The sequence below is a fragment of the Salinivirga sp. genome, from assembly GCF_035268865.1.
In the GTDB taxonomy this organism is placed as follows: Bacteria; Bacteroidota; Bacteroidia; order Bacteroidales; family Salinivirgaceae; genus Salinivirga.
Genome location: NZ_DATFKB010000171.1, coordinates 1 through 42,453, shown reverse-complemented (window position 1 = coordinate 42,453; position 42,453 = coordinate 1). Strand labels below are relative to the sequence as shown.

42 protein-coding genes and 1 other RNA gene are annotated in these 42,453 nt (G+C 39.2%); 12 read left to right on the top strand and 31 right to left on the bottom strand.

Going from position 1 to position 42,453, the window contains the following annotated elements:
• Positions 1-121 precede the first annotated feature (121 nt).
• The 3 genes from VJ937_RS10345 to VJ937_RS10335 are packed head-to-tail and all read left to right on the top strand — an operon-like array spanning position 122 to position 4,353.
• A complete protein-coding gene (locus VJ937_RS10345) occupies positions 122-586 on the top strand; it encodes a DUF6702 family protein (protein ID WP_324066820.1) in 465 nt (154 codons plus the stop codon).
• On the top strand, positions 576-3,152 hold the full coding sequence (locus tag VJ937_RS10340; protein WP_324066819.1) for a gliding motility-associated C-terminal domain-containing protein: 2,577 nt from the start codon (positions 576-578) through the stop codon (positions 3,150-3,152). The genes VJ937_RS10345 and VJ937_RS10340 overlap by 11 nt, the downstream gene beginning before the upstream one ends.
• Positions 3,153-3,162: 10 nt before the next feature.
• The gene (locus VJ937_RS10335) at positions 3,163-4,353 is read left to right on the top strand and encodes a tetratricopeptide repeat protein (protein ID WP_324066818.1); all 1,191 of its coding nucleotides are present in this window, start codon (positions 3,163-3,165) and stop codon (positions 4,351-4,353) included.
• A 129-nt stretch (positions 4,354-4,482) separates the two neighbouring features.
• Here VJ937_RS10335 and rnpB read toward each other — a convergent pair.
• The 4 genes from rnpB to VJ937_RS10315 form a co-directional block, all read right to left on the bottom strand.
• An RNA gene (gene rnpB / locus VJ937_RS10330) (RNase P RNA component class A) lies at positions 4,483-4,843 on the bottom strand.
• Between the two features lie 18 nt (positions 4,844-4,861).
• Positions 4,862-5,266 (bottom strand): bacteriohemerythrin, encoded by a 405-nt coding sequence (locus VJ937_RS10325; protein WP_324066817.1) that lies wholly within the window; start codon positions 5,264-5,266, stop codon positions 4,862-4,864.
• Between the two features lie 12 nt (positions 5,267-5,278).
• Positions 5,279-6,337, bottom strand: a complete 1,059-nt coding sequence (locus VJ937_RS10320; protein ID WP_324066816.1) for a Smr/MutS family protein — start codon at positions 6,335-6,337, stop codon at positions 5,279-5,281.
• A 52-nt stretch (positions 6,338-6,389) separates the two neighbouring features.
• Positions 6,390-7,271 (bottom strand): KilA-N domain-containing protein, encoded by an 882-nt coding sequence (locus tag VJ937_RS10315; protein WP_324066815.1) that lies wholly within the window; start codon positions 7,269-7,271, stop codon positions 6,390-6,392.
• 269 nt (positions 7,272-7,540) lie between these two features.
• Between VJ937_RS10315 and VJ937_RS10310 the strand changes: the two genes are divergently transcribed.
• Both VJ937_RS10310 and VJ937_RS10305 read left to right on the top strand, forming a co-directional pair.
• On the top strand, positions 7,541-8,737 hold the full coding sequence (locus VJ937_RS10310) for an S-adenosylmethionine:tRNA ribosyltransferase-isomerase (RefSeq protein WP_324066814.1): 1,197 nt from the start codon (positions 7,541-7,543) through the stop codon (positions 8,735-8,737).
• Positions 8,738-8,893: 156 nt separating this feature from the next.
• The gene (locus VJ937_RS10305; protein ID WP_324066813.1) at positions 8,894-11,257 is read left to right on the top strand and encodes a cache domain-containing protein; all 2,364 of its coding nucleotides are present in this window, start codon (positions 8,894-8,896) and stop codon (positions 11,255-11,257) included.
• 15 nt (positions 11,258-11,272) lie between these two features.
• Here VJ937_RS10305 and VJ937_RS10300 read toward each other — a convergent pair whose 3' ends face one another.
• Positions 11,273-11,986, bottom strand: coding sequence for a DUF5020 family protein (locus VJ937_RS10300; RefSeq protein ID WP_324066812.1), 714 nt, complete (start codon positions 11,984-11,986; stop codon positions 11,273-11,275).
• 225 nt (positions 11,987-12,211) lie between these two features.
• On the opposite strand from VJ937_RS10300, the gene VJ937_RS10295 reads away from it, so the two are divergent.
• Positions 12,212-12,715, top strand: coding sequence for a hypothetical protein (locus VJ937_RS10295; protein WP_324066811.1), 504 nt, complete (start codon positions 12,212-12,214; stop codon positions 12,713-12,715).
• A gap of 59 nt (positions 12,716-12,774) precedes the next feature.
• Here the strand turns inward: VJ937_RS10295 and VJ937_RS10290 are convergent, their stop codons facing one another.
• The 14 genes from VJ937_RS10290 to nusB form a co-directional block, all read right to left on the bottom strand.
• Positions 12,775-13,206: an OsmC family protein gene (locus tag VJ937_RS10290; RefSeq protein ID WP_324066810.1), complete on the bottom strand. Its 432-nt coding sequence runs from the start codon at positions 13,204-13,206 to the stop codon at positions 12,775-12,777.
• A 167-nt stretch (positions 13,207-13,373) separates the two neighbouring features.
• Entirely contained in the window at positions 13,374-14,099 is a 726-nt protein-coding gene (locus VJ937_RS10285) for a DUF4405 domain-containing protein (protein WP_324066809.1), read from the bottom strand.
• Positions 14,068-14,973 (bottom strand): ATP-binding protein, encoded by a 906-nt coding sequence (locus VJ937_RS10280; protein ID WP_324066808.1) that lies wholly within the window; start codon positions 14,971-14,973, stop codon positions 14,068-14,070. The genes VJ937_RS10285 and VJ937_RS10280 overlap by 32 nt, the downstream gene beginning before the upstream one ends.
• 1 nt (position 14,974) lies before the next feature.
• On the bottom strand, positions 14,975-15,844 hold the full coding sequence (locus tag VJ937_RS10275; RefSeq protein WP_324066807.1) for an ATP-binding protein: 870 nt from the start codon (positions 15,842-15,844) through the stop codon (positions 14,975-14,977).
• A gap of 40 nt (positions 15,845-15,884) precedes the next feature.
• Positions 15,885-16,745, bottom strand: coding sequence for a damage-control phosphatase ARMT1 family protein (locus VJ937_RS10270; protein WP_324066806.1), 861 nt, complete (start codon positions 16,743-16,745; stop codon positions 15,885-15,887).
• Between the two features lie 145 nt (positions 16,746-16,890).
• Entirely contained in the window at positions 16,891-17,112 is a 222-nt protein-coding gene (locus tag VJ937_RS10265; RefSeq protein ID WP_324066805.1) for a DUF5320 domain-containing protein, read from the bottom strand.
• A gap of 15 nt (positions 17,113-17,127) precedes the next feature.
• Positions 17,128-17,442 (bottom strand): NifB/NifX family molybdenum-iron cluster-binding protein, encoded by a 315-nt coding sequence (locus VJ937_RS10260; protein WP_057954726.1) that lies wholly within the window; start codon positions 17,440-17,442, stop codon positions 17,128-17,130.
• A gap of 105 nt (positions 17,443-17,547) precedes the next feature.
• A complete protein-coding gene (locus VJ937_RS10255) occupies positions 17,548-17,997 on the bottom strand; it encodes a DUF5606 domain-containing protein (RefSeq protein ID WP_324066803.1) in 450 nt (149 codons plus the stop codon).
• Between the two features lie 89 nt (positions 17,998-18,086).
• Positions 18,087-18,806, bottom strand: coding sequence for a TerB family tellurite resistance protein (locus VJ937_RS10250; RefSeq protein WP_324066802.1), 720 nt, complete (start codon positions 18,804-18,806; stop codon positions 18,087-18,089).
• Positions 18,799-19,389, bottom strand: coding sequence for a dephospho-CoA kinase (coaE, locus tag VJ937_RS10245; RefSeq protein ID WP_324066801.1), 591 nt, complete (start codon positions 19,387-19,389; stop codon positions 18,799-18,801). The genes VJ937_RS10250 and coaE overlap by 8 nt, the downstream gene beginning before the upstream one ends.
• 9 nt (positions 19,390-19,398) lie before the next feature.
• On the bottom strand, positions 19,399-20,415 hold the full coding sequence (locus VJ937_RS10240) for a hypothetical protein (RefSeq protein ID WP_324066800.1): 1,017 nt from the start codon (positions 20,413-20,415) through the stop codon (positions 19,399-19,401).
• Between the two features lie 159 nt (positions 20,416-20,574).
• A complete protein-coding gene (gene yajC, locus VJ937_RS10235) occupies positions 20,575-20,889 on the bottom strand; it encodes a preprotein translocase subunit YajC (RefSeq protein ID WP_057954731.1) in 315 nt (104 codons plus the stop codon).
• 10 nt (positions 20,890-20,899) lie between these two features.
• Positions 20,900-21,367, bottom strand: coding sequence for a DUF1573 domain-containing protein (locus VJ937_RS10230; RefSeq protein ID WP_324066799.1), 468 nt, complete (start codon positions 21,365-21,367; stop codon positions 20,900-20,902).
• A 12-nt stretch (positions 21,368-21,379) separates the two neighbouring features.
• Complete coding sequence (gene nusB / locus VJ937_RS10225; RefSeq protein ID WP_324066798.1) at positions 21,380-22,339, bottom strand: transcription antitermination factor NusB; 960 nt, start codon at positions 22,337-22,339, stop codon at positions 21,380-21,382.
• 272 nt (positions 22,340-22,611) lie between these two features.
• Here nusB and VJ937_RS10220 point away from each other — a divergent pair, with 272 nt between their 5' ends.
• Positions 22,612-22,998 carry a DUF3276 family protein gene (locus VJ937_RS10220; RefSeq protein ID WP_057954734.1) on the top strand — a complete coding sequence of 129 codons (387 nt, stop codon included), beginning with the start codon at positions 22,612-22,614 and terminating at the stop codon, positions 22,996-22,998.
• A 199-nt stretch (positions 22,999-23,197) separates the two neighbouring features.
• On the opposite strand, the gene VJ937_RS10215 is transcribed toward VJ937_RS10220, so the two are convergent.
• The 7 genes from VJ937_RS10215 to VJ937_RS10185 form a co-directional block, all read right to left on the bottom strand.
• Positions 23,198-24,505: a M28 family metallopeptidase gene (locus tag VJ937_RS10215; protein WP_324066797.1), complete on the bottom strand. Its 1,308-nt coding sequence runs from the start codon at positions 24,503-24,505 to the stop codon at positions 23,198-23,200.
• A gap of 158 nt (positions 24,506-24,663) precedes the next feature.
• Positions 24,664-25,746 carry a [citrate (pro-3S)-lyase] ligase gene (gene citC, locus VJ937_RS10210; protein ID WP_324066796.1) on the bottom strand — a complete coding sequence of 361 codons (1,083 nt, stop codon included), beginning with the start codon at positions 25,744-25,746 and terminating at the stop codon, positions 24,664-24,666.
• Positions 25,736-27,124, bottom strand: a complete 1,389-nt coding sequence (locus VJ937_RS10205; protein WP_324066795.1) for a triphosphoribosyl-dephospho-CoA synthase — start codon at positions 27,122-27,124, stop codon at positions 25,736-25,738. The genes citC and VJ937_RS10205 overlap by 11 nt, the downstream gene beginning before the upstream one ends.
• A 12-nt stretch (positions 27,125-27,136) precedes the next feature.
• Positions 27,137-28,693: a citrate lyase subunit alpha gene (citF, locus tag VJ937_RS10200; protein ID WP_324066794.1), complete on the bottom strand. Its 1,557-nt coding sequence runs from the start codon at positions 28,691-28,693 to the stop codon at positions 27,137-27,139.
• A 6-nt stretch (positions 28,694-28,699) separates the two neighbouring features.
• On the bottom strand, positions 28,700-29,560 hold the full coding sequence (locus VJ937_RS10195) for an HpcH/HpaI aldolase/citrate lyase family protein (protein ID WP_324066793.1): 861 nt from the start codon (positions 29,558-29,560) through the stop codon (positions 28,700-28,702).
• A gap of 49 nt (positions 29,561-29,609) precedes the next feature.
• Positions 29,610-29,900 (bottom strand): citrate lyase acyl carrier protein, encoded by a 291-nt coding sequence (gene citD, locus VJ937_RS10190; RefSeq protein ID WP_057954739.1) that lies wholly within the window; start codon positions 29,898-29,900, stop codon positions 29,610-29,612.
• A gap of 22 nt (positions 29,901-29,922) precedes the next feature.
• Positions 29,923-31,020, bottom strand: coding sequence for a glutaminyl-peptide cyclotransferase (locus VJ937_RS10185; RefSeq protein WP_324066792.1), 1,098 nt, complete (start codon positions 31,018-31,020; stop codon positions 29,923-29,925).
• Positions 31,021-31,167: 147 nt separating this feature from the next.
• On the opposite strand from VJ937_RS10185, the gene pbpC reads away from it, so the two are divergent.
• Genes pbpC through VJ937_RS10165 form a run of 4 tightly spaced genes read left to right on the top strand, consistent with a single transcriptional unit; the run spans position 31,168 to position 35,741 of the window.
• Complete coding sequence (gene pbpC / locus VJ937_RS10180) at positions 31,168-33,555, top strand: penicillin-binding protein 1C (protein ID WP_324066791.1); 2,388 nt, start codon at positions 31,168-31,170, stop codon at positions 33,553-33,555.
• 20 nt (positions 33,556-33,575) lie between these two features.
• Positions 33,576-34,145, top strand: a complete 570-nt coding sequence (locus tag VJ937_RS10175) for an RNA polymerase sigma factor (RefSeq protein WP_324066790.1) — start codon at positions 33,576-33,578, stop codon at positions 34,143-34,145.
• Positions 34,146-34,168: 23 nt separating this feature from the next.
• The gene (locus tag VJ937_RS10170; protein ID WP_324066789.1) at positions 34,169-34,729 is read left to right on the top strand and encodes a hypothetical protein; all 561 of its coding nucleotides are present in this window, start codon (positions 34,169-34,171) and stop codon (positions 34,727-34,729) included.
• Positions 34,710-35,741, top strand: a complete 1,032-nt coding sequence (locus tag VJ937_RS10165) for a hypothetical protein (protein ID WP_324066788.1) — start codon at positions 34,710-34,712, stop codon at positions 35,739-35,741. The genes VJ937_RS10170 and VJ937_RS10165 overlap by 20 nt, the downstream gene beginning before the upstream one ends.
• Before the next feature lie 63 nt (positions 35,742-35,804).
• Here VJ937_RS10165 and VJ937_RS10160 read toward each other — a convergent pair whose 3' ends face one another.
• On the bottom strand, positions 35,805-36,500 hold the full coding sequence (locus VJ937_RS10160; protein ID WP_324066787.1) for a cytidylate kinase-like family protein: 696 nt from the start codon (positions 36,498-36,500) through the stop codon (positions 35,805-35,807).
• Between the two features lie 94 nt (positions 36,501-36,594).
• Positions 36,595-37,818: a hypothetical protein gene (locus VJ937_RS10155; protein ID WP_324066786.1), complete on the bottom strand. Its 1,224-nt coding sequence runs from the start codon at positions 37,816-37,818 to the stop codon at positions 36,595-36,597.
• 145 nt (positions 37,819-37,963) lie between these two features.
• On the opposite strand from VJ937_RS10155, the gene VJ937_RS10150 reads away from it, so the two are divergent.
• Positions 37,964-39,643: a sodium:alanine symporter family protein gene (locus VJ937_RS10150; RefSeq protein ID WP_324066785.1), complete on the top strand. Its 1,680-nt coding sequence runs from the start codon at positions 37,964-37,966 to the stop codon at positions 39,641-39,643.
• Between the two features lie 32 nt (positions 39,644-39,675).
• On the opposite strand, the gene VJ937_RS10145 is transcribed toward VJ937_RS10150, so the two are convergent.
• The 3 genes from VJ937_RS10145 to VJ937_RS10135 are packed head-to-tail and all read right to left on the bottom strand — an operon-like array spanning position 39,676 to position 42,347.
• Positions 39,676-40,392: a hypothetical protein gene (locus tag VJ937_RS10145; RefSeq protein ID WP_324066784.1), complete on the bottom strand. Its 717-nt coding sequence runs from the start codon at positions 40,390-40,392 to the stop codon at positions 39,676-39,678.
• Positions 40,393-40,400: 8 nt separating this feature from the next.
• A complete protein-coding gene (locus VJ937_RS10140; RefSeq protein WP_324066783.1) occupies positions 40,401-41,372 on the bottom strand; it encodes a T9SS type A sorting domain-containing protein in 972 nt (323 codons plus the stop codon).
• Between the two features lie 12 nt (positions 41,373-41,384).
• The gene (locus VJ937_RS10135; RefSeq protein ID WP_324066782.1) at positions 41,385-42,347 is read right to left on the bottom strand and encodes a T9SS type A sorting domain-containing protein; all 963 of its coding nucleotides are present in this window, start codon (positions 42,345-42,347) and stop codon (positions 41,385-41,387) included.
• Positions 42,348-42,453: the final 106 nt, after the last annotated feature.

The following is a 42,453-nucleotide window of genomic DNA, read 5'->3' as shown; positions in this document are numbered from 1 at the left end:
GAAAATAATATGATCGTAACCCTTAAGATTGGCAATGTGTTCCAATCCAAGTATAAAATAAGTATCAAACATTTTGTAATTAAAGCTTTTGTTTTCGGGTTGCAAGATAGTAAATTTACGCATGCTTAACATCCTGAGTTTTGTCATATCGTTAATGTTTTTTCATCCCCTGCATTTGGGTGTGATTCATTTTAATGCCACTGAAGCAGGACAGGTTACAATTAATGTAAAAGTATTTACCGATGATTTGGAAAATGCGCTTATACACAATTCCAATAGTGACTTTAAAATGAATTATGACAATGTTGATGCAGTAAAAGATGCCAGCCAATACATCGATAGTCGGTTTGATGTGACCCAGTCGGGTAGTGAAGTGTCACTGGAGTTATTGGAGGTTGGACCCCGAAGGGATGTAACCATTTTTAAATACACTGCAACAATTGATTCTGATGTGGCGTTTGACGTCTGTTGCAGCATATTCTATGAACTCTTTAATGATCAAACCAATTTGTTGATTGTGAATTTAATCGACCAGGAGGATGGCTACCGGTTATCGTCTCGTAAAACTTGTGCCCATGTGGAATAAACGTTTCATATTAACTATTTTTAGTTTCTGGTTTTTATTAACCGGTGCATGGGCCACACACAACAGGGCAGGGGAGATTACTTATGTGCAAATCGACGAATTTACTTATGAAATTACCATCACCACTTTTACCAATACACAACCCACAACATCTGGCTGGCCACCCGTGGACCGTCCTGTGCTTGAAATAGCCTTTGGCGATAATACCACAGCCATGGTAGACCGGGTCGAGATGATTGATTTACCCGATTATTACCGCAAAAATACCTACATCACCACCCATACTTTTCCTGGACCGGGCACCTATGAACTGGTTGTTGAAGACCCCAATCGTAACGAAGGTGTATCTAATATTCCCAATAGTGTTACCGTGGTGTTTTCCATTAAAACCATCATGCAGATCAACCCGGCACTTGGCCCCAATAGTACACCTCAGTTGTTGAGTCCGCCTGTCGACAAAGCGGCCCTGAACCGTTTGTTTATACACAACCCGGCTGCGTGGGATCCTGATGGCGACAGCCTGGCATACAAGCTTACTCCATGTACCGGCGAAAACGGCCAGCCCATCGAGGGTTTTACCTTTCCTGATGATATCGCCATGAATGAAACTACAGGAGATTTGGTTTGGGATAAACCTACAGAACTGGGGGTATTTAATGTGGCCATTCTCATTGAAGAGTGGCGTGAGGGCGTTAAAATAGGGCAAATAACCCGCGACTTACAAATTGAGGTGTACGAAACAGATAATATGCCGCCTGAGCTTTTGTCTGAGCAGCAGATATGCGTCGAAGCAGGCGATTCGGTAACCATCGATATAAAAGGGTACGATCCCGATGGAGACGATCTGGTACTTACCCCGTTGGGTGGTGCATTTGAAGTTGATAATCCGGCAACATATACAACTACAGGAACAGTAGCAGATACGATCTATGGCCAAATTAAATGGGGTACAGATTGCAGCCATATTCGTCGTCAGCCTTATTTACTCGTGATAAAGGCCGAAGATCAGGATGAAGATATTCCGCTGGCCGACCTGCATCATATTCAGGTATGGGTAAATGGACCGGCGACACAATTTACATCTGTTACCCCTACGAACAATAGTATTGAGCTAAACTGGTTCTCCCCTTCGTGTGACGTTACTGGTTACGATCTATATCGAAAAACACAAAGTTATCAATGGCTGTTTGATCCATGCGTAACAGGTATACCCCAGGGTAGTGGGTATGAAAAAATTGCCAGTTTAGATTCAGCCATCACTGCATTTACCGATAATGAAGGGGGAGAAGGCCTTTTACAGGGTTTTCAGTATTGCTACCGAATAGTTCCTCGCTACAACGATGCCCCGGGCTATGCCTCTGCCGAAGGCTGCGAAACCCTGGTGAGGGGAGTGCCTGTTATTACCAATGTGAGCATAGAAAATACCGACACCCTAAATGGTAAAATATACCTTGCCTGGAGTAAACCCACTGAAATTGACACGTTGGAGCATCCGGGACCTTATAATTACAAGATTTTCCGGTCACCAGCCCTGTGGGGAAGCAGTTTCGAGCCTACACCAATAGCCACATTAAGCGGCTTAAATGATACGCTTTTGCTTGATAGTGGGATGAATACGGCTGCAAATGCATACAGCTACAAAGTCGAACTGCATAATACGAATGGTCTTGTTGCTCAACCAATGGTGGCCAGCTCTTTGCATTTGAAAACCTACGGTGCTGATAATCGCGTAGCGCTTACAGTAGAGAAAAATGTACCGTGGATTAACCATACCTATGCATTTTATCAGGTCGATGGTCAGAATGAGATTTTGCTTGCCGAAGTTGATACGCTTACTTTCTTACATGAAAACCTACCCAATGATGAGCCCTTTTATTACCGGGTAAAATCCACGGGTAATTATACCGAAAGTGGTTTTGTGTATCCGATTGTCAATTTTTCACAAATAGCCAGAGGTATACCGGTTGATACAGTGCCGCCAGAAGCACCCTTAATAAACGTGGAGGCCAATTGTGATGCTTTTTATAATGAAATAACCTGGCAAAGCACCGATGCAGAAGTTGTAGATGTGGAACTTTATTATGCATCGCGCACAGATAAACCTTTGTCAATGCTCCGGAAATTTCCTTATCCCGACACAACGATGTATCGCCATACACCCGAATTATCGGTAAGTGGCTGTTATTCAGCAAAGGCTATTGATTCCGCAGGAAATAGAAGTGCGTTTTCAGCGAAAGTGTGCATCGATTCATGCGACTATTATGATTTACCCAATGTAATTACCACCAATAACGATGGCTTGAATGATGTGTTCAGGCCCAAAGCATCAGACGATATTATTTTAAAAACTATTGCTGAAGCAGAAATTCAGATTTTTAACCGTTGGGGCAACCTGGTTTTTGAAACTACTGACCCACGCATTTTGTGGTACGGGCGCGATAAACATACAGGTAAACCTGTACCCAGCGGGGTGTATTATTATATTTGTAATTTGAAAGAAAAACGCATTTCCGGGTTGGAAGAGCGCTATAAAGTTGGCTTTGTGCATGTGTATCATACCAAATAGAAAATAATAAATGAGAATAACCGCATTATTGATCACTATTTTTGTTAACCAGCTGGTATTTGCACAGGCAGATACGGTTTTGTTGAGAGCCCAGGGGTTATACAACCAGGGAAATTATGAGGCTGCCCGGGGATTGTTCGCGCAAACAGAAAATGATGATGATTGGGTGATGAAACGAAAATTAGAATTGGCCTGGCTTACCGGACGATTTGATGAAATGTACCAGTTGGCTGAACAGTTGGATGGATATCTTCACACTGGTACAAAATTGCACTATTTGATGCGCTACCATGCTGTTAAAGGTGACAATGATAAGGCCTTTGAAATGTTAACCAAATTACTTGAAAGTCGGCATAAGCCGCCACGGGCAGCCATAAGAACCGATACGGCTTTCGACAGGTTAAAGAAAATGCCCGAATGGGACAGCATCTGGAAAGGCGACCATTATAAAAGTTATGACATTAAGCTGGCCATGGCCAAAAGAGAACTGGAGGTGCAAAATTATGACCTGGCGATTACCCTGCTCGATGAATTGATCGAAGACCGTTCGTACCGCGAAATGCCCTGGTTTTATCGCAGCAAACTGCTCTTTGAGCAGGGTTTTACAAAGTCGGCACTTGAGGATATCGATCGCGCCATCGATGAGGAGGACGATGAGGCTGCATTCTATGCACTACAGGCCAAAATATTACATAAACTTGGGCGGGAAAGAAAAGCATTGAAAAGCATCAGTCGCGCCATTGATATTGATCCCTATCAACCAGATTTTTACCTGCCAGGCATTGAGGTTTGTAAAACACTCGAAAAGTACCAGGAGGGATATAAATATGCAGAAAAATATTTAACAGCTTATCCTGGTAAACCAGAAGCGCTCCACAAATACGCATTAATGGTTTACCGTACAGGAAGCTGCATGAAAGCGCTGCCATATATAAACAAAGCTATTGCAAAGCAAAAATATAACCCGGAACTCTATTTTTTACGGGCACAAATTTATCAGAGCTGTAAAGTTTATGCACAGGCAGAAAAAGACTATGCCATGTGCCTGGACTTTTGGCCCCAAAAAGCTGCTTTGTACTATGGTCGTGCCATTTGCCGCCATCACACAGGCAACAAAAAAGGAAGCTGCCGCGATTTACAAAAAGCCCTTGACCTGGGTGCACTGGAAGCAGACAAAAAACTCAGTGAGTGGTGCAGGTGATATTTATTGACTCCTTTTGTGTTACATAGCTTCCGGCATTAACGAATTCTAATATCAGCGTATCCATGTATTATAGTTATAGCCCCGGCAAAAAACATAAAAGCCCGCCGGGAAGCGGGCTTTACATGGCTAAACAGCAAGCCTGTAAGCCGGGTTCTGTGCTCCTGCAGCGCAGGAGTTTCTATCATTTATCTGGGATTGCCATCGCTGGCAACCTCTAGCAACCTACCCTCCAACATCGGGCGGGCAACCCTCAAGTGTTGGTTTACATGGTTTTACAGCCTGCGGAGTGCACAGCAGCTGCAGTCGCCTACAGCCCTGGTGAGCTCTTACCTCACCTTCTCACCCTTACCCCGACGAATCGGGGCGGTTATTTTCTTCTGCACTTTCATCCCCTTGCGAATATCTTCCGGTTAGGAAGCACAGTGCCCTTTGCTGCCCGGACTTTCCTCACTTTGCATAAGCAAAGCGCGATAGAACGGCTTGCTGATTTTTTTTAAAATATTTTTTACATGCCTTTGGCCTTAAAAAAAGCAGTGTATTGTTTATCTGCACTCATAATATGGTTGGTAAGCCAATTATTTAAAAAACGGTACGTATCAGTGGTTATTTGTCGTTTGTCGGCCTTGTAATCTTTTATCAAATCTTCGAGCTGATCAATTAATTTCTTATGCTGGTTTTTATGCTCTGCTATTTTCGGATAACCATGAAGCTCCATTTTTTCTTCTTCAGCTCTAAAATGATACTGAGTGTAGGACTTTAAATCATCAAGGATGCTGCCCACAACCTGCTTTCCCTGACCGTCGAGCATACTTTGGTGCAGTTTTCTTAATAAAGCCAATAGTTGCTGATGATGTTCGTCAAATTCGTCAATATGAACGCTATACCTTGGTTCCCATTCAAAAAGTGCCATGTTTTTATGTTTTTAGTTCTTTAATACTACCAGTGTCGCCCCAAAGCCATATTCTTTAAATGATGCATCATGAAAGACATACTTTGAATATTGCTGGGTGAGGGTTTTGCGCAACTCATTTTTCAGTGTGCCATTGCCAATGCCATGTATAAAAACAATACGTTTTATACCGTCCTTTATGGCCTGTTCCATCTCAGACTTGAATTTATCCATCTGAATGGCTAAAATCTCGCTATTGTCGAGCCCGGTTGTGTTATCAATAAGCTCATTGATGTGCAAATCAATCTCTCGCTTCTCCTCGGGTTCAATTTTTTTGACTGTATTTCTTGGTCGTGCATCAGCTTTCTTCTTCGATTGCATCATTTTTTCAAGCTCTTTGAGCTTTTTTTTCTCCTCAGTGCCCATTTCGGGGGCTTCATTTTCCGGCTTTTCAGCTGCAACAAGGTCAAAAATCAACGATTTCTCATGAAAGAAATCATTCTCTTTAAAAGTTTGCTCCTTGTAAAGCTTTATCGGACTGATTACAATTTTTTTCTCCAAGGGCGGTACAGGCTTGTATATACCTTCATTGTAAAAAATCACCTGAAAAATATAATCGCCGGATTTTCCGATCTCCTGCCTGAGCAGCGTAAAAAGTGAAACTTTTGTGTTCGGTTCAACAATGCCTGCGTCTATACCTCTTGATTGCGCCTTGGTTACTTCAACCAGGTTGTAAAACAGGATGTAGTTGCTGTCGTTAATCAGGTACGTTTCCAGATCGGCGTCCGTGGCATCGCGTCCGGGTTGAGGTACCATGGCAAAAAATGCTTTGGCCTCTTCGTTACCTGCTATGGTTGAAACTTCCGGGTAAAAATCTGGTGTGCCTGATGCTTGTGCAGGTGCTTCTGTTTCCTGATTGGCAGCTTCCGGTTCCTGGTATTCGCTAATTAAAATTAGTTCATCCTGCTCAGCAGGGTTTTCAAACCCGGTTTCATCCAATACAAAAACAGTTCCATCGGCTGTTGTTTTTGTCACTACTCCTTCTCCCACGGCATTCAAAAACCGCACTTTATCTCCTTTTTTATACTTCATTTTTCTTCCTTTTTATGCTACTTCACTTTATTGTATGTTGGCGTTTTTTTGCTTATTCCTTTCGTTTCTTCCTTTCCTGGATATAGATTTCATCGTTCATTTTTTTAATTGATTTCATAAAATCTTTTTCGTTAAGAACCGATAATTGATATTCTGCAATTTTTTTCAATTTTTTAAACCGTTCAGTTTTTTCAATTTTTTCCTTTATCATCTCAGCGTTTAATGTTTCCAAATTTGATAGTATTGCTAATTCATTTATACTCGCTATATCACGTATATTCATATTTTTCTTAGCAATTTCAGGGTTTGCTTCCCGCCAATCTTTCCCGGTACAATTAAACAATGCTACATTTAATAGGTCAGCTTCTTCTGCATAGCCAATCCACTCAGTGCCTTTTTCATAGTTCTTTTCAGGAATAAAATAATTTTTTATTGCATCAGTGTGAATATGGTAGTTAGTTTTAGTCAAAATTCTTTTGACATTCCACTCAAGATTATATTGGTTAGTTTCAATCTCTTTTAATCTTTGATATTCAGTTATCAAATAAAGTTTGAAAGTAGGACTTATCCATGAGGCAAATTCAAATGCTATATCTTTGTGTGCATAAGTTCCACCATATCTGCCGGATTTTGATGTTATTCCTATGGCATTGGTTGATTCTATCCATTTTTTGGGGGTTAATGTAAAACTATTTGAACCTGCTTCATTTCTAAACGCATCGAATTCGATGCTATTAAAATTTGGATTATTTAAATTTTCCCAAAGTCCTAGAAAATCAATTGTATTACGCGTTCTCATCCAGTTCTGGATAATATAATTTGTCCTTTCTGAGTCGCGATATTTTGCCATATCAGTTAATGAAATATATTCTTCTTTATTATGTTTATAGAGCACAATCTCAATTTCATTAACATTTAATTTTGTGTTACTCATATCGATGATTTTAGTAACTAACAAATATAATCATTTTTAAAGGTAATTAGTAAATGTGGCTTATCACCCAGCAATAAACACCAACATAATTAGTATCCGCAAACTTAAAAATGAAACCTTGTTATAGGATATTGATCTTTTATTGTTGCCACTAATTATAAACAAAAAAGAATAGGTTTGTTCATAAAGGTTAAAATTATGCTTGTTTGCTTATCTTTGTGGCCCAAAATTTTCACAAAAGTAAGTATTTTGTTTTGAATAGTGAGCAAATGAAAGATATTGACATAAATAAATACAACTATGAGCTTCCGGCAGAGCGCATTGCCAAATATCCGCTAAAAAAACGCGATGCCTCGAAATTACTTGTCTACAATAAAGGCGCCATTGAGGATCACATTTTTAGTGAACTTCCAGAACTTCTTCCACGGCATACCAGGATGTTTTTTAATAATACCAAAGTTCTATATGCCCGTTTACCGTTTGAGAAAATTACGGGGGCACAAATCGAAATTTTTTGCCTGGAGCCCCACGATCCTGCAGATTATTCCATGAACCTTACTACCCGCAAGCGTTGCCAGTGGAAATGCCTTGTTGGAAATCTGAAAAAGTGGAAATCAGGTGTTTTAAAACTAAAAGGGTACGATAAAATTGGGCTCGAAGCTTCCATGATAGAGAAAACACCTGAATACGTGGTAGTGGAATTTACATGGAAAACCGACTTTAGTTTTGCAGAAATACTCGAAGAGGCAGGCAATGTGCCTATTCCGCCATATTTAAATCGTGCTGCAGAAGAAGAAGACAAATCCACATACCAAACTACTTATAGTAAAATCGATGGATCAGTAGCGGCACCAACTGCAGGCTTGCACTTTACGCCTGAGGTTTTTCAACAATTAAAAGCACAGCACATACCCCTGCATGAAGTAACCTTACATGTAAGCGCAGGTACATTCAGACCAGTTGATCATGATAATGTCAGGCGTCATCAGATGCACGAGGAGTACATCCATGTGGACAGGGCAACAATAGCATCTTTAGTTGATAATAAGCACAACGTGCTTGCCGTTGGTACCACTACGGTGCGCACTTTGGAGAGTCTTTACTGGATCGGGGTACAAATTCTGAATAACAAACCAAATCAGGAACATTTCTTTAATGTCGAGCAGTGGGAGCCATATAAAGAGGTTGGCAGCAGTACAACACAAGAGGCATTAAAGGCCATATTGGAATATATGGACCGTTTCAGGCTTGATTACATTACAGGTAATACCAGAATTATTATTGTCCCCGGTTATGAGCATCGTGTGGTAGATTTATTGTTAACCAATTTTCATCAGCCAAAGAGTACGCTTTTATTACTGCTGGCCTCATTTATAGGTGATGAATGGCAAAAAATGTATCAGCATGCACTTAATAATAATTACCGGTTTTTGAGTTATGGCGACAGTTGCCTGATTAAGCTGTAGGTCAAATAATTAACAGGTTGACGTGCGAATTACCTTTATGTTTTAGTTTTATGTGTTGTTATTTTTTGAAAACAGGTGATTTTGCCTTGTTTATATAAATAAAGAGTTGTATTTTCACCCTAAACCAATTGAAATAGTTAAGACTTATTACTGTTTATGATTCGTAAAAAGACAAAGAGCAAGTCGTTAACTGCTATCTCTTTTAGAAATAATTTGATAGTTAGTATCTCAATTGGTTTCACTGTAGCGGCCATATTTATATTTTTTGAAGTCAGAGAGTTCAATAAAGATGCAGAAAAGGCCCGTGAAGAGGGTTTGGAAAGCAAAAAAGAATTGGTAAAGGCAGAGGTAGAAAAGGTAATAGATTACATTCATTTCACAAGGCTTTTTATGGAGAAACGAATGCGCAATAACCTCAAAGAGCGCACCTACGAAGCCTGGAGTATAATCAATAATATTTATAATAAGAACCATGAAACCCATACCAAACGGGAAATTCTCCATTTGGTAAAACAAGCTTTGAGGCCTGTCCGGTTTAATAATGGACGGGGATATTATTTTTTAGTGAGTTTGAACGGTGTTGAAGAATTATACCCTGTAAGGCCTGAATTTGAGGGTGAAAACCTTATAGATTTGCAGGATGCCAGAGGCAATTATGTAATAAAGGATGAAATAAAAATAGCAAAAGAACAGGGGGAAGGCTTTGTGAAAGGTTATTGGCGTAAACCTTATGCCGATAGTACAAAAATGTTTGCTAAAACCTCATTTATCAAAGTTTTTAAACCATTGGGTATTTATGTCGGCTGTGGTGACTATCTGATAGATGTTCGTAAAGATATTCAGGATGATATAAAAATGCGGATAAAGCGCACAAGATTTGGCGAATACGGGTATGTATTTGTTAATACCTATACCGGTGTGGCTGTGGTAATCGATTCTAAAAAATATAGCGAAGGCGATACCATTTGGGAACTAACCGATCCCTATGGTGTAAAAGTAATTCAGGAGGAATGGAAGGCAGTGAATAAACCCGGAGGTGGTTTTATCCGCTACCATTGGCTTAAGCCGGGTACAGATAAAATTGCGCCAAAGATTTCGTTCATAAAAGGAGTAGATGAGTGGCAATGGATGATTGGTGCAGGTGTATATATTGATGTAATTGAAGAAAATATTGCCAGAGAACGCGAGCTGCTTTACAAAAGAATGATAAGAAAAGGAGGATTAGGTTTGTTATTGATTCTTATTGTCTTGGTTCTGATCTTTTATATGGCTCAACGCAATGCCAGAATAATTCATTCAAACCTTGAAACATTTATTTCTAAGTTGAGAATTGCAGTGAAAAGCGGTAAAAAGATGAATGCTGATGACTATTCACTTGTTGACCTTCAGAATATACTGCCTCCAATCAATGAAATTATAGAGCATAAAAAAGAAGCTGAAGCACAGCTGAAAGAGAGCGAAATACGATTCCGTACCATTTTCGAGAATCTACCGGTGATGTTGTTGGTGTTTGATAATGATTTGAATATTAAATTTTGCAATAAGGAATTTAACAGGGAATTTAATATTAAAAGCCATAAAAAAATTGAAAAAAGAGCGCTATTGCGATACTTACCTAATAATAAAACCAATAAAGATTTTATTTCTGCACTGCCTAAATGCGATGGTAATTTTCGTGAAATTAATATTAAAACATCACAAGGTGACAAATGGCATAACTGGGCCTGTTTTAATACACCTGGTGGTGAAACTATTTTAGCCGGATTCGACATTACGCCAATTTATCAGAACCAAAAACACCTTGCAGAATCAAATGCAACTAAAGATAAAATCCTTTCGGTTGTATCACATGATTTGCATGGTCCGTTTAACACCATAATTGGGTTTTCAAATATTTTGTTGTCCAACGAAGAGAAGCTTAATGCTGATAAGCGCCGCAGGTATTTACAACACATTCACAATTCATCAAAGTCAATGCATACCATGCTAACCAATCTGTTAAGCTGGGCCCGGGCGCAATCGGGTAAAATAAAGCTTTACTTTACGGTGGTTGAGTTGTATTTGTTAACCAGTGAGATAGTTAAAATACTTTCACCGCTGGCAGCACAGAAAAATATTAAACTTATCAATGAAATTGAGGCCGGGTTGACGCTCCATAGCGATACCTCTTTATTACGCATAATCATACAAAACCTGGTAGCCAATGGTATAAAATTTACCGAACCGGGTGGTAAGGTAGAAGTCAGTGCTCGTTGGTCAGACGATAATACAATTAAACTAATTGTAATCGATTCTGGTATAGGTATGCCTTCAGCCATGGTTGAAAAAATAAACAGTGGACAAAGAGTGGAGTCTTCACCTGGCACAAACAAAGAGTCGGGTACGGGGCTTGGTTTATTAATTTGCCAGGAATTTATTACTTATTTAGATGGCACACTAAAAGTAAAGAGCCACCCCAACGAGGGCAGCTCTTTTGTAGTGAGTTTGCCTGCTCATAAGCAGTTGAGACAAAAACTTTAAGCGTATTATTTCTATTTAAAATGTATATTTGGCGCCCAGCGTAGGAAATACTTCAAGTTTTTTTGATCCGGGAATGAAATTATGCGAAATTTCTATCTCTCCGCCAGCAGACAACCACGGTGCAATGTTGTACCAAATTTGTGGTTCTGTAATGATAACCAGTTTTTTACCATCCGGTTGTGCCGGGGCGTTGTAATCATCCTGTGTCCAGATGTCGAAAAAACCGGTAAGCGATATCTTGTTGTCTGCAAGATTTTTAAACCAGGTAAATGTCCACTGAAAATCAGGGCCTTCTTCAGGTTTGTGTCCAAACCGGAATCCTGCATAAGTGCTAAAACCGATACCTGCAAAAGAAAACGCAGCTGAAGGGCCTACAATGCCAATATGTTCTAGCGGGCTACCAAAATTACTATTGTCAATGTTGTGTATTAGTCCGCCATTGTACTCTGCATGGAGCGCAACCGGAAAATCCCAAAATTTAAGATCGCGCATAAATTCCACATATGCCAAAGCCGGTTCGCTATGCGGACCACTGAAATCTATATCTATGAACCAGAATGTGGAGCCTACGCTGTCTGGTTTAAACATTTCGAATGTAGCGGTCATGTAATTGCGTCCTTTGATATTTTCAGAATTTGCATCTGTAAAATCGTAGTGCAATTGAAGGTTTTGGCCACTTAAAACCGCTAAGCTAAACAATGAAACCGATAGGAGCAGAATTTTTTTCATTTTCGTGTTTTTATATGTTACAGGAGATCGGGGCAAAAATAGCAAAATTGATCTTTGCTGGTAATAAAAAAACCATTTGATATACCATTAAAATTTAGTTAGAGTTTATTGCAGAAATTTATTACTTAGTATCATATAAGGAATTATTTATTGTTTTTTTGCATCCTTGTTTGAAAAAAAGGCACAAACTTGTATATTCGTCGACGAATTAATACTTGTTATGCTATGAGAAAAGTTGTATTTATACTAATTGTTTTACTTGCCTCGGGGCTTATTAATGAATCATACGGACAGAAAAAAGATGACAAGCTCAAACTTGAATCTGGTTTTTTTGGCAATAAATATTATAAAGGTGTGTGGAGTATAAGCAGAGGTGAGGCATTTAATATGCTTAGTGAAAATGGAGAGGCTTATAATTTGGCTATTGAAGGAGAAAAACTGCAAAAAACCAGTACAATAATTTCTGCCGTGGGAGCCGCATTAATTGGCTACACAGTTGGATCAGCGCTGGGTGGAGCAGAAGATCCGAAGTGGTATATTGCAGGAATTGGCGGAGGAATAGTATTAATTAGTATCCCTATTTACTCGACCGGTAATAAAAAAATACATGAAGCCATTGAGGTATACAACGAGGAAGAGTTATCTGCGAGCCTGAATCACAAACCTTTTATCGATAAAATTTCTATAGCTGCAGGCTCTGATGGAGTGGGGTTGAGGCTAACTTTTTAAACAATATAAAAAGGGAGGCGCCCACGAAGGATGCCTCCCTTTTTCTTACTATGAGAAAACTAGTTTACTATTGTTTTTAAAGTACTTTGAGTAACAATGTTGTCTGCAATTGGGCAGCGACGCTCAATTTCTTCTACAAATGCTTCTTTTTCTTCCTGCGTCATATCTGCATCTACTTTAACATTTGTTACGATTTCAGTAAATCCGGCGCGTCCATCTTCAGTCTTACCGAGTAAAAAATCTTTATCGATTGAACCTTCAACATCTACATCAATGCTGCGTACATCAAGACGTTTCTGGTTTGCAATGATGCGTCCAATTGCACAAATACATGCAGGTAATGATGCCAGGAAAATTTCCATTGGGTTGGCTCCCTCGTCGTTGCCACCCATGGCTTTAGGTTGATCGATAATAAAATTGTGTGAGCATCCTATTTCGGTGCGAAAACCGTCATTTACTTTACCGTTAACTTTTACTTTTGATATAGCCATAATAGTATATTTTAATAATTAAATCATTCTATATATGGCTAAAAATGTACCACTTCAGATTCTGAACTTATGTTCTAAAGCATCTGTATATATGTTGGGCAGCAATTATGCCGTAAAATAAAATATGTTTGTAATAAATTGGTTTAGAGGGCTTAATTTCTATTTTATTATTCGTTTGTTAACTTTAGTTGTAAGATTACCTCTTTAATGTGAGACATTGTTAAGTTGTGTTTTCTTTTAATTCTACCTAATCGTTCATTTTTGGCATCGTCAGGTATATGTAATGCACTGCATAAATCTTTTGGTGATATACCATGTTGAATACAGGCTTCTCTTAATGTTTGTCTGCCATTTACATCGATATCGACTTCTTGTTCGTGTCCTTCTACAGCTGAAAGGGTAGACGATTGTGATTTCTTTATTTGTTGCCCGGGATAATGATTTTGTTTTTGCACAGGTTGTTCAGGTGCTATTCTGATTTGTTCATCTAATAAATGTAAGGATGATTCAGGCATGCGTCCTTGAATTTCAGGTTGTATGAAAAATGGCAAGATCATGATGCCGAGTGTAAAGAAAATGAGTAAAAAAATAATGGGACGATGATACCGCGTTCGGCGAAAACATGTTTTCATCATGTTGATGAGCATTTTCCAATGCAATACTATATGCAAAAATAGTACTGCTAAAAATATAAAACATAGAATTAAATGGATATCGGCCCATTCGAAACGGCTGAGACCCCAAAATTTAAGTTCTGCATAATGTCCGTAAATTGCTTTGGCTTCACGTCCGGGAACAAGTACATAATAAACCAAAAAACCACCCCCTGCAAGTCCTGCTGTCAGTAGCAGAAGAACGGCATCAAGAAGCAGATTGAGCTTGTTTTTTTTCATAGTTTTCAGGTTTTTGCAAATATGTAACTATATTTCTCAATGATTCAGTTATAGCGTCATCGGGCTGATATTCAGGATATGTGAGGGCTTGTGTTGTAGCATCCACCAGGTTTTTATCAAAAGGGATTTTAGCAAGTAGGGGGATGTTGAGTTCACCAAGAAATTTTTCTATTTCAGCTGTTAGGGTTTTATTAATGTCGTGTTTGTTTATAACAGCTACTATTGGCGTTTTAAAGCTGTCGACCAGTGTTTGTGCCCGCTTAAAATCGTGAAAACCACTTTTAGAAGCTTCAATTACCATAACCACCATATCGGTTCCTGTAACAGATGCAATGGCAGCACAACCAATTCCAGGAGGTCCATCGTTTATTATAAAGGAAGCCTGGTTTTCATCGGCCTTTTTGCGCGCTGCATCTCTGAGTTTGGTTACAAGTTTGCCTGAATTTTCTTCTCCTGGTTTCATGTGGGCATGAATCATGCTTCCATAGCGGGTGGTTGAGACATACCATCTATTGCTGAATTCCTGCACCATTTCAATGGCATTTGCCGGACAAATATTTTTACATAATCCGCATCCTTCGCACTTATAATCATTTACAGCAAGCACACCATCTTCGTTGTAGTGTAAGGCATCGAAACGGCAATGATTTATGCATTTCCGGCAATTAACGCATAGTTGCTGATTTATAATAGCTTTGGCGCCACCCGGAAATGTGTGGGTTTCCTGTACTTCAGGTTGAAGTAAAAGATAAAGGTCTGCTGCGTCTACATCGCAGTCTGTAATTACCGGTTTATTCAATAAACTTGTCAGCGCTCCGGTAATGGTGGTTTTTCCGGCTCCTCCTTTACCACTTATCACAGTAATTTCTCTCATCTCAGGCTGTTTTTTTCTTTATATGGTTCCAAATATGTTTAAGGTGTTTGTCCATCTCTTTATGTGCTGCTATTTCCTGAATTGATGCATTGGAATAGGCTTCTGCAATTTCGCGATTAAAAGGTATTTTGCTTACAATCTCGATTTTTTCTTTTTTAAGGTAGTCCTCCATATCATTGTTGCCAGTACCGGCTTTATTGATTACTACACCAAAGGGAAGTTTGATGTCTTTTATTACTTCTACAAGCAATTTCAGATCATTAAGTCCAAATGGTGATGGCTCGGCTACCACAATTACATAATCAGCGTCTTCCAAAGTTGTTACCACAGGGCAGCTGGTTCCGGGAGGGGCATCAAAAATGGCCAGATCAGTATCGGGTAAATGGCGCTTTTTCATATCGCGAATTACAGCTGTTTGGTGTGGTAGGCCTACCTCCAGTCTACCCTCTTTCAGAATAATGGTTTGATCTTTACCAAATGTGTTTACCTCTCCAATGGGATGGAATAGCTCATCAAGTGCATCATCTTTACAAACTACAAGACAGGCTCCGCACGAATGGCACAAATCTGTTGAAATTTCGGCAATCCCTGCTTTTGGTATGAGCGTGATGGCATTAAATGCACAGGCCTCCTTGCATTTTCCGCAATAGGTGCATTTTTCTTTATTGATGACAGGCACTGGTAAAGTTACTGCAGATGATTTTAGAAGATCGAGGTTATTAAAGAACAAATGATCGTTTGGTTCCTCCACATCAAAATCCATTAAAGTAGCTGGCTTACCATAATATTGCGGGGCAGTATATTGTAAGCCCGCTGAAATGGTAGTTTTACCTGTGCCTCCTTTTCCGCTTGCGACAACTATTCTTTTCACTTTTTTATGTTTTTTTTGGGTGCTTGCTTATTTATTAAGCTTACTTTTTTGTTTTGTCAATGCGCCTACTGTTAAGTAATGCCGTTTTGTTTTTTTCAATACCTATAAAGTTCGCAATCACTTCGCATTTTGTCACCAGCGCAAAATAAATTCTAGGATCTTTTTCAAACATCAGTCCCTCGAAATTACCCTGACCTTTGGCAATAATAACATCAGCTTCGCGATATGCATTCATGAATTCGGCACTGCAGCGGTCGAGCAGAGTAGAAGGGGCATCGTTTCCGTTATGAATAACTTTAGCTAAATCTTGCAGGCCGGCAATACTGGCATCTTTCATGGTAGCATCGTTAATCACCGGAAAACCCCTTACGGCGACCGTAATATCTGCATAGGCGATTTGTTCCAGAAATAGTTTATCGAAAACTATTTCTCCGGCATTATCGGCCAGATAGAGCACTTTAGTATTGTTTTTAATGCTATTGAATAAGGAGCTGGAATCATCAATGGCAAGCTCCTGTTTTTGTAATTTACCTATATCAATGGCAATATCGAATTTATGTCCGGGACCAAAATCAATGATGTTGGCTGCCAATGCCAATTTTATGGCCTGATATGCTTTGTATGAGGTTTGGTCTAGGTTTTTACGCCATTCCTTTACTATTTCAAGCGCTTTGCGGTTACTTTCAGCCTTTTCTGATTCGTACGGATCCTCTACTTTAAGGTATTTGCGAATCATGGCGTGTATCGCAGCAGCAGCATACGGATTGTATTGTTTCTGCAGTCCGGTATATTTATCAATAAATTCGCCCACAAGCTGTTTTCTTACATCTTCAGGCGGGGCAAATTTTTTAATTTGTTTCTCAAGTGTTCGCAGGTGACAAAAAAAGCAGTCTGTTTGCATATGGAACCTTTAAAAAAAGCTGCTCCCAGTGAAATAATCAACTATGAAATGAATTTAGTGTGTGTGAACCAAATATAGCGTATCTTGCTCTGCCAGCAAATTACGCTTTGATATTGAAATGTTCGGGGAGCAGCTTTTTATTCTGTTAAATATTTCTTCCGCGGCCGTTACGTAAGCCTCTGCCTAAGCCTCTTCCGCGGCCTGCAGGCTTTCTGCGTCCCAGTCCTCGTCCTCGGCCTGGCTGAAATGTGTCTCTGGATGTTGTTTCAGTATTTGCCTGAGATTCTGCAGGTTTGCCACAGTTTCCAAGGCCTCTGCCTGTTCTTGGACCTTCTCCTTCCGGTCCTCTATGATTTAAGCCTGGCATAATTACCTCCTTTTTTTAATTCATATTGTTTATGATATGTTCAACCGTTTGGCTTTGATCGGCTGGTACAATCATTTGAATTTTTAATTGTTCTAATAGTGCTTGTGCTTTAGGTCCAAATTCTGTAGCAACCACCTGGGTTACTTCTTTGTTGGCCAAAAGCTCTACTACCCGTGTGCCTACGCCACCCTGATCATCTCTGTAAGGATTTTCGATAAACTCAGTTTTGCCCGTATTATGATCGTATATGGCGAAATATGGGCAACGTCCAAAACGCTCATCAAGGTGAGCTGTCGTGTTTTTGTCTTTTGCTGTAATTGCAGTTATCATATTGTAAATTTTATACAAATATAATGAACATATGTTCAATTAAAAAATTTATATAAAAAAACTGTCTCATGAAAAGACAGTTTTTTTCATAACCCTGGTTATATATTATTTTTGGTTATCCTCATTTGATTCTCCGGTTTCGTTTTCTTTTTGTTCCTCTTCAGATTCTGGTTCACTAAAGTCAAGCATGTCGTGTTTTTGCAGCAAATTGTACCAGTTAATTACCTTTTTAATGTGGTTAGGATAAACTCTATCCTCATCATAATCAGGAATTACTTCCTGGAAGTATGAAATAAGTTCATTTTTTGAAGATTTATGATTGATGGACGGGCCACCATTTTCTTTATCACTAATGGCCTTGAAAACATCTTTCAAAGGTAAATCATCATCTTCAGTGAAAATTGCAATATCTTCGAGGGCACTAATTTTAGCAGCCGCGTAAAATGGCATTCTTCTCCCTGTTTCAATATTTTCAACAATTACACCTTTTGGTGTCTTCGACACTAACTTGTACAATCCGGGCTCACCGGTAATGGCTAAAATATCTTTTAACATAATAGTAGCTTTTATTTTGTGCGACAAAGATAGAATTATGATGGTTTGTAGGAATCAAATTTTTCAAAAAGTTTTGTGTTTTCTTTTTGCTAATTCATATTGCGCTCTTTCTTAATAGTCTCATAAGCTTCCGAAAGTTTTTGAAACTTATCTTTTGCCTTTTGCTGGAAATCTTTTCCCAAATGAGAAACCTTATCCGGGTGGTATTTGACAGCCATTTTCCGATAGGCTTTTTTTACCTCTTCGTTTGATGCATCAGACTTAACGTCCAATACATCGTATGCCCAGTTTGTATTTTTAACAAACATAGACCTTACAGAGCCAATGTCTCCGGCTGATACGCCAATGCGATACCCGATTTCATCTATCACTTTTTGCTCAGATTTGTCAATTTGACCATCGGCCTGGGCAATTCCATATAAGAAATGTAGCAATTGGGTACGCGAAGCATAATCCATGTTGGCCTCGATTTGGGCGCAAACTTCATTAAGCGGAATGTTCTGCTTTAATATATCTCTGAGCATGCGCAGCGCTTCTGATGCTGCATCGGCGCCAAATGCCTGCATGAAATATCTTTTTACGTAATCGAGTTCTGACTTAAGTACTTTACCATCGGCTTTCATTACGGCTGCAGTAAGCACGAGTAGTGTCATGGCGTATCCGCCAGTTGTGGTTGCCCTTCGGCCTTTTTGCGATGGTTCAGCTTCTTTTTCCAGGTAGGCTCCTGCAACAAATCCTACAATACCTCCCAGGGGACCAAAGAGAGCCCATCCAAGTCCGCCTGCAATCCATTTCCCAAATTTACCCATGAGCTAAAAGTTTTAAATGTATTTTTTTTACCTGCGACGTTATACTGTTTTTGTTATCATTTATAATTATGAAATCAGCATAATTATTACGCTCTTCGTCTCCGAGTTGCGCTTCCATTCTTTGCAAAATCTGTTCCTTTGACAATTTGTCACGTTTGCGGATTCGTTCGATTCTTATATTTTCGTTTGCTACCACATTAATAATTTGGTCCATTTGTTTATGAAAACCGCTTTCAATTAATATGGCTGCTTCATGCAGGATGTAGCCGGTTTTTTGTTTGGAAACCCATATATTAAATGTGTCTCTTACTTTTTTGTGGACCTGCTTATTTAGTTCAGTGCGTAATTCGGGGTTATTAAATATTTTTTTTGCCACAAAAGGTTTATTGAGCGTTCCGTTTGCTGTGTAACTTTCATTTCCCAATAATTGAATTATGTTTTCCTGTAGGTTATTGTCTGTGCTCATCAAATTTTTTGCGACATGATCGGCATAAAATACGGGAATTTCGAATAGTTCTTCAAATACCCTGGCTACCAAGCTTTTGCCAGAACCTATTCCTCCGGTGAGACCTATTTTTAACATGTAAAGAGATTATTTTTCGTTGATAATAAATCTGGCCTTCTGGGGCCAATAGCGCAAAATTTTAGCCTCTTCAGGGACAAAGAGTAAATTTATATTCAATTCTTGCGGCTCATTTTGTTTTTCAATTTCTTTATAGTTTATGGCTGCCTGGAAATCACTGGCATCAATAATTTCATAATCTTCAAACGAAACAAGATAGGTTATATTTATTTTATTTGGGAAAATTGTGAGGTTTATGGAGTCGGGTTTATTAGTAATGCTGATTGGCACTTGTATGGTGTTTTCGGTAAACTGCTCTGTGCGCAAATCTATTCTGACTTTTTTACGCATAAGATTGCACTGTTCAGGAGCTATTAAATCAGCCGTGTATGATTTGTTTTTCTTTATTTGCTCATCTATAATGAGTTCTGTTTTAATGTAATCCAGTGTATCCAGTTTTGTTTTGGGACCATTAACTATAACGGAGTCAGGTGTTGTTAAAAGGTTTCCTTTTTGCCTGTATTGGGGTGCCCATGAAAAATTGGTTGCTGGTTTAATGCCAATTTTCTTTTTATGTAGTTTATCGAAATGCAGCCGCAGCGTTGAAGGCCTGACATCTAAAACTTTTATTTCGTCGTTCAGGAAACGCTCGAATTGCTCCTTTTTACTGGAAAGGTAGTACTGAAAGTGTACATTTTCCTGATCTTCCTGGTTGCCAGAAAAATACGACTGCAAGTCGAGGTTAAATGGCAATGCAATAGACCCAAGGGTATATTTGAGTAATGTGAATCCGCGTCCTGAAACCTGAAGCTGTACTTCTGCAGGTATTTCGCCAATCATAACGTAATTGTCCGGAATATTATAAAATTCAACAGGGCAATCAATTTCTGTAATGTAATCTTTCGATAAGGCATTCATCAACCACAGAAAAGCACTAATCGCAATGAAAATCAGGAAAATGGGAATTCTGCGATCAATATTTTTTAGCTGGTTCAGCCAGCTATCTATTTTTGGTTCTTTTTTATTACTTTTCTTTTCTACTGCCACGAGTATTTTTTTAAGCGAATATAAGAAAACCTTACGAGTTTTGATGGGGTTACTCTTAAAATGGTATTATAAAAAAAGCTGCCAGTGATAAAACTTAAAGGTTTTACCAAACAAGCAGCTTTGAATTATAAGCTTCTTAAAGATTTAGTTTTTCTGCAATTAGCGATTTGCGTTTGCAATTTCGCTAGTGTCTTTTACCAGTGCAGTTTTGTCAACTTTAACTCTGGTATTGTCTGAGATTTCTAAATCAACATGTTTTTCACTTACATCAGTTACTTTTCCATAAATACCACCAATTGTAAGTACTTTATCGCCTTTTTGAATGTTTTCTCTGAATTTGCGAGCTTCTTTTTGTCGCTTCATTTGAGGGCGAATCATGAAAAAGTAAAAAATTACAATTATGATCAGCAGGGGTAGAAATGCCCCTAAACCTCCGGTTTCGCCTTCTGGCGACATCATTAATAAAATGTCCATAAAGTTTATTTTAATTTGGTACTACAACATTTGCTTCGATTACTAATTTTTTTGACGCTGGTTGTGCATTTGTAAGCACTGTGACAGCTTTATGCTGGCGCCCCTTACGACCACCACTGGAAAAAGTGACATCGATTTTTCCGGTTTCGCCTGGAGGAACCGGTTTTTTTGTATAAGATGATACTGTACAACCACAGGTTGAACTTGTGGAACGTATTAAGAGGTCTGATTTTCCAGTATTCTTGAATCGGAATGTATGGGTAACAACTTCTCCCTGTATGATAACTCCAAAATCGAAATATAATGGGTTATCACTATTTTCATCAACGAAAGTAATTTCAGGCATTTTTGCATTTTGGTCATTACCTTTACCACTAACAGGGTTTTTCACCATGTCAGCGGTAACAGTCTCTTTGTCTCCACTGTTACATCCAAATGCAAGTAAAATAATGAATATTAATCCTGTGATCCGTATCATAATTTCAATAATTTAATGGTTGTTTTTGTCTTTATCAAAAATTGAACCATCAATTTTGTTCAGTTCATTATTATTTTTTAGTTGGAGTACAATTTTATCTAAAACTCCATTAACAAAGGTATTGCTTTTCTCTGTGGAATAGAATTTGGCCATTTCAATATACTCGTTGAGTGTCACCCTGACAGGAATTTCAGGGAAATTCCGAAGCTCAGTGATACCCAGAGCTATAATCACTTTGTCCATTAACGCAATTCTGTCAAGCTCCCAATTGCTGGCGGTCTTTTTTATAATTTCCTGGTGGTCTTTAAAGTGTGCTGTGGTTTTTTGGAAAAGAGCGTAAACAAACTCCTTGTCAGCCTCATTCTTAAACAGCTTCATGGGCTTAAGTCGATAGGTTCTTTTTATTCTTTCTACAGTTCTGATATTCATACTCAGCACAAGTTCAATATCGTCGTTCCAGTAGACAGATTTTTCTTCAAGTGCTTCAAAAACCAAATCTGAAGCGGCAATTATGTCAGTAAGAATCGTTATTATAACTTCTTTATGCGCTTTATGATCTGGTTCTTCTTCTCGCACCATATATCGATTGTAAAAATTGCTTTCCTCAATTTCATGCGCCAGCTTTTTTACAAGGTCGGTATTGTCATTCCATGTAACATGATTATTGCGCACATAACTTTGGATTTGTTCGTCATTTACAATTGCCTGCATAGCAGGGTTTTCTATGAAGCGCATATTGGGATTTAACTCTTCTTCTGTGGGCAGGTGTTTTGCTTTTTTGCGCTCAATTTCCTGCAAAAGATAGTTGTGTATTTCTATGAGTAGCTGAAAAAAAGTATAGTAAAGATCTTCAAAGCTCGTAATGCTTTTTTGTAACTCTTTATGGTACTGTTCTATAGAACCTTCAGGGTTGCGTAACCATGCATAAACGATGTGCATGTTTTTTATTCTGAGTAACCTTCTGCTTATCATACTCCTTCAATTTCCTTTGTTGAACTGCAAAAGTAATGGAAATGTCTTTATCATCAGCATATCAGCTGATATTTTTATTAAAATCATTCAAATTATATTGTAGGACAAGCTAATTCGTGGATTTTAAAGTTGCATAAAAACAGAAAGCCAGGAACAAAGCTGACTTTATACCAATAATAATAGTTTTATGCCGATTTTTATTCTTTAATGTTCTAAACAAAAAATAATTTCTATTTTTGTCAATGATTGTTGAAATTGAAAATGTTTGAATAATGGAAGGATTTGAGAACAAAGCAAACGGCAAAGACAAAGGGAGAGAAGAGATTTATGCCAAAGCAGTTAGAGCCGGTAAACGGACTTACTTTTTTGATGTAAAGGCTACACGCAGGAATGATTACTACCTGACCATCACAGAAAGTAAGAAAAAGTTTAACCAGGACGGTACTTTTTACTACGAGAAGCATAAACTATTTCTTTACAAAGAGGACTTTGACAAGTTTGCTGAAGGATTGGAAGAAGTTGTTGAATACATCAGAGCCAACCAACCTGAGCTAAAACCGAAAGATAACCACGAAGACCAAAGCGAAGGGAAAGAGGGGGCAACCGAAAAATTTACCGACGTAGATTTTGACGATCTGAATGACGAAAATAACGCCTAATTAACAAGGGGCTGTCTGAAAATGTCTGTATTCGCTTTTGCAGGATTTTTTCTTGCATAGAGATATTTGTGTGCGTACCTGTTAGCAAAGTTGTATGAGGTTGTAATAGCACTCATGCAATAAATATTATGTGCGAAAATTCCTTCTCCATCAGTTGACAGAGAAGGAATGTAAAACGATTTTTTCTGATAGTCCCTTTTTATTTTTTTACCGATAATTTTTGATCGGTATTTACCAGCCCGGCTACCAACTGAATAATTTCTTTCATACGCCCAAAGTCAGTATTATCAAATGTATCATATACCGTATGATAATGTTTTGAGGGCGCTAATCCTGTTGAAAGAAAAATCGCTGGTATATCGTGCTCTGTAAAATAATAATGATCGCTGTTTGGTGTGTTTTCTTTTATGATTAGTGTGTCAACCAATTGGCCATGATTATTTATTGTCTTTAGCTGCTTTACAAGCCGTGGTTCATTTTTTCCATTCCAAACCTGCAATCCGGCCTTCCCGAAACCAATCATATCCATATTTATCACATAACTGATGCGTGACTCCGCAATGGGTAAGTTTTCTGTGAAATATTTAGAACCTATTAATCCGGCTTCTTCGCCACTGAAACCTACGAACAGAATACTTTTTTCCGGTTTTGTTTTTTGACCAGTCAAAAAATGAGCGAGTTCTATCATTGCAGCCGTTGAAGATGCATTGTCGTCAGCACCCGGGTAAAATGCTTTTGGACCCATTTCTCCAAGATGGTCATAATGTCCGCAAACAATGATAATCGAATCGTGCTCTGCTTTACCTTGCAGCATGCCCATCACATTATTTGTAGTTATGTTGTTGAATTCTGTTTTAAGTCTCAACTCCAGTTTTTTTGCCGACTTGTTAAATGCTTGCTTTCTGATATTAATGACAACTTTTTCGCTTTTTTTGCGGCCATATACCACATAATCTTTGATTGCATCTTCCTGAAGCAGAATAAATTTGTCGGCCGCGCTGCCAAATAAGATTTTTGCTGCAGAGTCGTACATTTCACGGTTTTTTCTTAAATCATCAAGATCAACAACCATAAATTGATTCTCTAAATCGATTTTTTGAATCAGAGAAGCCATTTTCTCCGGATTTTTTAAGTGTTGGGCTTCAATCATAGTGAGGTCCCAGTTTCCTTTAATACCAGGACTATTTCTTCTTACAACGTAATCAGCCCCCGGGATTAATTTTTGTCCATCGATTTTTAGTTTAACTTTTATGATCTGATTCAGATCGAAGCTAAATGGTTGTTTCCATTTTCCATTAACAGGCTGTAATCCTGATTTTTCGAATTCAGATTGAATGTATTTGCCGGCCTTTTCGGCTCCCCGGTGTGTGTAGCATCTCCCATGGTACTTTTTTGATGATAACTCTTTTACAATGGATTTTACACGATCGACATTTTGTGCCTGTGTTGAACCAAAATACAATAAGAAAAGAAAGAGAAACGGAAGCATTAATTTTAAATTTTTCATAATGTCGTTTTAAGGGTTTATAGATATGAATACCAAACTAAACACATGCCATTTCAGTTAATGCCTAGATATACAGTTATTTAGTGGATATGTATGGATAACCGAATTGTACGTTTTTCCTGTACAGTGTACGGTATTGATGCAGAAGGTGCGATTGCTTAATGCCGTGTATTGGAAGATTTTATTTTAGCTTTTATACACTCACTTTCATTGCTTTTGAGATAATTCCTGGTTGACTCTGGCAAAAATTCTTCAATTTCAGAAAGGCGATCGTCTTTTATGGCCTGACGTACTTTTGATGCACTTATGACACTGGTTTCACCTGTAGTGGTTGCTGCCTTTTTCCGGTCAATTTCGATTAACTTCACACCTGCACGTGGCAAGAGTGCTTTCATGGCATTATTGTAGGCGAGGGTGGTGGCATCATAATTTTCTGTACCCACATAACGCCGTGTGATACCTAAAACGGGAACGATGTATTTGATGAAAGTTCGGATATCCAGCTCTGCCTGTTTTTCAGCTATCATTCCGGGGTTTTCATTTTTTAAAAAATAGGAGGGGAAAATGGTCCCCGAAACAACGTAATCGCCCCCTTTAAGCATAAAAACATTTTGAAGGTGTGCTATACCTTTTTTTATTAGTTCCCATCTTACTTCAAAAGGAAAGCTTGAACGGTCTTCCTCCACTACAAAAAGATACAGAATTCTGCTTTCCTGCGCAGCTTTTTCAATCAAATATTTGTGTCCGTTTGTAAAAGGATTGCAATTAACAACAATAGCAGAGACTGGTCCCGTTGATACATCCTGTTTTTGCTTGCGCAAATATTGCTGGTAGGTTTTTATGTTTTCATAGCCAAATTCCAGCACAGAGAAAAGGGGAGGTGCAGTTGCTATTTCTGTAAACCCAAGACCCTCAAATACTTTAGTGTTTCGCGGAAGTGTGTATACAAATATGTTTTTATATTCTGTAAGGAGTTTATCCATTAAATGTGTCACAATTTGTGAGAAGGCGGCAGAAGAACGGTAATCAGGAGCTACCGCCACATACTTCAATACGTGGTTTTGGTATGATCCGGTGCCTATAATATCATCGTTTAGTGTATAAAGCACCATTGTATAATCCACATCTTCTGGCGTATAGTCAAAATCAAGTTTCTTAAGAAATTTGGAAACAAACTTTACATCAAAAGGATTTTCTATATCGAGCACTTCCTCACGAAAGTCAGCATTTTCAAAACTCATAGGGCTTTAATAATGGGTTAATGGTACAAAGGTAAATGAAAATCGTTAGGGCCAAAAGGTCTGCTGATCCTCCAGGAGATAGATTCTTATTTTTTGTCCATTTGCAGAATTCGTTGTATGTATGGTTTTGTTTTTCGAGCAGAGCAACTTTACTTTCCTTGGCTTTTTGTTTAAGTATTTTCAGGAGCTCTGGGCCACCTCTGTGAATTATATTGCTATCAATATTTTGTTCCATAATGCTTAACAGGCTTATTTTTAGAGTGGCGCTTAGCTCTTCGATTTTTTGCTGCGGACTGAAATGCCTGGTATACATGGGTATAATTCCACCCTGAAAAACTGCAGGTAAGCCGTCCATCACCTGTTGTCTGATGCCTGCTTTCAATTGTGGAAAGGCTTTTTGAACAATATTGCCATGCGTTTGCTCATAGACCTGTGCCTTGTCGTTTTCGATATGTTTATTGTAGTTTTTCAGCCCATTTTTTATTGCCTGTATAGATATTGACTCATTTGTTTTAATAATATCTGTGATGATTTTACCCACAAGCAACATCAGAAATATAGCGCCTTTGTGGGTGTTAATTCCTTCTGTAGCAGCATTCATCTTTTTTTCTGCCTGTATACCCCAAATCCGCATATCTTCGATCGTAAGATTTTGATTAGGATCAAGGCATTTTAAATAGAATTGATTAAATATTGGAGACAGTGCTGATATAGACCGTGAAAATGTATTGAAGTCCATATCGTTATGCGCCCCATTGTCGAATGGGCTTACCAGGCCGGGTTTAGGATGCAGTGAAGCTTCAGTGAAAAGCGCATAAATTGTTAGTTCTGTAAGTTTGTGGCTTTGATTTTTTCTATGGTTGCCAATCAAAAAATCTTGAATCTTATTCTGCTGGAATTTTTTTAATTCTTCTGTAGTGTGTCGTTGATTGCGCATACAATCTATTGCAGGATACTGCCCGCAGAAAAAACATACTTTTTGTTTTTCACTGCTCACGATTTCTCCGGATTCATCAATTACATCCACGTCTATAAAACGGCCAAGCACTTGATTAGCTTCAAAACGCTCTGAGATTATTTTTATCTGTGCTGAGTCTTCCGGTGCATTGATACAGGCTATGAAAGTTAAGCCGTTGTCGTTGTCAATTATTTTAGCTGTTTGCGGACTTACAGGTAACCTGTTGGCATAGAGGTGTTCATGCAATTTGTTCAGCGTGTGGAAGAAAAACTTTCTTTTTTGCCTGTCTGTTTTGGGCCACCCGGCTATATTGAGCGCCATACTCACAACCGGCAGTTTGTATTGCTGAATCAAAGCGTGTTTTATGGCATGAATTGATTCTCTGGCTGCGAGTACTTTCTCTAGCGGTGTTTGAGTCATACATTATTTTTATCAAACTTTGATTTGTTTGATGGTATCTATTATGGTGCCATCTCTGTATTCTATTACGCCCACGATTTTGTTTGTATGTTCAATTTTTGCAGGTGTACCCGTAATTTTATCAACCTCTTTTTCCAGGTCAGCAATTTCTCTGACATGCATTCCTGCTTCCAATAGATTTGCTTTGAGCTCTTTGTTTTTTGGGTTCACACAAATACCACGTTCTGTTACAACAACATCAACACTTTCACCGGGTGTAACTACATTGTTTACATTTTTCTTTATAATGGGTAATCGTCCGCGAAACGAGGGGCACACTACCACTGTAAGTTTAGCGCCTGCTGCAGTATCAGAATGTCCGCCTGAAGCACCTCTTACTTCGCCCTCTGAGCCTGTAATGACGTTCACATTGAAGTTGACATCGACTTCCAGCGCACCCAGCACAACTACATCGAGTTTATTAATCATGCAGCCGCAATTGAAAGGATTGGCATAAAGCCCGGCAGGTATTTCAATGTGATATGGATGTTCTTTAAGTGAGCTGCTCACAGCTGCATCGAATGATTGTACATCGAAAATAGCATGAAATAAACCTTCATTTAACATATCGACTCCATACGATGTAACACCACCCAGTAAAAATGAGCCTTTAATGTTGTGTTTTTTCATTGCTTCACGAATAAACCGGGCCACTGCCAATGAAGCACCTCCGGCGCCAACCTGAAAGGAAATTCCGTTTTTGAAATAACCAGAATTTATAATGGTATCAGAAGCGATACGAGCAATTCTTAAGTCAAGTGGAGCTTTTGTAATGCGTGTTGTACCAGAGGCAATTTTCTTTGCATCGCCAATGGTATCTGTGGCTACTACGTAATCTACATAGTTCTGCCTGATTGAAGGCGGTACACAAGGGTAATCGACCAGGTTGTCTGTTACAATAACCACCTGTTTGGCATACCAGGCATCAATCATGGCATATCCCATAGACCCAAAAGCTGAAGGGCCATGCGTGCCGGTTGCATTTCCTTCTTCATCGGCTGCTGAGGCTGCAATTATGGCTAAGTCTATTTGTATTTTTCCTGTTTGTACACTTCGTACACGCCCACCATGTGAGTGAATGACAAAAGGTTTTTGTAAAACCCCTTTTGCACATGCTTCACCTATTGTTCCCCTGATACCTGAGCTGTAAATCTGTGTGATTGTGCCATCTTCGATATAAGGTAAAACGGATTCGTGTGCTGAAGTAAGGGATGATGAAGCCAGGGTTATATCTTTAATACCCATGTTTGCCAATATCGTTATGGCTTGTATCAGAATACAGTCGCCACCCCTTAAGTGATGATGAAAAGAGACGGTCATGCCATTTCTGGGATTACATTTTAAAATGGCTTCTTCCAGGTTGTTGTGCATTTTGGAGCTGTGGGGTAACCGCGCCTTAATGGCTGGCGGTACAGTTTGCTCGTCCATCCAGCCTTTTTGTAGCTTATTCCATACACCCTGATAGGGTTCAAGTTTGCCAAGGCCTTCCAAATATTCTGGTATTTCTATGTTAAGGGCGTTTTTTATCATTTTTTATTATTTGACCGGTTCTACTTCAATGTCGGCCAATGCCAGTGTGTGCATTGCCCTTGTAACTACAGGCGCATCAACCATTTTGCCGTCGACGGCGAATACACCGAGGTCTTTGGCTTTGTTTTCATAGTAGGCTTTTACAATACGGTATGCTTTGCGTATTTCTGTATCGGTAGGTGTGAAAACTTCATTTACAATACTTATTTGTCGTGGATTGATGACTGCTTTGCCTGTGAAACCCAGCTTTTTTATGTATGCGGTTTCTTCCCTAAGACCTTCTTCATCTTCAACATCGGCATAAATCGTGTCCATGGCATCTATTTTAGTAGCTTTTGATGCCATTACAATCCGTTTACGTGCATAGTCAATTCCATAGTTGTCTTTAGATTTCTCGATTTGCATGTCGGCCGTAAGATCCTGACCACCTATGGTTATGGCGTCTATTCTTGGGGAGTGGGAAGCCAGTTCATACACGTTTTGTACGCCAAGGGCAGATTCAATCATCACGTGTATTTTCATTTTATCATGAGTCAGGCCATAACGATTTTCAATTTCTTCAATTATTTTAAGAACCTTGCTTAGTTCCTCAACGGTTTCGGTTTTTGGAAGCCGCAGGGCATCGGGCTGCAATGGAACGATCTCTTCAAGGTCCGCTACTCCAAACGGTGTATTGATGTGATTCACTCTGATGGTGATTTCACAACCGTAGTAGTCAACTTCTTTGAGCATATTACGAACAAGAATACGGGCCGCATCTTTTTGGTTCAATGCCACCGCATCTTCCAGGTCAAGCAATACACTGTCGGCTCCGTAAACTCCTCCTTGCTGCAACATGGCCGGATTATTGCCCGGAATATATAGCATGCTCCTGCGTTTTTTTATGTTGTGTGTGTTCATAGTAAACTCTAAATTTTTATTGCAAAGTTCCTTTTTGCATGTCAAGCGATCTTTTTACAGCAGTCTCTACACGCGCTTTGATTGTAGGCGTAAGTGCACCTTTATCTTTGGCAATAAGATGGACGCCACTTATATCGTATGCTTCTAAAACCTGGTTTATCGCATTTTTTATTTGTTGCGAAAAGTGTTTGTCTACATTCGAAGAGAGTTCAATTGAGTTTTCTTCACCATCGTTTATGGGTTCAATAAGCACCATGATGTCACTCGATTCAAACGTGCCGGCCTGGGCTTTATGTTTTGGTTTCATCCTTCTATAGTTTGGTTTATACTCATCGGTTAATACCTTCAACTGTAATTTCGAACATCACAGGCCAGTATTTTCCGGTAGCGTATAGTTTTTCATTGTCTGCATCCCATGCTATGCCATTAAGAACATCTGCCTTAGCAGGTAATTTTGCTTTTTCTTTTAGCATGCTTAAGTCAATTTCTTGTAATACCTTACCTGTAGCCGGGTCTATCATCAAAACAAAATCTTCTCCATATACATTGGCCAAAATTTTATCATTAATGTATTCCAGTTCATTTAACCGGGAAACCGGTCCATTTTGGTCATATACAGAAATTTGGCGTGTTTCTGTGAAGTATTCACGGTCGATATAGTAAAGCCTGTACGAGCCGTCGCTCATAATGAGCGATTCTCCGTCATTGGTCAAACCCCATCCTTCAGTCGGATAGACGAATTCATACAATTGTTTAAATGAATTTACATCGTAGACAAATCCAGTGTTCGACTGCCAGGTAAGTTGATAGATTTTATCGCCAATTACTGTCATGCCCTCCCCAAAAATATCATCTTTTAAATTGATAATGTCAATAACTTTTCCGGTTTCAATATCAATCTTGCGCATGGAGCTTTCCTTGTATTGGCCTGTGCTTTCGTAAATAAAATCCTTATGAATTTCCAGTCCTTGTGTATAAGCCCCAGGGTCATGATAAAGCTTTTGCACAATACGGGCCCTGGTTTTTTCAGGAGTGATTTCGGAAAGTACTTCTACAAGTACCTGATCACTGCTTTGCTTATCATTTAAATAACTGCGTAAAATAAAATGTTGTATGCCAACGGGCAGGTCTGTAGGTACAACAACTTTTTCACCTTTACTCAGTTTTGCAATGCGTGTTTTGTTGGCATACCAAACCACACTGTCACTTTTTTTAACATCTTTCCATTTCCATTCAAAGGTAATCTCTTTACCCGGGACAATTTTGTAGTTGACTTTGGGTTTGGTTATGTCCAAATGTTTTTTTGAAGGTTGGGCTTTTTTTCGTGAAATGGTTTTTCGGCCCTCAGGAATATCGTTGCATGTTGCCAAAGCAGTAAGGACAGTAAATATTATTAGTATGGATTTAACGCTGAGTTTAGTAGGCATATTTTGGATCTCTTTAAATGAAATGATAAAACTATATAAAATCAATTTATTACAAAATTATAACAATCGACGATTGATTATACCTTTGTTAGCATAAAAATGCCCGGATAATTTTTAATTTAACGGTTTTAACCGGTTGTTTGGTTTATGAAATCTATCAATAATGCAAAAATAAAGACCTGGAGCATAATAATAGGCTCGGCTGTGCTTCTTTTATTTTTTATTTTTTCGCATAAATTTTTAGACTACAGTAACAACTACGCTCAACTTATTTTTAGTGAGCGTGGGGTGCTAATGAACGCAACTCTTGCAGCAGATGATCAGTGGCGTTTTTCACCCACACTTGATGTTCCGGAAAAACTGGAAAAAGCTATTCTGACTTTTGAAGATAAACGGTTTTATCACCATCCGGGAGTTGATCCAATTGCTGTTGCAAGGGCTTTGTGGCTAAATGTGCGCTATATGCGTAAAGTTAGCGGGGCTTCAACCCTAACCATGCAATTGGCCCGGCTAGGCCGTAAAAAAGCACCCAGGTCCATTGGCGAGAAATTGCTTGAAATGTTGATTGCATTGCGACTTGAGCTTCGGTACTCAAAAAAAGAAATTTTAGGTTTATGGGCTGCCAGGGCTCCTTACGGTAGCAATGTGGTGGGATTTGAAGCCGCATCATGGCGTTATTTCGGACGTAGCCCCGATCAGTTGTCATGGGCAGAAGCATCTTTACTTGCTGTGCTGCCTAATTCTCCTGCACTTATTTTTCCGGGTCGCAATCAGAGCCGCCTGGAGAAAAAACGCAATAGCTTGCTGGAAAAATTGTATGAAGAAACAATAATCGATTCACTTACCTGGCAGCTAGCGCTTGATGAACCTTTGCCAGATAGGTTTTACAGTATGCCCAGGGCTTTGCCGCATTTGGCTCAGCACATTGAGCGACTTGAAGGGAAGCGAAGTTCAAACCGTTATGTTGTCAGTATTGATCCCCTTTTACAAAAACGATTAGCGCATTTAGCTGCAAGATACCAGCAGCAATATGCCCGGCAAATGGTAAGAAATATTGCAATTATTGTAGCTGAAACACGCACTGGTAAGGTGTTAGGTTATATTGGTAATGCAGGAGACACAAAAACCCCTGGAGTACAGGTCGATGTAATTCAATCTCTACGCAGCACAGGTTCATTGTTGAAACCATTTTTATACGCAGGAGCACTATCAGAAGGATTTATTGCCCCAGATGAACTGATCAAAGACCTACCCGTGAATTATTCCGGTTACAGCCCAAAAAATTACAGTAATGAGTATTTCGGTGCGGTACCTGCATCAGAGGCATTGTCACGCTCATTGAATGTGCCCATGGTACGTTTGCTCAGGAGGTTTGGTGTCGATCGGTTTCATCGCAGGTTAAAAGAAATCGGGATGACTTCATTGAACAAATCATCTACACATTACGGACTGTCATTGATTTTGGGCGGAGCAGATGCTACCTTGTTTAACCTGACAGGGATGTATGCCGGTTTGGGAAGGCTGTTAGTAGAGTACCCCAGGTTATCGGGGCGCTATAATGAAAAAAATTACCACAAGTTAAGTTTTTCCAGTAGCAAAAATGATGAAAGAGTATATGATGAACCTCCCTTAACCGCCGGCGCTGTTTGGTACACACTTGAAGCTATGCGAAAGTTAGAAAGGCCTGTGGGCGAGGGGAGGTGGCAGCAATTTTCATCATCGCGCAGGCTGGCCTGGAAAACGGGCACAAGCTACGGATTTAGAGACGCCTGGGCCATTGGTTTGGATCCCGAATATACAGTTGGCGTTTGGGTCGGGAATGCCGATGGAGAAGCGCGAGACGGTTTGGTGGGTGTGCTTAAAGCAGGACCTGTACTTTTCGATGCTTTCAGACTGCTGCCGGCAGCTGAAACCTGGTTCCCTGTTCCCTGGGATGATATGAAAAGCACTGAAATATGTAAACTAAGTGGTATGCCGGCAGGAGACTATTGCAGTAAAACCAGGCAAATGCATATTCCACACCGTAGTTTACGTACAGGGAAATGCCGGTATTGCCGTCCGGTAATGCTTTCAGAAGACCTTAAAGAGCGCTATTTTGTACAGTGTGCACCTGATAATATTGTGGACACAACATGGTTTGTTTTACCACCGGGAATGGAGTGGTTCTATCAGCGCAGACACAGTCGCTATAACCCTTTACCACCTTTGTCGGGAGCTTGCCGGAAAACAGGTCAGGATCATAACCCAATAGCATTTGTATATCCACATTCAGGTGCGAAATTGGTGATACCATACGATTTGAGCGGTAAGCAACAGGAAGTAGTATTTCAGGCTGTACATCGATATGCAAATTCGATTTTATTTTGGTATCTTGATGATCGTTTTATTACAAAAACCAGTAATTACCATCAAATTGGCATAACACCCGAAAAAGGTTGGCATACGCTACTGGTGGAAGATACAAAGGGTTTTCGTAAAACATTAAGATTTAAAATTGAAGAAAAAAATGCAACGCGACGCAGCGTTCAAAAATAATTAACGTCATACATACAGAAATGAGCAAAACAAAAGTAGACAATCGACAGCTCAATGTGCACGCAAAGCTTGTCAAACAGTGCCGGAAAGGCAGCCGGAAAGCTCAGTTCGAGTTGTACCAGCTTTTCTATAAACAAATGTATAATGCCAGTTTACGCATTGTGCAAGATACACAGGAAGCTGAGGATATAATGCAGGAATCGTTTATTACTGCATTTGAAAAACTGGATACTTATAAAGGTGAAGTACCCATTGGAGCATGGCTAAGACGCATAGTTGTAAACCGATCGCTCGACGCGCTTAGAAAGAGAAAGGTTGAATTTGAGACACCTGATGTGATTAAAGATGAACCAGAAGAAGATGATAATGAAATGCAATTTGACCTCAGTATTAATGATGTAAAAGCCTGTATAAATGAATTGCCAGATAATTACAGAGCAGTTTTATCGCTCTATTTACTCGAAGGCTACGATCATGAAGAGATTAGTCAAATATTAAATATAACCAATTCAACTTCACGCTCGCAATATGCTAGAGCAAGAAAAAAATTGCAGGTGAAAGTAAAAGAAAAGATGCAAACATTAAGTTAAAAATTGGACAAAAACATTAAATTATGAGCAATATAGAGGAATATATAAAGAAAAACAGAGCAGCTTTCGATAGCGAAGAGCCTCGTGCCGGCCACGAAGCCCGGTTCCTGGCAAAATTGCCCCGTCAGAAAAACCGGACGGTAATATATCTCAGGTATGCCGCAGCTGCTGCAGTTATAGCATTTTTGGTCACATTATCCGGTTTGTATATTCACGACAATTGGATAGCCGAACCAACACAAAAGCTACCCACCCTGGCTGATGCCGGGCCAAAATATGCTGAAGCAGAAGCTTATTTTGTATCCACAATTCAACATCAGCGTAATACAATTGATAAGCTCAGCGGTGATAATATGCAGGTCGAAAAAGCACAGATGGAAAAAGACCTGAAGGAGATGGATAAGCTTTATAAACAGCTGCAAAAGGATTTGGATGCAAATCCGGGCGATCCCCGCGTAATTAATGCTATGATTAAGCACTACCAAACGCGCATTAATGTAATGAAGCAAATAGTTGAGCAACTACAAGAAGCAAAAAGAATTAAATCACATAAAACCCAGAACCATGAAAAAGTATCTTTATAAAATCACAGCACTGTCAGTAGCACTTTTATTTACATTTGCTGCTGCACAAGCCGATGACCTTAAACGCAGTAAAAAAGAGGTGTATAAGGTTGCAAAAGGCCACTCACTCATAGTTGAGACGCGTTTTAGCGACGTGAATATTGTAAAATCAACCACCGATCAGGTAGAAATTAATGTTACCATTGAGGTAGAAGGAGACAGCCGGAGAGATAAGGCTCTATTCGAAGGAGTAAAAGTGAATTTGAAACAGAGCGGGAACGAAGTCTCGGTTATAACTGATTTACCAAGCCGGATAAATAGCAGTGACCTGGAAATCAGGATTGATATTAAAGCGCCAACATACATACAGGCCAATATAGATTTACAATATGGTAATTTATATCTTGAGGAATTAGAAGGTAAAGCAGATCTAGATCTGAGGTACAGTAACTTCAAATCTGATGTTTTAGCCTCACCAGATAATCAATTTCAATTGGCTTATATGGACCAGGTTACAATTGGTTATGTAAATAAGGCATTGATTGATATAAGCTATTCAGAAATAAATATAAAAAAGGCAGGCGTGCTATCGGGCCGGAGTGCTTATTCTGAATACCGCATTGGCGATATCGATCAGTTGAGTTTGAGTATGAGTAAGTACGATGAGTGGGAGATCAATGAAATACTGGACTTTTCTGCTACAAGTCGATATGCTGAAATCGAGATAGGCTATGTAAAAAAATCTTTTGTGCTGGACGCCAATTTTGGGGAGTGTGAAGTAAGTAAAACCTCTGCCAACTTTAAAACCATAGAGCTTGACCTTAGCTATACCGACTGCGAGATGAATATAGACGGCAATGCATCTTATACATTAAAAGTCGATGGAAGTTATGCCGATGTGGAATATCCAAAAGACCGTTTCGAAGGCTCTTTCCACTCCAGAATGATGTCATTGTCTATTGATGGAACCATTGGCAAATCGCCAACCGGAAAAGTGCTAATTGAGACTTCATATGGTGATGTAGAATTGTAAGAGAAATAACAAAAAAATGTCCCTGTAGAGGTTTCTGCAGGGACATTTTATATTCTTAAATTTTCAGGTAAGTTTTCTTAATTCTGCACAGCGCTCTATTGTTTGCACAATTTCCTGATTCGATAATTTGTCACGATTTAAAATTAAATCAAACATTTCGGCCTCAGGCTTATCTCCCTTGTAAAACTTCATAAATTTTTTGCGTTGTTGGTCGCGTTCTTTTATGCGTTTAATAGCTGCTTTTTTATCAAGGTTAAACCTTTTCATTATTTGATTTATTCTGTATTGATCAGGGGCTATTAATCTTACATGCAATGATTTTTTAATGTGTTTTGCCAATACGCAGCCTGCGCGGCCTACAATGATTGCATGACCTTGTTCAGCATATTTTTTGACAATATTGCTAATTAATCTTTTTATTTGAGGATCTCTGGCATATCGTTTTATTGAAAAAGCAATGGCCATATCCTCAAAAAAGGACCGTTCGTTGGCGGCGAAAACATGCGCTATTTTTGAAGGGTCAGTTTCAAGGGTCTTGGCAGCTTCATCTAACACCTCTTTTGCAATCCATTTCCACTGGTATTCTCCCCGCTTTTCTTTTATTGTAGTGTTCAGCTGTTCAGATAGTAGTCGTGCAATCTCGCTTCCATAGCATCCATATTGTCGTGAAATGGTAATTACAGGACCCGGTTCGCGTTGGGTCTGATCTTGTTCTTTACGAACACGCTCACTAAGGTATTGCAAAAGAATGTTGTCCATAATTCTTATTTTTTTCTGTAGCAAAAAGTTAATGAAATTATGGATATAAAGCAATTTTTTTAATCAGTGGGCTTCTAAAAAGTTTTAAGGCAGATCACCTATTTGGAGTTAAAATTACGTAAGCCCCTGAAACTGCTTTATCCGGATCTGAAAGTGGAAAATAACCTGCAAGCGGTAAATCATTTCGCATAATTAAAGGATAATCATTTACAAGTTGATTATGTATTTCTGAAAATGGCTTTTGGGGGTTTATGTGTATGTGAAAGCTGCCGCCAGCTTCAGAATGTATGAATTGTTCCAGTTGCAAAGCTATCAGCCCCATGTTATAGCGCCAATTCACTTCCACAAAAGGATGGATGTATGATTCATCATTGATTTTCACATGCATTAGGTCTACTCCGGCATAACCCTCATAGCGTTTGTCAATACCATTTATTAACAGGGCTTCTTTTATTTTTTTTGCAAGTGTTTCTATCCAGGCACTGCTATGGCTATTTTTTATGTTGGGTTTTATGATGTTTTGTTCATACTGGCCATTCTTATTTGTTTTAAACTCGCCATAACCCACATATTGAATGTGGTTCCTGTAAATATGAAAATGCAGCGAGAAATCCATCGTTTTATTGAGCAATGGTTCCACCATAATGTGCCCCTGTTGTTTCAATACCGAATTTATCCACTGACGGTTTGAGGTGTTTAAATAACCATATCGCAATATTTGTATACCTCTACCTGAAGCGCTCCAGGGTGCCTTAAGCACTAGTTTTGGCCATTTTTCAAAAAGTTTTTCAACCGCTTCTGTCGAGTTGGCAACTTCAGGATGATATCTGTAGGGCAAAAATCTATCATGGGGGTATTGGGCTACAATTGTTTTAAGAAGTTCAAGCGCTGTTGACCGTCCATAGAAACTTTTACTTTCGGCTTTCCACTGACTTGAAGGACTTTTTTTAAAGTCAGCTGATGTGTATGATTTAAGGTCTTTTAATTCATTGTGCATTGCCGGGCTCCAGCCCCAGGGATGCAATTCGTCAGGGAAAGAGCCATTTTTTTCTATATCCGCAGTCAAATGAGCTCTGTCAATTAGTTTAGGTTTGAGTTTTACTGTTTTGTTTAACCATTCATTGAATATTGCTGAAGGGTAACGATGTACTGCCAGTAAATCATTCCCGGAAGTGAAAAGTAGCGGTAGGTATTCAAGGTCTTTTTCGAACTGTTGCAAATGTTTGTTTGCTGACCAGGATATGGTTCCATTGGCAATGGCCATTTCACAGGTCGGATTAAATATAAAAAGTTTTATTTTTCCACTATTTGGCGGCATGTGATAAATATTTGAGAAACAGTATATATGTTAGAAAAACATACAATTCATTAAGTTTTTTAACAAGTTGAAATATGTAATTAGGATGTTTTTTTAAACATAAAACTCTATATTTACATCTGTTAGTAACCGAAACAGCTCAACTATGCAACAAATTAACGATTTTTTACTCACTCTGCACAGTTATTTGGGTGGTCATCCGTGGTTTGTATTTCTTTTATTAGGTACCGGATTGTTTTTTACCCTGTATTTAAGATTTCCTCAGATTCGATATTTTAAACATGCTATTCGAGTCGTGAAAGGGAAATATGCCAAAGAGGATGATGAAGGAGACACATCGCATTTTCAGGCATTAGCTACAGCACTATCAGGGACTGTTGGTACCGGAAATATAGCCGGAGTAGCCCTTGCCATTCATTTGGGTGGGCCGGCAGCCCTGTTTTGGATGTTGGTGACTGCCTTCTTTGGAATGACACTGAAATTTGTTGAAATCACCCTTTCTCATAAATATCGCGACTTTACTTCAGACGGTACAGTTTCAGGTGGACCAATGTACTACATGCGCAAGCGCTTAAACATGAAGTGGCTGGCTGCTTTTTTTGCTATTGCTACTGTATTGTCATCATTTGGATCGGGAAGTTTACCTCAAATTAATTCCATTTCGAACTCGGTTTTTGCAACTTTTGGAGTGGACCATGTCATTACGGGTATAATTATGGCGCTGTTGCTCGGATTTGTAATTATTGGAGGAATCAGAAGAATTGCGAGGGTTACAGAAAAGCTCGTACCTGGTATGGCTTTGATTTATATAATCGGTGCTTTTGCTGTTATTGCTTATAACTACAGTAATATTGGACCCGCATTAGCATCTATTTTCACCGATGTTTTTAATGGTACATCAGCAGTGGGAGGTTTTATAGGAGCTAGCTTTGCTTTTGCTTTTAATAATGGCGTAAACAGAGGACTTTTTTCCAATGAGGCAGGACAGGGGTCAGCAGCTATTGCTCACGCCAGCGCCAGAACAAAAGAGCCCGTTTCAGAAGGTTTGGTAGGTTTGTTAGGACCATTTATCGATACAATTATTATTTGTACCATCACCGGTTTGGTGTTGCTTTCATCTGGTGTGTGGTCTAAAAAAGTTCAGAATGAATTTCAGGAAACCGACATCGTAGTGCTTGACCGCCAATATGATCCTTCCAGTGAAGCCGATCACCAGGAAATGAAGAATTATCTGATGGAAAAAGGTGATGCGGGAATGTTTACGGGCACTTTGAACGTGGTTGACGGGGAGATCGAAAATAAAAATACACTATTGCACGCTCGATCAGTGGCTGAAGATGTAAAAGTTTATAAAAATGCCAATCCCTATACCGGGAAAATTAAAGTTGATGCCGGAATGCTCGACACCCAAAGTGGCGAAATTGTGTTAAAAGGTAAATCGTTAATTCATAGTGCCCCCTTGACGGCGGAAGCTTTCACTAAAAGTTATTTTGGCGATTATGGACAATACATAATTTCAATAGGATTGATCCTTTTTGCCTTTTCAACTGCCATTTCGTGGTCGTATTATGGCGATCGTTCCATAATTTATTTGTTCGGATCAAAATATGTTATATGGTACCGTTTAGCCTATGTGGTGGCTTTCTTTTTTGCCAGCTTTACCGATACTTCAATCATTTGGAGTTTATCTTATCTGACAGTCGTATTTATGGCCATTCCGAACCTTTTCGGCATTTTAATGCTACGTAAAGAGGCAAGGTCAACGATTAAAAAATACTGGTTCGACTTTAAAAAGGAATTCCCGAATGAGAAGTCTCCTGAATAATGAATGAATTGTTCATGGAGATAAACAAATATTTAGATTAAATATACATTATTATTTGCCAATACATAAATTGTTTGTGGGTCGCCCGGTTTAAATAAAATTTCGCCAATACCAGCATGTTCCTGGTAAATATCCGTGAGCATCATTTCTGGATTCAATCCGCCCTGGGTGCTTTTAAATATCCCATAACCACCCCAGTGATGGTACATTCCATTATTATGTACTTCGGCAATTCCATATATAATATTGGGGTTGTTGGGGTGCACAATAAAATCTTTTACGCCTCCGGGCATTTCAGGCGTAAGGCACACCCAGTTTTCGCCACCGTTTAATGTTTCCCATAACCCGGCACTGGCACTGCCAATTTTGATATGGTCTGAATTGTCAGGATTGATCCAAATTGAAGAAACCCTGCCAATATTATCAGGAGTGTTGATATGCCGGGGTCCAAGGCTAGTATATACTTGTCTGGTGTTTTCAGATCGATCCTGGTTTTGAATGGATTTAATTAAAGACCTGTAGTAAGCTGCATAGTTGCCCTCATGATCAACCCTGTGTCCCCAAAAAGATTCATATCGCGCAAAGCGCTTTTTTAATCCTGGGTCACTAATTGCTTCCGGGTGTTGATCGATGTAGTTGATAAGCTCGTTGTAATTTTGAGATGCTTCTCTTAGGGTCGTTTCTGAGTTTTGTGCTATGCCACTGAACCCTAAAGTTAACCAAATGAATAAAAGAATGATTCGTTTCATGACTTGAGTTATTTTGATTTAACAATAAATTTACCTTTACTGTGTTGTTGATCCTGATCCTGATCCTGAATAAAATACATGTAAACCCCCTCGCGTAGCGGAACATGATTCATTAAGAACTCGTAACTATTAATCTGGTTATTTTGGTAGATGATACGGCCAGTGGGGTCGGTAATCATTATTTTTGCGGGAAAGCCAGTGCTTTTGGGCAGCTCTAATCGTGAGCATTCCGTCACTGGATTGGGATAAAGTTTTACATCTAAATTGCCCTCTGTTTCGTTTATGCCTAAATATTCGCACCAATACATGCCATATACTCCATATTCTGTTATTGCTAAGCCGGGCACGGCATTTGTCCCATAATTTAAGAATGTGAGCCTTGTATGAAATTGATCCAGAGCACCTACTCCATCATAAGTGTACTCTGCACCCAAACTAATCCCAATTTCGTGCACAGTATTTGTTGCGCTAAATACTTTTTCTCCTGTGAACAATGTTTTCGTTAAGCTGTCATGAAAATATTGGTCTAAGGTTTCCCAATACCAATCTACAGGTTTAGCCTGAAAAAAGCCAGCTAGATGGCTGCTGTCTGCTATATTGTACCATTCCAGGCTGTCCCATGAGACTTCGCATAATATGCCTGTACTATCACTTGCTCCAATAAGCTTATAGTCTAATACAAAAGCAGCGTCCCATAAACAATTTGTATTATAATTGGAGTAATCATGACTCAAACTAATGCTTATTGTGTGTTGGTCCGGGCCCTGGATGGAATCGTCTAAATCCTGGGCAATAATAAGCTCGTTCTCAAAATCAGGCAAGGTGCTATACCCGCATTCCCATGAGGTGTCCATATTTACACGAACTCCGTCATTCCAACTAATCGTGTCAAAGTTTGGGAAACGGAATGCTCCTTGGAACTGCCCTAAAAGTTGAAGTTGTATGAGTAGTAAAAATAAAATAAAAAGAATTTGTTTCATGACTAAATTGTTTTATTGTTCAAAAATAAACTTTCCGCTTAAGAATTTTTTACCGGCATCTACCAGGCTGTACATATAAATCCCTTCTCCTAAATTGATGCGGGGAAATGGAATTGTCTTCCCTTCTTGTACAGTTTGCTGGTGCAGTATCCGGCCGTTAGGGTCCATAATTGTTAATTGTACAGGGTATTGAGTATTATCCGGCAGTTCAAATTTGGAACATTCTGTTACCGGATTAGGGTAAAGTTTAGCCTGTAGTTCCCCCCGGGTTTCATCAATACCAATTCCTTCGCACCAAACCCATAAGAAAATTTCCGGTGAAACAAAGGCAATTCCGGCGTGGGATGTGGTGGTTTTACTGATATAAGTGATCCGCATATGCGATTCCATAACCGACCCGGCATCCTCCCATGTCCAGTCATGCTCCAATCTAATATTAAATCCATCCCAATCTGCTTGAGGTAACCATACAGGTTCTCCATCAAGATTCCCCGTTGAATCAATTTGGTTGTAAAAGTCTGAGGCTATACCCGTATGCGCGATGTAGGCCGCCTCATCTTCACTGTCCAGCAAGTTGTACCAATGCACACTATCGGGCGAGACTTCTATTAGCAAACCGGTGCTGTCAGGCACGCCGCTGAATTTTGCTTTAAATGTGCTAAACTGGGACATAAAAACGCAATTGTTAATAAAATCCAGTGTATCGCGGCTCACGCCGAAATACATTTCCCAGCGGCCCGTGTCTTGAATGTATTCGCTGGTATCGGTGCACAATTTGTACGGCCCCCACGAGCCTTCCTGCCATTCGAATTCCGGCTTTGTGGGTATACCGAATTGCCAAAGACTGTCCATGGAATAAACCGGAGGTGTTCCACCAACATCCCCATTTGACCCGAATCCCAATATGACACTTTGGGCTAGTGTTCCTGAGGCGAAAATGGCGGTTAAAAATACGGTTAAAAGAATTTGTTTCATTTGGTGTGATTTTGATTTTTATGGTCAAGACCTGTCCCGATGACTAATCGGGATTTAGCTCGCCAATTAATGCTAGATATCTATCAGACAATATTTTCTGTTTGTA

What these genes read in the sequence shown, in the direction of transcription:
- VJ937_RS10345 (WP_324066820.1), top strand. Translation starts at nt 122, where the DNA reads ATGCTTAACATCCTGAGTTTTGTCATATCGTTAATGTTTTTTCATCCC.
- VJ937_RS10340 (WP_324066819.1), top strand. Translation starts at nt 576, where the DNA reads ATGTGGAATAAACGTTTCATATTAACTATTTTTAGTTTCTGGTTTTTA.
- VJ937_RS10335 (WP_324066818.1), top strand. Translation starts at nt 3,163, where the DNA reads ATGAGAATAACCGCATTATTGATCACTATTTTTGTTAACCAGCTGGTA.
- VJ937_RS10325 (WP_324066817.1), bottom strand. Translation starts at nt 5,266, where the DNA reads ATGGCACTTTTTGAATGGGAACCAAGGTATAGCGTTCATATTGACGAA.
- VJ937_RS10320 (WP_324066816.1), bottom strand. Translation starts at nt 6,337, where the DNA reads ATGAAGTATAAAAAAGGAGATAAAGTGCGGTTTTTGAATGCCGTGGGA.
- VJ937_RS10315 (WP_324066815.1), bottom strand. Translation starts at nt 7,271, where the DNA reads ATGAGTAACACAAAATTAAATGTTAATGAAATTGAGATTGTGCTCTAT.
- VJ937_RS10310 (WP_324066814.1), top strand. Translation starts at nt 7,541, where the DNA reads ATGAAAGATATTGACATAAATAAATACAACTATGAGCTTCCGGCAGAG.
- VJ937_RS10305 (WP_324066813.1), top strand. Translation starts at nt 8,894, where the DNA reads ATGATTCGTAAAAAGACAAAGAGCAAGTCGTTAACTGCTATCTCTTTT.
- VJ937_RS10300 (WP_324066812.1), bottom strand. Translation starts at nt 11,986, where the DNA reads ATGAAAAAAATTCTGCTCCTATCGGTTTCATTGTTTAGCTTAGCGGTT.
- VJ937_RS10295 (WP_324066811.1), top strand. Translation starts at nt 12,212, where the DNA reads ATGAGAAAAGTTGTATTTATACTAATTGTTTTACTTGCCTCGGGGCTT.
- VJ937_RS10290 (WP_324066810.1), bottom strand. Translation starts at nt 13,206, where the DNA reads ATGGCTATATCAAAAGTAAAAGTTAACGGTAAAGTAAATGACGGTTTT.
- VJ937_RS10285 (WP_324066809.1), bottom strand. Translation starts at nt 14,099, where the DNA reads ATGAAAAAAAACAAGCTCAATCTGCTTCTTGATGCCGTTCTTCTGCTA.
- VJ937_RS10280 (WP_324066808.1), bottom strand. Translation starts at nt 14,973, where the DNA reads ATGAGAGAAATTACTGTGATAAGTGGTAAAGGAGGAGCCGGAAAAACC.
- VJ937_RS10270 (WP_324066806.1), bottom strand. Translation starts at nt 16,745, where the DNA reads ATGCAAACAGACTGCTTTTTTTGTCACCTGCGAACACTTGAGAAACAA.
- VJ937_RS10265 (WP_324066805.1), bottom strand. Translation starts at nt 17,112, where the DNA reads ATGCCAGGCTTAAATCATAGAGGACCGGAAGGAGAAGGTCCAAGAACA.
- VJ937_RS10260 (WP_057954726.1), bottom strand. Translation starts at nt 17,442, where the DNA reads ATGATAACTGCAATTACAGCAAAAGACAAAAACACGACAGCTCACCTT.
- VJ937_RS10255 (WP_324066803.1), bottom strand. Translation starts at nt 17,997, where the DNA reads ATGTTAAAAGATATTTTAGCCATTACCGGTGAGCCCGGATTGTACAAG.
- VJ937_RS10250 (WP_324066802.1), bottom strand. Translation starts at nt 18,806, where the DNA reads ATGGGTAAATTTGGGAAATGGATTGCAGGCGGACTTGGATGGGCTCTC.
- coaE (WP_324066801.1), bottom strand. Translation starts at nt 19,389, where the DNA reads ATGTTAAAAATAGGTCTCACCGGAGGAATAGGTTCTGGCAAAAGCTTG.
- yajC (WP_057954731.1), bottom strand. Translation starts at nt 20,889, where the DNA reads ATGGACATTTTATTAATGATGTCGCCAGAAGGCGAAACCGGAGGTTTA.
- VJ937_RS10230 (WP_324066799.1), bottom strand. Translation starts at nt 21,367, where the DNA reads ATGATACGGATCACAGGATTAATATTCATTATTTTACTTGCATTTGGA.
- nusB (WP_324066798.1), bottom strand. Translation starts at nt 22,339, where the DNA reads ATGATAAGCAGAAGGTTACTCAGAATAAAAAACATGCACATCGTTTAT.
- VJ937_RS10220 (WP_057954734.1), top strand. Translation starts at nt 22,612, where the DNA reads ATGGAAGGATTTGAGAACAAAGCAAACGGCAAAGACAAAGGGAGAGAA.
- VJ937_RS10215 (WP_324066797.1), bottom strand. Translation starts at nt 24,505, where the DNA reads ATGAAAAATTTAAAATTAATGCTTCCGTTTCTCTTTCTTTTCTTATTG.
- citC (WP_324066796.1), bottom strand. Translation starts at nt 25,746, where the DNA reads ATGAGTTTTGAAAATGCTGACTTTCGTGAGGAAGTGCTCGATATAGAA.
- VJ937_RS10205 (WP_324066795.1), bottom strand. Translation starts at nt 27,124, where the DNA reads ATGACTCAAACACCGCTAGAGAAAGTACTCGCAGCCAGAGAATCAATT.
- citF (WP_324066794.1), bottom strand. Translation starts at nt 28,693, where the DNA reads ATGATAAAAAACGCCCTTAACATAGAAATACCAGAATATTTGGAAGGC.
- VJ937_RS10195 (WP_324066793.1), bottom strand. Translation starts at nt 29,560, where the DNA reads ATGCTATATATTCCGGGCAATAATCCGGCCATGTTGCAGCAAGGAGGA.
- citD (WP_057954739.1), bottom strand. Translation starts at nt 29,900, where the DNA reads ATGAAACCAAAACATAAAGCCCAGGCCGGCACGTTTGAATCGAGTGAC.
- VJ937_RS10185 (WP_324066792.1), bottom strand. Translation starts at nt 31,020, where the DNA reads ATGCCTACTAAACTCAGCGTTAAATCCATACTAATAATATTTACTGTC.
- pbpC (WP_324066791.1), top strand. Translation starts at nt 31,168, where the DNA reads ATGAAATCTATCAATAATGCAAAAATAAAGACCTGGAGCATAATAATA.
- VJ937_RS10175 (WP_324066790.1), top strand. Translation starts at nt 33,576, where the DNA reads ATGAGCAAAACAAAAGTAGACAATCGACAGCTCAATGTGCACGCAAAG.
- VJ937_RS10170 (WP_324066789.1), top strand. Translation starts at nt 34,169, where the DNA reads ATGAGCAATATAGAGGAATATATAAAGAAAAACAGAGCAGCTTTCGAT.
- VJ937_RS10165 (WP_324066788.1), top strand. Translation starts at nt 34,710, where the DNA reads ATGAAAAAGTATCTTTATAAAATCACAGCACTGTCAGTAGCACTTTTA.
- VJ937_RS10160 (WP_324066787.1), bottom strand. Translation starts at nt 36,500, where the DNA reads ATGGACAACATTCTTTTGCAATACCTTAGTGAGCGTGTTCGTAAAGAA.
- VJ937_RS10155 (WP_324066786.1), bottom strand. Translation starts at nt 37,818, where the DNA reads ATGCCGCCAAATAGTGGAAAAATAAAACTTTTTATATTTAATCCGACC.
- VJ937_RS10150 (WP_324066785.1), top strand. Translation starts at nt 37,964, where the DNA reads ATGCAACAAATTAACGATTTTTTACTCACTCTGCACAGTTATTTGGGT.
- VJ937_RS10145 (WP_324066784.1), bottom strand. Translation starts at nt 40,392, where the DNA reads ATGAAACGAATCATTCTTTTATTCATTTGGTTAACTTTAGGGTTCAGT.
- VJ937_RS10140 (WP_324066783.1), bottom strand. Translation starts at nt 41,372, where the DNA reads ATGAAACAAATTCTTTTTATTTTATTTTTACTACTCATACAACTTCAA.
- VJ937_RS10135 (WP_324066782.1), bottom strand. Translation starts at nt 42,347, where the DNA reads ATGAAACAAATTCTTTTAACCGTATTTTTAACCGCCATTTTCGCCTCA.